General features: G+C 44.9%; 52 protein-coding genes and 1 tRNA gene (1 of these 53 running past the window's edge). 14 read left to right on the top strand and 39 right to left on the bottom strand.

Features of this window, described 5'->3' with window-relative positions; all coding sequences use genetic code 11:
- Both Q0394_RS04445 and Q0394_RS04440 read right to left on the bottom strand, forming a co-directional pair.
- On the bottom strand, positions 1 to 423 hold part of the coding region annotated (locus Q0394_RS04445; RefSeq protein WP_298945687.1) for a phosphoenolpyruvate carboxykinase (ATP) (this coding region is incomplete at its 3' end). 298 nt of the annotated region lie to the left of the window's left edge; 423 of 721 annotated nt are visible.
- Positions 424 to 441: 18 nt separating this feature from the next.
- Positions 442 to 2,262: a biotin/lipoyl-containing protein gene (locus Q0394_RS04440; RefSeq protein WP_298945686.1), complete on the bottom strand. Its 1,821-nt coding sequence runs from the start codon at positions 2,260 to 2,262 to the stop codon at positions 442 to 444.
- Positions 2,263 to 2,371: 109 nt separating this feature from the next.
- Here Q0394_RS04440 and Q0394_RS04435 point away from each other — a divergent pair, with 109 nt between their 5' ends.
- Positions 2,372 to 3,379 (top strand): hypothetical protein, encoded by a 1,008-nt coding sequence (locus Q0394_RS04435; protein WP_298945685.1) that lies wholly within the window; start codon positions 2,372 to 2,374, stop codon positions 3,377 to 3,379.
- A gap of 712 nt (positions 3,380 to 4,091) precedes the next feature.
- Here Q0394_RS04435 and Q0394_RS04430 read toward each other — a convergent pair.
- From Q0394_RS04430 to Q0394_RS04410, 5 genes are read right to left on the bottom strand one after another with little or no spacing between them, the layout of a single operon-like run.
- Positions 4,092 to 5,522 carry a DUF4139 domain-containing protein gene (locus Q0394_RS04430; RefSeq protein WP_298945684.1) on the bottom strand — a complete coding sequence of 477 codons (1,431 nt, stop codon included), beginning with the start codon at positions 5,520 to 5,522 and terminating at the stop codon, positions 4,092 to 4,094.
- Positions 5,523 to 5,573: 51 nt separating this feature from the next.
- Positions 5,574 to 6,899, bottom strand: a complete 1,326-nt coding sequence (locus tag Q0394_RS04425; RefSeq protein ID WP_298945683.1) for a TRAP transporter large permease subunit — start codon at positions 6,897 to 6,899, stop codon at positions 5,574 to 5,576.
- Positions 6,896 to 7,477, bottom strand: coding sequence for a TRAP transporter small permease subunit (locus Q0394_RS04420; RefSeq protein WP_298945682.1), 582 nt, complete (start codon positions 7,475 to 7,477; stop codon positions 6,896 to 6,898). The genes Q0394_RS04425 and Q0394_RS04420 overlap by 4 nt, the downstream gene beginning before the upstream one ends.
- On the bottom strand, positions 7,478 to 8,818 hold the full coding sequence (locus tag Q0394_RS04415; RefSeq protein WP_298945681.1) for a sodium-dependent transporter: 1,341 nt from the start codon (positions 8,816 to 8,818) through the stop codon (positions 7,478 to 7,480).
- Positions 8,819 to 8,820: 2 nt separating this feature from the next.
- Positions 8,821 to 10,158, bottom strand: coding sequence for a sodium-dependent transporter (locus Q0394_RS04410; RefSeq protein WP_298945680.1), 1,338 nt, complete (start codon positions 10,156 to 10,158; stop codon positions 8,821 to 8,823).
- Between the two features lie 272 nt (positions 10,159 to 10,430).
- Here Q0394_RS04410 and Q0394_RS04405 point away from each other — a divergent pair, with 272 nt between their 5' ends.
- A complete protein-coding gene (locus Q0394_RS04405; protein ID WP_122874270.1) occupies positions 10,431 to 10,730 on the top strand; it encodes a F0F1 ATP synthase subunit C in 300 nt (99 codons plus the stop codon).
- Positions 10,731 to 10,774: 44 nt separating this feature from the next.
- Positions 10,775 to 10,858, top strand: a tRNA-Leu gene (locus Q0394_RS04400).
- 578 nt (positions 10,859 to 11,436) lie between these two features.
- Here the strand turns inward: Q0394_RS04400 and Q0394_RS04395 are convergent.
- The 13 genes from Q0394_RS04395 to nhaD form a co-directional block, all read right to left on the bottom strand.
- Positions 11,437 to 12,291, bottom strand: a complete 855-nt coding sequence (locus tag Q0394_RS04395) for a universal stress protein (RefSeq protein ID WP_298945679.1) — start codon at positions 12,289 to 12,291, stop codon at positions 11,437 to 11,439.
- Between the two features lie 16 nt (positions 12,292 to 12,307).
- Positions 12,308 to 14,503, bottom strand: coding sequence for a polyribonucleotide nucleotidyltransferase (locus Q0394_RS04390; RefSeq protein WP_298945678.1), 2,196 nt, complete (start codon positions 14,501 to 14,503; stop codon positions 12,308 to 12,310).
- Complete coding sequence (locus Q0394_RS04385) at positions 14,488 to 15,198, bottom strand: phosphoribosyltransferase family protein (RefSeq protein ID WP_298945677.1); 711 nt, start codon at positions 15,196 to 15,198, stop codon at positions 14,488 to 14,490. The genes Q0394_RS04390 and Q0394_RS04385 overlap by 16 nt, the downstream gene beginning before the upstream one ends.
- Complete coding sequence (gene lptD / locus Q0394_RS04380) at positions 15,198 to 17,372, bottom strand: LPS assembly protein LptD (protein WP_298945676.1); 2,175 nt, start codon at positions 17,370 to 17,372, stop codon at positions 15,198 to 15,200. Before lptD ends, Q0394_RS04385 begins: the two co-directional genes overlap by 1 nt.
- Positions 17,362 to 17,811, bottom strand: coding sequence for an RDD family protein (locus tag Q0394_RS04375; RefSeq protein ID WP_298058471.1), 450 nt, complete (start codon positions 17,809 to 17,811; stop codon positions 17,362 to 17,364). The genes lptD and Q0394_RS04375 overlap by 11 nt, the downstream gene beginning before the upstream one ends.
- On the bottom strand, positions 17,808 to 19,061 hold the full coding sequence (gene purD / locus Q0394_RS04370; RefSeq protein ID WP_298945675.1) for a phosphoribosylamine--glycine ligase: 1,254 nt from the start codon (positions 19,059 to 19,061) through the stop codon (positions 17,808 to 17,810). Before purD ends, Q0394_RS04375 begins: the two co-directional genes overlap by 4 nt.
- A gap of 233 nt (positions 19,062 to 19,294) precedes the next feature.
- Positions 19,295 to 19,927 (bottom strand): uroporphyrinogen-III synthase, encoded by a 633-nt coding sequence (locus Q0394_RS04365; RefSeq protein ID WP_298945674.1) that lies wholly within the window; start codon positions 19,925 to 19,927, stop codon positions 19,295 to 19,297.
- Positions 19,928 to 20,016: 89 nt separating this feature from the next.
- Positions 20,017 to 21,234: a PIN domain-containing protein gene (locus Q0394_RS04360; protein WP_298945673.1), complete on the bottom strand. Its 1,218-nt coding sequence runs from the start codon at positions 21,232 to 21,234 to the stop codon at positions 20,017 to 20,019.
- A 38-nt stretch (positions 21,235 to 21,272) separates the two neighbouring features.
- Positions 21,273 to 21,917 carry a cupin domain-containing protein gene (locus tag Q0394_RS04355; RefSeq protein WP_298945672.1) on the bottom strand — a complete coding sequence of 215 codons (645 nt, stop codon included), beginning with the start codon at positions 21,915 to 21,917 and terminating at the stop codon, positions 21,273 to 21,275.
- 214 nt (positions 21,918 to 22,131) lie between these two features.
- Positions 22,132 to 22,875 carry a hypothetical protein gene (locus Q0394_RS04350; RefSeq protein ID WP_298945671.1) on the bottom strand — a complete coding sequence of 248 codons (744 nt, stop codon included), beginning with the start codon at positions 22,873 to 22,875 and terminating at the stop codon, positions 22,132 to 22,134.
- Between the two features lie 3 nt (positions 22,876 to 22,878).
- A complete protein-coding gene (locus Q0394_RS04345; protein WP_298945670.1) occupies positions 22,879 to 24,132 on the bottom strand; it encodes a DUF262 domain-containing protein in 1,254 nt (417 codons plus the stop codon).
- 75 nt (positions 24,133 to 24,207) lie between these two features.
- Positions 24,208 to 25,740, bottom strand: coding sequence for a glutamine-hydrolyzing GMP synthase (gene guaA / locus Q0394_RS04340; RefSeq protein ID WP_298945669.1), 1,533 nt, complete (start codon positions 25,738 to 25,740; stop codon positions 24,208 to 24,210).
- Positions 25,741 to 25,749: 9 nt separating this feature from the next.
- Complete coding sequence (nhaD, locus tag Q0394_RS04335) at positions 25,750 to 27,141, bottom strand: sodium:proton antiporter NhaD (protein ID WP_298945668.1); 1,392 nt, start codon at positions 27,139 to 27,141, stop codon at positions 25,750 to 25,752.
- A 137-nt stretch (positions 27,142 to 27,278) separates the two neighbouring features.
- Between nhaD and Q0394_RS04330 the strand changes: the two genes are divergently transcribed.
- Both Q0394_RS04330 and uvrC read left to right on the top strand, forming a co-directional pair.
- Positions 27,279 to 27,761 carry a hypothetical protein gene (locus Q0394_RS04330; protein WP_298945667.1) on the top strand — a complete coding sequence of 161 codons (483 nt, stop codon included), beginning with the start codon at positions 27,279 to 27,281 and terminating at the stop codon, positions 27,759 to 27,761.
- Between the two features lie 55 nt (positions 27,762 to 27,816).
- Positions 27,817 to 29,631: an excinuclease ABC subunit UvrC gene (gene uvrC / locus Q0394_RS04325; protein ID WP_298945666.1), complete on the top strand. Its 1,815-nt coding sequence runs from the start codon at positions 27,817 to 27,819 to the stop codon at positions 29,629 to 29,631.
- Between the two features lie 245 nt (positions 29,632 to 29,876).
- Here the strand turns inward: uvrC and Q0394_RS04320 are convergent, their stop codons facing one another.
- Together Q0394_RS04320 and dnaJ are read right to left on the bottom strand one after the other, a co-directional pair.
- Positions 29,877 to 30,470, bottom strand: coding sequence for a tetratricopeptide repeat protein (locus Q0394_RS04320; RefSeq protein WP_298945665.1), 594 nt, complete (start codon positions 30,468 to 30,470; stop codon positions 29,877 to 29,879).
- Positions 30,471 to 30,589: 119 nt separating this feature from the next.
- Positions 30,590 to 31,762 carry a molecular chaperone DnaJ gene (gene dnaJ / locus Q0394_RS04315; RefSeq protein ID WP_298945664.1) on the bottom strand — a complete coding sequence of 391 codons (1,173 nt, stop codon included), beginning with the start codon at positions 31,760 to 31,762 and terminating at the stop codon, positions 30,590 to 30,592.
- A 161-nt stretch (positions 31,763 to 31,923) separates the two neighbouring features.
- On the opposite strand from dnaJ, the gene Q0394_RS04310 reads away from it, so the two are divergent.
- Genes Q0394_RS04310 through recR form a run of 3 tightly spaced genes read left to right on the top strand, consistent with a single transcriptional unit; the run spans position 31,924 to position 34,401 of the window.
- Positions 31,924 to 32,595, top strand: a complete 672-nt coding sequence (locus Q0394_RS04310) for a response regulator transcription factor (RefSeq protein ID WP_002948262.1) — start codon at positions 31,924 to 31,926, stop codon at positions 32,593 to 32,595.
- Positions 32,592 to 33,845: an ArsS family sensor histidine kinase gene (locus Q0394_RS04305; RefSeq protein WP_298945663.1), complete on the top strand. Its 1,254-nt coding sequence runs from the start codon at positions 32,592 to 32,594 to the stop codon at positions 33,843 to 33,845. The genes Q0394_RS04310 and Q0394_RS04305 overlap by 4 nt, the downstream gene beginning before the upstream one ends.
- Positions 33,829 to 34,401, top strand: coding sequence for a recombination mediator RecR (recR, locus tag Q0394_RS04300; protein ID WP_002948255.1), 573 nt, complete (start codon positions 33,829 to 33,831; stop codon positions 34,399 to 34,401). Before Q0394_RS04305 ends, recR begins: the two co-directional genes overlap by 17 nt.
- A 289-nt stretch (positions 34,402 to 34,690) precedes the next feature.
- Here the strand turns inward: recR and dctP are convergent, their stop codons facing one another.
- Positions 34,691 to 35,746 (bottom strand): TRAP transporter substrate-binding protein DctP, encoded by a 1,056-nt coding sequence (gene dctP, locus Q0394_RS04295; RefSeq protein ID WP_002948252.1) that lies wholly within the window; start codon positions 35,744 to 35,746, stop codon positions 34,691 to 34,693.
- A gap of 80 nt (positions 35,747 to 35,826) precedes the next feature.
- Here dctP and pyk point away from each other — a divergent pair, with 80 nt between their 5' ends.
- The gene (gene pyk / locus Q0394_RS04290; protein WP_298945662.1) at positions 35,827 to 37,281 is read left to right on the top strand and encodes a pyruvate kinase; all 1,455 of its coding nucleotides are present in this window, start codon (positions 35,827 to 35,829) and stop codon (positions 37,279 to 37,281) included.
- Here pyk and Q0394_RS04285 read toward each other — a convergent pair.
- From Q0394_RS04285 to gatC, 9 genes are read right to left on the bottom strand one after another with little or no spacing between them, the layout of a single operon-like run.
- Positions 37,257 to 38,072, bottom strand: coding sequence for a shikimate dehydrogenase (locus tag Q0394_RS04285; protein WP_298945661.1), 816 nt, complete (start codon positions 38,070 to 38,072; stop codon positions 37,257 to 37,259). The two genes, pyk and Q0394_RS04285, sit on opposite strands and share 25 nt — an antisense overlap.
- Positions 38,069 to 38,995, bottom strand: coding sequence for an SPOR domain-containing protein (locus Q0394_RS04280; protein ID WP_298945660.1), 927 nt, complete (start codon positions 38,993 to 38,995; stop codon positions 38,069 to 38,071). Before Q0394_RS04280 ends, Q0394_RS04285 begins: the two co-directional genes overlap by 4 nt.
- A gap of 9 nt (positions 38,996 to 39,004) precedes the next feature.
- Positions 39,005 to 39,547: a DUF1882 domain-containing protein gene (locus tag Q0394_RS04275; protein ID WP_002948243.1), complete on the bottom strand. Its 543-nt coding sequence runs from the start codon at positions 39,545 to 39,547 to the stop codon at positions 39,005 to 39,007.
- Positions 39,547 to 40,791 carry a serine hydroxymethyltransferase gene (locus tag Q0394_RS04270; RefSeq protein ID WP_298945659.1) on the bottom strand — a complete coding sequence of 415 codons (1,245 nt, stop codon included), beginning with the start codon at positions 40,789 to 40,791 and terminating at the stop codon, positions 39,547 to 39,549. Before Q0394_RS04270 ends, Q0394_RS04275 begins: the two co-directional genes overlap by 1 nt.
- Complete coding sequence (gene lysS, locus Q0394_RS04265; RefSeq protein ID WP_298945690.1) at positions 40,791 to 42,293, bottom strand: lysine--tRNA ligase; 1,503 nt, start codon at positions 42,291 to 42,293, stop codon at positions 40,791 to 40,793. Before lysS ends, Q0394_RS04270 begins: the two co-directional genes overlap by 1 nt.
- Positions 42,293 to 42,766, bottom strand: a complete 474-nt coding sequence (locus Q0394_RS04260) for a Fur family transcriptional regulator (protein ID WP_298945689.1) — start codon at positions 42,764 to 42,766, stop codon at positions 42,293 to 42,295. The genes lysS and Q0394_RS04260 overlap by 1 nt, the downstream gene beginning before the upstream one ends.
- A complete protein-coding gene (locus tag Q0394_RS04255) occupies positions 42,763 to 43,356 on the bottom strand; it encodes a CvpA family protein (RefSeq protein ID WP_298945658.1) in 594 nt (197 codons plus the stop codon). The genes Q0394_RS04260 and Q0394_RS04255 overlap by 4 nt, the downstream gene beginning before the upstream one ends.
- Complete coding sequence (locus Q0394_RS04250) at positions 43,356 to 44,471, bottom strand: type IV pilus twitching motility protein PilT (RefSeq protein WP_206159250.1); 1,116 nt, start codon at positions 44,469 to 44,471, stop codon at positions 43,356 to 43,358. Before Q0394_RS04250 ends, Q0394_RS04255 begins: the two co-directional genes overlap by 1 nt.
- 11 nt (positions 44,472 to 44,482) lie before the next feature.
- Positions 44,483 to 44,770 (bottom strand): Asp-tRNA(Asn)/Glu-tRNA(Gln) amidotransferase subunit GatC, encoded by a 288-nt coding sequence (gatC, locus tag Q0394_RS04245; RefSeq protein ID WP_009493450.1) that lies wholly within the window; start codon positions 44,768 to 44,770, stop codon positions 44,483 to 44,485.
- A 123-nt stretch (positions 44,771 to 44,893) separates the two neighbouring features.
- On the opposite strand from gatC, the gene Q0394_RS04240 reads away from it, so the two are divergent.
- Genes Q0394_RS04240 through hisG form a run of 5 tightly spaced genes read left to right on the top strand, consistent with a single transcriptional unit; the run spans position 44,894 to position 48,014 of the window.
- Positions 44,894 to 45,460 (top strand): hypothetical protein, encoded by a 567-nt coding sequence (locus tag Q0394_RS04240; RefSeq protein ID WP_002948229.1) that lies wholly within the window; start codon positions 44,894 to 44,896, stop codon positions 45,458 to 45,460.
- On the top strand, positions 45,457 to 46,467 hold the full coding sequence (locus Q0394_RS04235) for an L-seryl-tRNA selenium transferase (RefSeq protein WP_298945657.1): 1,011 nt from the start codon (positions 45,457 to 45,459) through the stop codon (positions 46,465 to 46,467). Before Q0394_RS04240 ends, Q0394_RS04235 begins: the two co-directional genes overlap by 4 nt.
- A complete protein-coding gene (locus Q0394_RS04230; RefSeq protein WP_298945656.1) occupies positions 46,464 to 46,796 on the top strand; it encodes a hypothetical protein in 333 nt (110 codons plus the stop codon). The genes Q0394_RS04235 and Q0394_RS04230 overlap by 4 nt, the downstream gene beginning before the upstream one ends.
- Positions 46,783 to 47,412, top strand: coding sequence for a type III pantothenate kinase (locus tag Q0394_RS04225; RefSeq protein ID WP_298945655.1), 630 nt, complete (start codon positions 46,783 to 46,785; stop codon positions 47,410 to 47,412). The genes Q0394_RS04230 and Q0394_RS04225 overlap by 14 nt, the downstream gene beginning before the upstream one ends.
- Entirely contained in the window at positions 47,406 to 48,014 is a 609-nt protein-coding gene (gene hisG, locus Q0394_RS04220; RefSeq protein WP_298945654.1) for an ATP phosphoribosyltransferase, read from the top strand. The genes Q0394_RS04225 and hisG overlap by 7 nt, the downstream gene beginning before the upstream one ends.
- Before the next feature lie 616 nt (positions 48,015 to 48,630).
- Here the strand turns inward: hisG and Q0394_RS04215 are convergent.
- The 7 genes from Q0394_RS04215 to Q0394_RS04185 all read right to left on the bottom strand — a co-directional run bounded on the left by Q0394_RS04215 (position 48,631) and on the right by Q0394_RS04185 (position 57,437).
- Entirely contained in the window at positions 48,631 to 50,556 is a 1,926-nt protein-coding gene (locus Q0394_RS04215; protein ID WP_298945653.1) for a bifunctional diguanylate cyclase/phosphodiesterase, read from the bottom strand.
- 67 nt (positions 50,557 to 50,623) lie between these two features.
- Positions 50,624 to 51,217, bottom strand: coding sequence for a LysE family transporter (locus Q0394_RS04210; RefSeq protein ID WP_298945652.1), 594 nt, complete (start codon positions 51,215 to 51,217; stop codon positions 50,624 to 50,626).
- Between the two features lie 574 nt (positions 51,218 to 51,791).
- Positions 51,792 to 54,146 (bottom strand): endonuclease MutS2, encoded by a 2,355-nt coding sequence (locus Q0394_RS04205; protein WP_298945651.1) that lies wholly within the window; start codon positions 54,144 to 54,146, stop codon positions 51,792 to 51,794.
- Positions 54,147 to 54,494, bottom strand: a complete 348-nt coding sequence (locus Q0394_RS04200) for a hypothetical protein (protein ID WP_298945650.1) — start codon at positions 54,492 to 54,494, stop codon at positions 54,147 to 54,149.
- A complete protein-coding gene (gene murC, locus Q0394_RS04195; protein ID WP_298945649.1) occupies positions 54,491 to 55,960 on the bottom strand; it encodes a UDP-N-acetylmuramate--L-alanine ligase in 1,470 nt (489 codons plus the stop codon). Before murC ends, Q0394_RS04200 begins: the two co-directional genes overlap by 4 nt.
- 518 nt (positions 55,961 to 56,478) lie before the next feature.
- Positions 56,479 to 56,835, bottom strand: coding sequence for an MmcQ/YjbR family DNA-binding protein (locus Q0394_RS04190; RefSeq protein WP_298945688.1), 357 nt, complete (start codon positions 56,833 to 56,835; stop codon positions 56,479 to 56,481).
- The gene (locus Q0394_RS04185) at positions 56,835 to 57,437 is read right to left on the bottom strand and encodes a DNA-3-methyladenine glycosylase I (RefSeq protein WP_298945648.1); all 603 of its coding nucleotides are present in this window, start codon (positions 57,435 to 57,437) and stop codon (positions 56,835 to 56,837) included. The genes Q0394_RS04190 and Q0394_RS04185 overlap by 1 nt, the downstream gene beginning before the upstream one ends.
- Positions 57,438 to 57,671: the final 234 nt, after the last annotated feature.

Genomic DNA, 57,671 nt, shown 5'->3' with positions numbered 1-57,671 from the left:
CTCCGCCTCGCTTGGACGGATGAACATATTTTTAACAAAATGCGCCTGCCACGCGACTTCGGTTACGAAGCGGACCGATTTTTTACTCTTTTCGCTAGCGCCGCAAAATGCGTCTTGGATAAAGATTTCCTTGCCGCTTAGCTGGGCTTTAGCTTTGGCTAAAAGCTTATCGAAAAGCTCTTTTGAGATAGGCTGATTTACCTTGCCCCAGGCGATGTATTTTTGGCTCGGATCTTGCTTTACGAAGTACTTATCCTTTGGGCTGCGACCCGTAAAGATGCCGGTATCCACCATAAAAGTGCCGTTGCTGCTAACGCGTCCCTCGCCCATGGCCTTTTCAAGCTCGAAAAGCTCGTCGTAGCTTAGGTTGTGGTTGATTTTTTTGATATCCTTAAGACCTAATTTTTCTATTTCGTTTACCATTTTTCTTCCTTTTTTGGATTAAATTTTTGCTAAAATTTGACCGTTTGCCACGGTTTGTCCTTGCTGTACCTCGATAGACGTTACCAGCCCGTCTTTTGGAGCGTTTACGTCTATTTCCATCTTCATGGCCTCTAGCACGAACATCCTTTGTCCCTTTTTCACGCTATCGCCCACTGCGACTAGGATTTTAAACACGTTTCCTGGAAGCGTGCTTTTTACCGGTTCGCCGCTGCCGCCGGTCGTTTTAGCCGGAGAGAGCTCCGGAGGCGGCATGTGCGCTACGCTTGCGGGTTTTACGCTTTTTATCTCGGCTTTGCCGTCAGCGTCCGCGACCTCGACGTCAAATTTTTTGCCGTTTACGGTGACGCTGTATTTTTCGTTTATCGGAATTTTCGCGCGAGGGGTCGGCACGCTCGTTTCGCCCGCGTTTGTCGATTTTTTTCGGATATTTACTTTGCCTTCGCCTTTTAAAAACGCGATGCCTTTTTCCTTGCACGCCGCAGCGATAAAGATATTTTCCTCGCTAGGCTCGATGCCCTCTTTTTTGAGTAGCTCGCGCGTAAATTTAAGCGACTTGCTCTCGTCTTTGTCCGCGATATCCATGGCGTGCTCTTTGGTCGGCTTTAAATTTAGCTGCTCGCTAGCTAGCTTAACCACGCTCTTATCTGGCTCCACAGGCGTTTTACCGAAGTAGCCTAGTACCATTTTGCCGTAGCCTTCGGCGATCTTTTTCCACGGACCGAACATTACGTTGTTAAATGCCTGCTGAAAATAAAACTGGCTCACAGGCGTCACGCTCGTGCCGTAGCCGCCCTTTTGCACGACTTCGCGCATCGCTAGGATGACTTCTGGAAATTTATCCAAGATATTATTATCGCGCATCATTTGAGTATTTGCCGTTAGCGCGCCGCCTGGCATCGGGCTAAACGGGATGAGCGGGCTAACCTGCACGGCCTCGGGCGGCAGGAAATAATCTTTCAAGCATTCACCCAGCACGCTTTCGTATTTTAAGATTTTCTCCACGTCAAGCCCACCCAAATCGTAGTTTTTACCCTTAACGGCATGCAGCATAGTTAGGATATCTGGCTGGCTGGTGCCGCCGCTAACCGGGCTTGCGGCTAGATCGATGCCGTCTGCTCCGGCTTCTAGAGCGGCCATATAGCAAGCGACGCTAACGCCTGCGGTTTCGTGGGTGTGGAGTCTGATGTGAGTATCTTGCGGGAGGAGTTTGCGAGCCATTTTGATAGTTTCATACACTTTTTGCGGGCTAGAGGTGCCGCTGGCGTCTTTGAAACAAACGCTGTGATACGGGATGCCCGCGTCTAAAATTTCACGCAAAATCCGCTCGTAAAACGCCACGTCGTGCGCGCCCGAACAGCCCGCAGGCAGGTCCATCATCGTGACGACCACTTCGTGCTTTAGTCCGTGATGAGCGATACGTTCGCCCGAATATTTTAAATTTTCCACGTCGTTTAACGCGTCGAAGTTTCGTATCGTGGTCGTGCCGTGTTTTTTAAAGAGCTTTGCGTGCAGATCAACCAGCTCGCGGCTGCCCGTATCTAGCGTCACGGTATTTACGCCGCGGCTTAGAGTTTGCAGATTTGCCTCAGGTCCGACCGTTTCGCGAAATTTATCCATCATCGCAAACGCGTCTTCGTTCAAATAAAAATAAAGGCTCTGAAACCGCGCCCCGCCGCCGAACTCAAAGTGCGTTATACCGGCCTCTTTAGCCGCGCTAACCGCGGGCAAAAAATCAGCCATCGCCACGCGCGCGCCGAAAACCGACTGAAAGCCGTCTCTAAAGGTAGTATCCATAACGTCTATAAATTTTTTCGCCATTTTGCCGCCTTGTCAAATTTCAAAATCGTGCTAATTTTACCTAGTTTTAGATTAAGTGGATATAATAAAATCAAAGCATTATCACAAAAATGTTTAACGAGGGAAGCAAATGCAAGAGCGCACGCTAGAAGAACTTTATAAAAAGCTAAAAGAATTTGATAGATTAGCGGATAAAGAAGAGTTTTTGTTTGACGAGATAAGAGACGCCGTAGAGGCGCAGGATTTGGCGTTTGCCGCGCAAATTTGCGACTTTGTTTTAAACGGCGATTTTGAAAAATTCGGCGCATTTTTAAGAACGAGGGCGCTAATGTGGCTCACGAACTATATCGTGCAAAATTTAAAAGAAAACGAGAGCGAATATCCAAATTTCGACGACTTTGTAGACTGCCTGTGGAAATTTAAATGGATCGTCTCGGGCGTCGCTCAAAGCTCCGTGATCGAAAAGAAACTCATAGACGAGGCAAACGAAGCGATGCTGTTTTACTACGAGCGCATGGAGCTCTCGCTGGCTGCCTACTACAAGGCCTTGATGAATCAAAACATCGACATGGGCGATGCTAGAGAGGCGAAGGCAAACTACGAACTGTGGAAAAAGCTCGCCAAAGACGATATGGCCGACTGCGAAGCATGCGAGGCATCGGGTGAGATCGCCTATTTAAATTTTGCCGGCGAGCACGCAGCGGCGCTGGAGCTTGCCGCGCCGATACTCTCAGGCGAGCTAACTTGTGCCGAAGTACCTCACACGACCTACGCGCCGATACTTTTTAGCATGATTAAAACAGGCAAGATAGAAGAGGCAAAAACCCTGCTACCAAAGGCCGCGGCGACGATCGAGTCAAATCCGCGCGTTATAAACATGGTCGCCCCGCTCATCGAGATCGCCGTTAGGCTAGATGAGCGCGAGACGGCGCTAAACTTAGCGCGCAAGCACTCTGCGGCGATCCTTGAGGGCAACGACGATCTAAACGACCTGCGATTTTTCATCGCAGTTAGCGCGTTTGGCGACGAAAACGACTACAAAACGGCTTTGGAGCTGGCGGGCAAATTTGACGCCAGAAACGGCAATACCTACTACTCTGACTACCTGAACGAATTTTACGCTGAGTTTGGTTTTTAGCTTTTGCAGGTTAAATTTTATGGATAAATTTGGCAAATTTGACCGAGATAAATTTAGCAAATTTTACTCGCCGAGACCAGCATCTCGACGATAGTAAATTTGGCTTGGTTAATTTTAGGTTTTTTGCTTCATGTAAAAGAGATGGAGGGGGGGGGTGGATGGCGCTCTGTTGGCAACCCCCAAAGGAAGTGCAAGCGCAAAGTGAGGTAAAACCGAAGCAAAAGAGCTCCTTAGCAATTTATCTGTTTTCTTTTCTTTGGGAGAGGAAGGGGCTCTACTTACGGTCTGCTTGCAGCTACGAGCGAAGCAAAGTAGAGCGTCGCCTTCCTTTGCTTCGGCTTTGCCTCGCAACTGCAAAGCAGACTCTCTCCCATGCCCTCTCTAACCCCACTGCACGTTAGAAGTTGCTGCACTGCGTGCAGGTTAAATTTGGCGCTGACGTGCCGCGTATTTTAAATTTACATTTTCAAGATGCGGGTCTCGGTGGATAAAATTTGAAGCCGAAATTCGCAAATTTGAACGTAAAACGATAAGGCGAAGTATTTTGTAGAAACATTTTGCTTCGCAAAAACGCTACGCTTATTTTGAGATGGATTTGAATGTTGCGACGAAATTTTCGGCCGAAGATAGAACATGTAGTTCATCGAGGGAGAAAATTTCTAGCTCATTCAAAGACACTCAAAAGACAAGCCGCAACAAGAAATTTACAATCTTATTCGCTCGGCTTGGTTAACTCATATGAGAAATTTACTTCCTTACTCTCATTTGGCTTAAGCGCAAATTTCCACGTTACCTTGCCGTCTTTACCTATCTCGTTTTCTTTCGGGTCGTTTTTCACGCTCACGCTTACGCTCTCGTGCGCGCTGACGGGCACTTGCTCCTCTAAAACCACGTCCCAAGCGAGCTTCGAGCCGTTTTTGATGCTGTATTTATACCCGCGCGAGATCTTGTTTTTCGAGCCGAAAAACGACTCCTTCGTATATTCGCCGTTAGCTTCTTTTTTCACGCTAACAAGCTCGTTTTTGCCGAAAAACTCCTTCGCCTCCTCACCAGCGGCGTATCCTACGTATCTTTTGCCGATATTTATACCGTCAATCTTAAACTCGCTTTGCGCGCCCTCTATGCTTCTCTCGGGCTTAAACGCGGCCCTAACGAACGCGCCCGCGCTGCCGTAGCCGTCGATCACGAGGTCAAATTTAGCATCCAGACTCTGCTTGTCGTAGGCAAAGTCCGCCGTTTCGTCCGCTTTTAGACTCACGCCCTCGATTCGCCACGCGTTTGCGAGCGCGTTTTGATCGTTGTTGGCTTGCACGTCTTTGACGCTATTTTTCTTTGCGTATGCCTTTCGCGGCGCCATATCGGCACTAGCCTCCATCATCGGCGCGGCTGCTAGCGGCATCATATTTCGCGGCGCCGGTTTGCCTTCGTAGCGCGGATAAAACGGCGCGGGCGTCAAATTTGACGAGTAGTAAAACGGATAAAGCGCGATGGTTAGGGAGTTTAGATCGATGCCCAGAGGATTTGTCACGGTTAAATTTTGCGAGATTTCGACCTTGCCTTTTGCGACGTCGGCATGGATTTTATTTTTCAAATTTACGCTAACGCTCACGGGATAGGAGATCTTGACCTGTTTTGGGTCGCATTCAAATTTCAAATCAAGCTTTTGAAAATTTTTAACCTCAGCCTTGTTCATTTTCTTTTTCAGCTCGTCGATTTGCTTTTTGGTTTGCGAAATTTGAGCTAGATTTTTTAGCACCGCTTCGTAAAATTTATCGCCGTCGGCGTCCAAATTTGCGACGCTTTGCTCTTTAAAGGCCGGAAAATTATTTAAAAAAGCGTTTTTGGAATTTAGTGCGTTTAGCTTGTCGTTTAGCTCCTCAAGCTCTTTTTCGTTTTGCTTAAATTTAGCGTAGGCCTCGTTTTCTGCGGGCTTTGCTTCGTTTAAATTTAGACTTAGAAGCTCGCACGACGCAGCCACGTCGATATCCTCAAGCCCGACGAAATCGGGCAAATTTAGGCTAAATTCGCTTTTTTGGTCGGTGAAGTTTTGATGGATAAATGAGGCGTTTTTGTAGATTTCTATCAGGTTACTTTCGGCGCTCGCTATCAGCGCAAACGCCGAAACTAAGGCTATCTCTCTCATTTTCTCTCCTTTGGGTAAATTTAAGAGATTATAGCCTTACAAAGATAAATTTTAGCCTAGCAAGATGATCGTAAAGATGATCAGAACTAAAATTTGTATCGCGATAAAGGGCACCACGCCGCGGTAGATGTCGGACGTCTTGACCTCTGCCGGCGCCACGCCTTTTAGATAAAAGAGGCTAAAGCCAAACGGAGGAGTGAGAAACGAAGTCTGTAAATTCATCGCGATAACGATGGCGAAATATAGCGGATTTATGCCTAAATTTACGGCAATCGGCGCCAAGATCGGTAGCACGATATACGAAATCTCGACGAAGTCTATAAAAAATCCTAGCGCAAAAATCGTAATCATGGCTAAGATAATAAAGCCCCATTTTTCTCCCGGCAAACTAGACATCACTTCTTCAACTATCTCGTCGCCGCCGGTGTAGCTAAACACCATCGAAAATGCTGTCGCGCCGATAAGGATAGTAAAGACGACGGCCGTAGTTTTGACGCTCTCTTCGAGTGCTTCTTTTAGCATCTTAAACGAAAAAGTTCTGTAAAAAACCGAAAGCAAGATCGCACCCACGCAGCCAAACGCCGAGCTCTCCGTCGGCGTAGCGATGCCTTCAAATATCGAGCCGAGCACCAACACGACAAGTACTAGCGGCGGCAAAATCGCAAGGATAGCGTTTAAAATTTGCTTTGATTTAGGCACATCGCTCTCTACTACGACGGGCGGCGCGTAGTCCTTTTTCACGTAAGCTACGATGAGAATATAAGCTACATAAGCACCAACTAGCGCAAGTCCCGGATATATCGCCTCTCGGAAAAGATCGCCCACAGGCACCGTAAAGACGTCGCCTAGGATAATTAGAACGATAGAAGGCGGGATGATCTGTCCAAGCGTTCCCGAAGCGCAGATAGTGCCGCAGCCTAGAGCCTTGTTGTAGTTGTACTTTAGCATCACGGGTAGGCTCATAACGCCCATGGCTACGACGCTAGCGCCCACAACGCCCGTAGATGCGGCTAGCAGCGCGCCCACCAAAACTGTGCTAATTGCCACGCCGCCGCGAATCTCGCCGAATAAAAACGCCATAGACTCGAGCAATCTCTCGGCTAGCTTGGTCTTTTGCAAAATAATGCCCATAAAAACAAAAAGCGGCACGGCGATGAGGATTTTATTTTCCATTATCGAGTAGATGCGGTAAGGCATGAAGTTAAACGTCTCTTTAAATATCTCAAGCCCGCCTATAAAGCCGTTGCCGTCGCCAAAGCTCTCGACCATGCCGCCGATGAGTCCGAAAATGACGGCTATCGCGCCAAATGTAAATGCGACGCTAAAGCCGATAGCAAGCATAAAAAGCGCGGCTAAAAACATTACGATACCGGTCATTTTCCCTCTCCTTGTTGCGCAGTTTGGTTTAAATTTGCGTCAAATTTGCCCGCCTCGCTTAAATTTGAACGAGCGTCCAGATAGACGTTTAGCCACTTTATAAAGTAGCCGACGCTAAAAAATATAAGCAGCCAAAAGCTAAACGGGATAAAGGCCTTGATAACCCAGCGATACGGCAAGCCGCCGGGATCCGCGCTACCTTCGCCGCTCTCATACGCCTCCACGACGTAGTCCCAGCTCAGCCACGCGACTAAAAGCGCAAGCGGCAGGATAAAAAGGATAACGCCAGCCATATTTATGAGCGCTCTTTTCTTTACGCTCATCTTTTCATAAAATATATCCACTCGCACGTGCGCGTCGTCTTTTAGCGCGTAGCTCATGCCAAGCAGGATTATGATGCTAAAAAAATGCCACTCAAGCTCTTGCAGGCCTACGTTGCCGTATTTGAAAAAATATCTCGCCGTGACATTAAAAAAAACGTCCGCGATCATCAAAAACATCACGAGTATACAGACGTAGCCCGTGACGTCGCCTAATTTACCGAAAAATCGCTCTACTTTTTTTAAATTTCGTTCCATTTAACTCCCCAAAATTTGTCTTATCATTATAGCTAAAATGCAAATCGGCGCGACGAATCGCAGTAAAAAATACCAAATTTCAAAAACCGCCCTACCCATATATGGCAAAAATAGCTCCTCTAGGCTGCCTCTTTTCATCGCGTAACCGACAAATACCGCGATCACGATACCGCCCAGCGGCAGCATGATATTTGAGCTAAGATAGTCTAAAACGTCAAAAAATCCCTTGCCGAAAAACGTGAGCGCGTCTTTAAATTCGGCGATGTTTGAAAGCGCGCAAAGCGTGCCTAGGCAATAAACGCAGACGCCAACGATCGCGATCGCGCCTAGGCGAGGGATCTTAAACTCGTTTATGAGGTAAAAAACAAGCGGCTCGACCATCGAGATAGCAGACGTAAGTCCCGCAAAAATAAGCGCGGAAAAAAACGTAAAGCTTAGGACGTTTCCCATCCCTCCTAGCTTAGCAAACAGCGTCGGTAGCGAGATAAATGCAAGTCCTACGCCCTGGCTAGGCTGCTCGCCGTACTCGAAAACAAAGGTAAAAACGATAAGCCCGATGACGACGCTAACGATGATGTTCAGCGCGACGACGTAGAGCGAAGAGGTGAAAAGATTAGTCTTGTCATCTAGGCTAACCGAATACGTAGCTATCGCGCCGATACCCACGCACATCGTAAAAAACGCTAACCCAAGAGCTACAAATACCGCCTCGCTCGTGATCTTAGAAAAATCAGGCACTAGCAAAAACTCTGCCGCCTGCGAAAATCCGCCCATCTGCATCGAGTAAATCAGCATAAAAATAAGTAGCAAAAAAAGCGTCGGCAAAAGCCATAAATTTATACGCTCGATGCCGCCTTTTATGCCCTTTGAGAGGATGAAAAAATAGGCCGCGAACGCAATACTAAAGTATAAAATTTGACCCGAGATGTCAGAGCTTATAAATTTGCCGAAATTTTCGCCCGAAACCGCGATACTTTGCGGAAGCTCGCCAAGAGATAAGACCGAATACCTAATAACCCAGCCGATGATGACCGTATAAAATGACGCGACTAAAACGCCCGTTATCATTATGACGCCGGCGTAGCCCCAAAATTTGCCATTTTTAGGAGCGAGCGAGCGAAAGGCGTTAACGGGATCGGCGTTTGAAATTTTACCCATCGCCATCTCCGCAAAAAATATACTAAGCCCGACCGCAACGGCAAAAACAAGATACAAAAGCACGAACGCAGAACCGCCGTTTGCGCCGACCATGTATGGAAATTTCCACGCATTGCCAAGTCCGATCGCAGCACCCACGATGGATAATATAAATCCGATTTTAGAAAATTTATCGTTTGACACGCTTAGTCCCTTAGCGCATTTATCGTGATGATAACGATGCTGATGGGAGCCACGAATCTAATCATAAAATACCAAATTTCAAATACGACCCTGCTCATATACGGTCCAAAAAGTATGTAAAGCGCGTCTTTTTTGATGACAAACCCGACGAAAATCGACACCGTGATGCCGCCGATAGGCATGATGACGTTTGAGCTGAGAAAATCAAGGCAGTCAAAAAAGCTCTTGCCAAAAAACGTCAAATTTTCTTTAACGCCCTCGATACTTGAAAGTATGCACAAAATGCCCATGCAGTAGATGAAAGCGCCGATTAGCGCGAGGGCTTTTTTACGAGAGAAGCCAAATTCTCGGATGAGATAGTGCGTGAAAGGCTCCAGCATCGAGATGGCCGAGGTAATGCCCGCAAAAAGCAGAGCCGAGAAAAACGCGAACGCCAGCACGTGTCCGAGCGTGTCCAGCTTCGCAAATAGCGTAGGCAGCGAGATAAACACGAGCCCCACGCCCTGACTAGGCGTCGCGCCAAACTCAAACACGAAGGTAAAGATAACAAGCCCCATCAAAATGCCCATCACGACGTTTATCACGACGATGATGATCGAGGAGCTAACTAGATTCGTATTATCAGGCAGCGACGCAGAGTAAACGATGATAACGCCGACACCTAGAGATAGCGTAAAAAACGCGAGTCCAAGCGCGGTTAAAATGCTACTCACGCCTAGTTTTGAAAAATCCGGAACCAGCAAAAATTTAGCCGACTGCACGAAGCCGTCCATCGTAAAAGAGTAGCTAAGCATGATGATAAGCAAGATAAGAAGCGAAGGCATCATCCAGACGTTTACGCGCTCGATGCCGCTTTTTATGCCCTTTGATACGATAAAAATACAAAGGAAAAACACGATCGTGAAGTAAAAAATTTGAGATGCGGCGTCGTTGGCGTAGAAATTACCGAAAATTTTCTCCGAAGCCTCGACGTCTTTTGGAAGTTCTGTTATTACCATTACTGCGTATTTTAGTATCCATCCGATGATAACCGTGTAAAAAGAGGCGATGATGATCGCGCCTATCATCGTAAAACCCGCAAATTTCCACGTTTCTTTGTGTTTTGGAGCAAGCTTTTTAAAGGCATTTACAGGGTCAGACTCGGAAAGCTTACCGATAGCTATCTCGCCGAAAAATATCGCAAGTCCGATAAAAAAAGTCATAAAAAGATACAAAAGCACGAAGGCCGAACCGCCGTTTTGACCGACTAAATACGGGAATTTCCACGCGTTTCCAAGCCCCACCGCAGAGCCTGCGACGGCTAAGATAAAGCCGATTTTTGAAAATTTATCCTGCGCCAAATTTAACCTTAGTATTTAAAATTTCAGAAGCGAGGCTAGCATAAAAAAGCTTTTAAAATTCTAATTTTTAAATAAATTCGTAGAAAAACGAAACACGGCTGAAATTTTTTGTAAATTTGTAGCACTACGCGGCGGCAAATTTGACGAGTAGAAAATTTATGAAATTTTTTCTCGGTTTTAAGTAACTCAAAGCTAAATTTTTATAAAATGCGCTCTCAAAGCTTCAAAGTAGGGGTCTGATCCGAAATGGCTTAAATTTACAAGGAGACTTTATGAAAAAAGTTGTTTTCTTAATGATGGCTCTTGCTAGCTTTGCGTTTGCGGGCGACGGCGAGATGCTAAGATCTTACTCTGTTCTTGCAGCAGCAGTCGGTCTAGGTCTAGCGGCTCTTGGCGGCGCTATTGGTATGGGAAATACCGCTTCTGCGACAATCTCAGGAACAGCTAGAAACCCTGGCGTGGGTAGCAAGCTAACTACGACGATGTTCGTTGCTCTTGCGATGATTGAAGCGCAAGTTATCTACGCACTAGTTATCGCGCTAATCGTTCTTTACGCAAACCCAATGTTTTAATATCGGGCGGGTTCGTCCCGCTCTTTATGTTTTTTAATCCACGTGCGACCTTGGTGGAACGGTAGACACGCTACTTTGAGGTGGTAGTGCCGAAGGGTGTGCGAGTTCAAATCTCGCAGGTCGCACCATAATTCTTATTTAATTCCAACAAAAATCTTCCAAGCCATCAATGATTTTCCAACTTCAAAAACACTGATTACATCAAAACAAGTCGATATTATTCGCTAGAATCATGTTCTTGCACTAGTGTCTCCCATTACCCCTAAAGAGTCAAATTTGCTGCGAATACTCAAAATACTTGAGATTGCTTTGGTACTGCATTTCTCATAAGAAGCGAATCGCATCTTTACATAGCAGACCAGCACAACCAAATCTAAAAGGAAGTTTTTGCAAAATTTGAAATAGTTTTTACTAAGTTTTACCGCTTATAAGCTTCTCGAATAACCACAAAAATAAATTTAGATTTTAAAAAATAGTCAAAAAGTAGTAGTCTAACAAGATAAATTTAATCCTCTATTGCTAGTATCTAAATTTAAAAATAAGTGCAAAACGATAAGGAATGAAATAAAAATCTAAAATTTAATCAGCAAGCGCCCGAAGTCAGTCACAAAATTAAAAAAGCAACCGACCTCTTATAAAAGGCCAGTCACTTAAATTTACCTCGGAGCCAAACGTCAAATTTAAAAATTTGGCTACGAACTGTGTCCTACATAAAGACTGGTATCGTCGTATTTTTAAGGAAATACCTCGAAGTACCGCTCAAAAATATCTCCAAAAAGCCGTTTTCGCCGTATCTACCGGCCACGATCAGGTCAAATCCACCATCTTTAGCGTTTCGCAGCAGAGCTTCGCCCGGTACCGAAGTCGTGCTAACAACCTCGTAAGTCGCCTGTATGCCGTGCAGTTTTAGATACTCTTCTAGTTTTTTTAGATTTTCCTCTGCGCTACCGTCGCCCGAATGCGGCATGCAAGTGATACAATGCACCTTTTTAGCCTTTTTTAGTAGCTCGATGGAGCTGCTCACGGCGCGAGAGTTTTGCGTCGAGCCGTTCCAGCTAACTAGGATGTTATCAGCCTTAAAGCTCGTTATGCGCCTTGGTATCGTGATGGCCGTTTTGCCGCTTTTTAGCACCGCCGCCTCAAACGTGCCAGTGATCTTACCGTCAAGCGGTACTGCGGCAACTACCATATCGCAAAATTTAGACTCCTGCTCGACCACCACGCTTCGTTTACCGCTTTTAGTGACAAATTTAGCCGTCGTCTTGCCCTCGATCGGCTCGTCGCTAACCTGCACGTCGAGCTCTTCGCAAAGTTTATAAAAAATAGTCTCGTTACGCTCGTGTTCGACGCCAAGCTCAGCCTTCGCCGCCTTTAAAAACTCATCGTAAAGAACTCCGCCCCTAAGCGTCATTTTCATATTATAAACGACGCCTGGATCTAGCTGGCAAGCCAAAATCTCGATGTGGCTGTTAAAATGCTTAGCGACCAGCAAAGCCCCCCTGATACGCTCTTTTACGTCGTCGCCCGCGCCGATTGGGAAAAATATTTTTTTATACTGCATCGGTTCTCCTTTAAATTTATTGCGCTAGAGAAAGGGAGATTTTGTGCCCTTTTTGCTCGCTGATTTTTACTTTAACCTTATCGCCGGCTTTTAGAGGCGTTTTGATTTTTGAGATATGCAAAAGTCCGTCCACGCCGCCAGGAAGTCCGATAAAGGCGCCAAATTCTACCACGCTTTTTACCTCGCCTTCAAATTCGTCTCCGATATTAAACTCAGGCGTCTTTTGTGGCTTGCCGTCTTTGCCACCTCTTTTGCCGCCAAAGCCCTTGCCGTTGTCTTTTGAAACGATTTGGATGATGTAGTCTTTAGCCGCGTCAACGCTTGATTTTTGCGCGCCGGCGATCTTTACTTCGCCTTTTTCGCGATCTAGATCGATGGCGACGTCAAATTTTTCGATGATCTCTTTTATCGTTTTGCCCGCTTGCCCGATGATGTCAACGATCTTGCCCGGATCAACGCTAAAGAGCTCTAGTTTAGGGAGTATATCTTCATTTACTGAGATATTTTCGTTTGCTTTTTCCATCAAATTTAATATATGCAGCCTACCCTCACGCGCCTGCAAAAGCGCCTCTTTTAGCACGTCAAGGCTGATACCGCCCAGCTTTATATCCATCTGAAGCGCTGTTATGCCGTCTTTGCTACCTGCGACCTTAAAGTCCATGTCGCCGTCATGATCCTCTAGCCCCATGATATCGGTTAGCACGGCGTGTTTTTCACCCTCGAAAATCAGCCCCATCGCAACGCCCGCAACTAATTTTGGCGTATCGACGCCTGCGGCTCTCAGTGCCAAAGAGCCGCCGCAAACGCTAGCCATCGAGCTTGAGCCGTTACTTTCTAAAATTTCAGAAACAAGTCTAATGGTATAAGGCGAATTGACGTCGATACTAGGCGCAAGGGCACGCTTAGCGAGGTTGCCGTGTCCTAGCTCGCGTCTGCCCGGAGCCTTTAGCGGACTAGCCTCGCCGACGCTAAAGCCGGGGAAGTTGTAGTTAAACATAAATTTATCCGTCACGGCGCCTTTTTCCGTTAGCATATCATACATCTGCGCGTCGCCGTCGGTACCTAAAGTCGCCACCACGAGAGCTTGCGTCTGGCCGCGGGTAAAGAGGCAGCTACCGTGAGCGTTTGGCAGAATATTTGTCTCGATGCTGATCGGGCGGACCTCTTTAAGCTCCCTACCGTCGGCGCGCACGCCCTCGTTTATGATCTGCTCGCGGACGATTTTTTTCTTAAATTTAGCCAGGACGTTAGAGACGACCTCCTCCTCCCAGCCCTCTTTTTGCGCTACTTCGTCGGTTAAAATTTGCTTTGCGATCTTGGTTAGCTCGCTGGCGCGCTCACTTTTAGCCATCTGATTTATAGCGGCTTTTACGTCATTTTTGTAAAATTCGTTTAGATAGACGGCGACGCTCTCGTTTTCGATCTCCGGTTTTAGCTCGAGTTGCGCGTCTTCTTTTTTATGCTGGCTAAATGCTTCTTCATAAGCGTTTGAGGCGCGAAGTATCGCCTTGCCAGCTTCTGCGATCGCCTCCACGATGAGATCCTCGCTAAATTCGTTCATATCCTGCATCGCTATAGCGCCGCTTAAATTCGGATCCATCATAGGATCTAGCGCGATAGGCACTATCTCGTTTTTTTCGGTCGGGATACTTCTCATCTCGATCATCAAAAGTTCGTCTTTAACGCCGGCTACGTAAAGATCGAGAGCCGAAGTTTTTAGCTCAGAGTTGCTAGGGTTGATTACGAATTTATTATCTATATAGCCTACGCGCACGCCGCAAACAGGCGCATTTACGGGGATGTCGCTAAGATAGAGTGCTACTGAAGCGGCGTTTAGACCGACGACTTGCAAATCAACCTCAGGATCGCAAGATAACACCATCACGACTATTTGCGTCGGATACGCGTAGCCCTTTGGAAAGAGCGGGCGCAGCGAGCGGTCGATGATGCGCGAAGTTAGCGTCTCAAAATCCCCAGGCTTTGTTTCTCTTTTTACGTAGCCGCCCGGGATCTTGCCCGCAGCGTAACTTTTTTCGATGTATTGCACCGTTAGCGGTAAAAAATCCTCGCTAACTTGCGTGTCTTCGCGAGCGACGGTAGCTAAAACGACGGTGTTTTTTACGCGCAAAAGCACCGCGCCGCTAGCTTGTTTGGCGACCTTGTTTATATCGTAAATTTCAACTTGATTATTGACTTCTATTGAATACTGCATGCCCTAATATCTCCTTGTTTTTGTAATGGTATATAAAATGGACTCTCCTCTAATATTGAAAGCACGGTTTCTGGTTTTGGTTCGATTTTGTTTTCGTAGTAAAAATCCACTTCGATAAAATTCGCGATCTTGTGCACGGCATAAATTTCATCCACCAGCGGCGCGATAGCTGCGGCGACGTCGGTAGCGATGAGCGGCGTAGCGTAGGTGACTGACTTTACCCGCTCGCGCATGAGCGTTTTTAGGCAGGTTAGCGCTGTAAGACCCGTCTCACAGCCCTCGTCGACGAGCAGGATATTTCTATCCTTTAGATCGCCGATTAAATTTCCTTTTCTAAATTTATATACGTTTTTTAGGATTTTTTCGTCGTACTTACGGTCGGCCTCGCCGTAAACGAAGTCGTAACTAATGCCAAAGCTCTTAATAAGCTCGTCGTTTAGCACCACGTCATCCTTTTCGCTAACCATCGCGATCTCACACTCCGGGTTATTCGGCGCAAGAATACGTTCACAAAACAACATCTCATAGCTCAAATTTAGCCCGCGAGCCACGCTATCGACCATGATAACAGAGTCTATAGAGCCACATATTATCAGATATTCACCTGCAACCAGTTCTTTTTTGGGCAAAATTTCGAGCAACTTTTCGGCTGCTTCGAGCTGGTTTTCAAACATAAGATCCCGGTAATTGCTCATCAGCTACCTTGCGTCGTCTGTCCTACCGAAAAGTCGTAATGTACGCCGCCCATCGGATAGAAATTTATAAAGAAGTAAACACCTCTTGATTTTTTGGCGGCCGTTCCGCTGGTAGTCGTAGTCGGTTCAAGCTCCTCTTCGTAGACAAACGTGTAGTTCCAGCATTTTCTGCGGTGAGAGACGCCTAGCTGCCACTGCTTATTATAGTCGCGCTCAAGGTCATACTGAGTACCGCTAAATAGCCTATAGTTATGCGGAAGCTCGACGTAGCCGTTTAGGTGCAGATAGTTTTGCTTTTCCTGTGCATTTTTTCTTTGCATTGTGTGCCAGAGGCTAGCGCCGAATTTATCATGCGTATAGCTCGCACCGCTTTGAACTTTTTCAAAGTATTTATTGTTATAAGAGTACTCAAGCCTGTTGTAAAAAGACAAATTCGGTAGCGGATACCAGCCGATGATGTTTTTCAAATTTGAGCGTTTGTTCTCTTTGGTGTAATAACCCTGCGAAATCGTATGGCGCAAAAATTTTCTTCCGTCTTCGTTAAAGAAATACTGCGTCGCTCTGGCCGAAACCTCGTCTCTAGTGTGCTGAGGATTGATAAAGCTCTGATATTTTCGTCCAAGCATATCGTAGACGTATACGTTGCCGTCATCTTCGGCTGTCTCATATCTATCTGGCAGGTCACCTTCATTATAAGCTTTAACTACGTAATCCACGCCCAAATTTAAACTATGATAGAAGCTCTCGTAAGCCTTAGCTAAGTCGGTCTGGAGCGAAAATTTATGATAATTTTCTATGTAGTTTGCGCTCCTATCCTCGTCTCCGGTCGGACGGTACATTTTCTTTGCATAGTCCACGTGGGTAGCGTATAAATAGTGATAATACGAGAATTTCAGATAATCGTCCGCTAAAGGCAAATGAAATGAAACCGGCAGGTTAAATTCGTACTGCGTCGCCTTTACGCCAATTTTTCTCGTGTAGTTGTGCGAGTGGAGATCGACAGAGTAAAGCACGTTCGGCAAAATAAAGCTATCGGTAAATTTATGATATTGAAAGCTCGGATACTCTTGAAGCGTGTCTTTATTTTCGTTCGGACTACCGATCTTTGACGTATCCGTGTAATACCTCGCATATGCGCCGAAGTAATGCTTGTCACTGCTTAAGAAATAGTTTAGTTTTGAGGTCACGAGAGGGTTATCGTCGCTACCTGAGCCTCGCTTTTTCAAATTTATATAGTCGATATCGTTTAGAGCCGTCGCATCGAGCCACAAGCCCTCTTGCAAATCCTCGTTTATCAGGTGCTTAACGAGTCTATCGCGCTCATATTTTACGTCAGCACCCTTGTGCGTTTTATTTTTTAACGGGAGTCTTAGCGAGTTTTTCTCGATCTGTCTTTGTCGGTAGCCCTCGGTATCTCTAAATGCGCCAAATGTCACAGAGCCTCTAGAATAAGGTGAATCGGCAAATCTAAACGTACCGTATATGCCTGTACCGCGTCTAGTGCGAATTTGCGGATCAAACTGTAAGTCCCAGCTGTCGTATTCGGCGATATAGATCGGTTGTTTGTAGTAAAATCCGTCGTTTTTGCCGTAACCAAACTCAGGCGGTAAAAGGCCTGTGCGTCTGCGAGTGTCTGTAGAAAAGCCAAAATACGGCAGATAAAATACGGGGACGTTTCCTACGTAAAACACGGGATTAAAAAGGTGTAAAAATTTACTCTCGCGGTTTAGCTTGCCGCTGCTAAATTTGATCTTCCAATCAGGGTCTTGGACGTTACAGCTCGATACGACCGCGCCGTTTACCTCGTAAAATTTAGAAGTACTATTGCTCTCGTCGCTTTGCATCCACACTTCCATGTCGCGGTTCATCATAAATAGCGTTTCGTAGTTACTATCTTTACTATTTAGGTCGATCTTTGCGTATGAGCAGTGCGAGATTTCGTCTTTGTTTCTTATTAAATTTACATTACCGAAAAGCTCCAAAATTTCTTTTTGCTGATCGTAAACAGCTCTGTCTGCGCTCATCAAATAATCTTGCGAATACACAAGTACGTTTTTATCTGCAGTAACTATACCCTTATCGCGTTTTACGTCATCAGCCAAAAGCTCGAAATTTTGAGCCGCAAAGCAACTAAAAGCCCCAAACATTAGTAACAAAAAAATTCTAGTAAACATTTATAACTACCGTTTTCGCGGCTTTATCTTGCCACGTTTGAAATAATGGATTTGAAAACGCCCATGCAAAACCTAGGAAAAATGCGTTTTCACCGATGATGCGAACCAAAGATCGAGTGAGAGAATTTAGCAAGCCTGGCTTATCGAGCAGATCGATATCCACGCACACGATCTTCATCGCGACCTTGCCGATACTAGCGCCGCAGTACCACGTAAAAAACGTCTGATAAATAACCTCGAGCAAAACGATCTGCGGTATCATTTCCATAGCTAGCGCACTGATCTGCTCATAGTCCAGCCCATCAAATTTTTCGTAGTAGACGGCATAAAACAAAACCGAGATTAAAAACTTATCTATCCCCCACGCGACGGCTCTTTTACCGACGCTAGCGAGCGTGATATTTTCATTTTCGAGCTTGTCTATGACGCTCCTGCTCATTCGCGTCCTTTTAGCATTTGCCAGGCAATATCTTTTCGGTACTGCGCGCCGTCAAATTCTACGTTTTCGCAAAGCTCATAGGCCTTTTGCTGCGCCTGTTTTATGCTTTTGCCAAGCCCCACGCACACGAGTACTCGTCCACCGTCAGCATAGATCTCGCCGCCCTGCTCGCTCACTCCTGCGTATGCTATGTGCGAGTTTTCCGGAACGTTTTTTACGCTGATTTTAGCCTTAGGCGAGCTTGAAAAAGGATAGTTTTTACTAGCCATCACGACTCCGACAGCAAATTCGTCCTTTAGTTTTACCGGTTTTAGATCGCCTTTTGCCGCGTTTAGTAAAATTTCACCCAGATCGCCATCAATCAGCGGCATTAGCACTTCACACTCAGGATCGCCGAAACGCACGTTAAACTCAAGTACGTACGGCACGCCCTTAACCACCATAAGCCCTACAAAAAGCACGCCGCAGAAAGGATTTCCCTCGGCTTTCATGCCTTTTAGAGTCGGTTTTACGACCTCTTCTTCAACCTGTTTTATTAGCTCTTGGCTTGCTAGCGGACTAGGAGCGTACGCACCCATGCCGCCCGTATTTGGTCCCTCGTCGTTATCTCTTAGGCGTTTATGATCCTGCGCTACGGGCATGCTGACGAAATTTTCGCCGTCGCAAATAGCAAAAAAGCTAAGCTCGAATCCGTCTAAAAACTCCTCCACGACCACACGTTTACCTGCCTCGCCGAAGCTCTCACCGCTTAGCATATCGCGAGCCGCGGCTTTTGCTTCATCGCGGCTTTGGGCGATTATCACCCCTTTGCCAGCGCACAGTCCGTCGGCCTTAACGACGACGGGAGCGGTAAGAGAGTCTATAAATTTAGCCGCAGCATCGTAATCATCGGTATTTAGATAAGCAGCGGTTCGGATAGCGTTTCTAGCTAAAAAATCCTTCATAAACGCCTTGCTGCCCTCGAGTCTAGCCGCAGCCTTGCTCGGTCCGAAAATATTTAAATTTCGCACCTTAAAGATATCCACGACGCCGCCATTTAGCGGTGCTTCGGGGCCGACGATCGTTAGTTCTATTTGCTCGGTCTTAGCAAATTCTGCGAGCTGATTATAGTCTTTGGAGTTTAGATTCGTGCCGAGCTTTGAGGTGGCACCGTTGCCTGGAGCAAAGAAAAGCTCGTGCTTGCAGGATTCTTGAAGTTTTAGAGCTATTGAGTACTCGCGCCCGCCGCTTCCGATTATCAAAATTTTCATAATTTCTCCAAAAATAAAAAACCCAAGTGAGCGGTGCGCATATAAGTGGCCCGAAAATTCAAAGCCAACCTTGCAAATAGGCGGTTCCTTTAGGTCGCAACTTCTCGCGCTCGCACGCTCAAACGAAGCCGCGTCGCACGGTCGCCGCACATCTTCGCCAAAACTAATGTGTTGGACCCTATAAAAATACGCTGCCAAATCACTCAGGCAAGGTTATTATATAAAATTTTAGCTTAAAGTAGCGTTTTTGCGAGGCTTACGCAGGAATTTATATTTTGCTGAGCGCTCACTGCGGGCGAGGTAAAAATTTTCAGCTCTTTTGCCGTCGTAAGCCCGATAGCGACGGCTTTATAGCTCTCATCCCAGCCGAAATTTCGAGTAAAATTTCGCACCGCCGAGGGAGCCGTAAAAATAATCGCAGAGTTTTTGGGCGGTTTTTGCTCCTCGTTAAGCGGTTTAAAAACGTTTTCGTAAGCGATTATTTGCGTCAAATTTACGCCGCTATCCCGCAAAATTTCACCCACGCTCGAAGCCGTCTCGCGCGCTCTTAAAAATAGCGTTTTTTTGCCCTTTAAAAACGGTGCGATCTCGGCGGCAAAGTCGTTTCCGTGAGCGTTTTTTGCAGTGTGAATTTGAGCGAAGCCAAACTCGCTAGCCGCGTGGCTAGTGCCGTCGCCGATGGAGTAAATTTGTAAACTAGCGGGCGAAATTTGATTAAATTTTAGCGCATTTACGGAGTTTTTGGAGGTCAAAACCAGAGCGTCAAATTCGGCTAAATTCACGCTAAATTTATTAAATTTTATCTCGTTTAAAACCAGCGTCTTTACGCCCTCAAATTCCAAATTTGACCCGACTAGATAGATCATTTTCGCCCTTAAATTTATGATTTTGCGGCCGAATTTTACCGCAAATCCTCAAATTTTAAAAGTCGCTGTCCGCGGCCAAAAAGCAAATTTTATTTCGCCGCGTCGCGCCTGCTTAGATACTCTTTTGCCTTTTGTTTTAGCGCTTTATACAGCTTGCCGGCATCGTCTGCGCCGTATTTTTTAACCAGTCCGTTGTGAAAATCGCCCAAATTTTTACTCTCAAACGCGATTTTTCTAATCTCTTGTTTTTTAACCTCGTCTATCTTGATCGAGAGCTGCGCTTTTGCCGTATTTTCAGCTTTATTTTTTACTTCGTTTTGCAGCGCGGGAGCTTGTTTTGATTTTTGCGGCGGACGCTTGTTTGATAAATTTTGCCCTTTCCCATCAGCTTTAAGACCCTCGCTAGAAGCTTTGACGCTAAAATTTTGCTCCGCATCTTTTGGCTGCTCGGTAGGACCCGGATCATCGCTCAAATTTGCTTCTACGGCTTTGGTTTCTTGTAAATTTTCATTATTTGTCGCTACGCCGTTTTCGCTCTCTAAGGGTTGCGATTTTTCGGACTCCGAACTTTGCACTATTTGCGAGCGATTTTCTAAATTTTGCTCTTTTGTCTGAACGCTTTGGGTATGTAGAGCCTCGCCGCTTAAATTTAACTCTGTTTGCGGTTTTTCTCGCTCGTCAAATTTTTGCTCGTCGCCTTGCGTCGCCGGCCTAGATTTTGCGGAATTTGGCGCTGCGATACGCTTTACTTCGCCTTTTTGCGAGTTTTCAATTTGAGGTTTTTTGTAAATTTTCCTCGCGTCCTCTTTTAGCGCGTTATACACGCCCGCGCCGTTTTTGCTGCCGAATTTTGAGATAAATTTCATATGAAGCTCGCTGAGGCTGCCCGAGTTTCGTATCAAGATCGCGATTTCGTCTTGATTTTCTTCGATGAGCTGTGCCGTGTGCGAACGATTAAAGTCAAATTTGAGTTTATGAAATTTGCCGCCGTTTTTATCTTGTTTATTAAAAAAATCTATCACGTCGTCGTAAAATTTATCATTGCTGACGATGTAAATTTTGTCTTTTTTATGTGAGAGTTTGCCCATTAAAAACGTAATTATTTTATCGGCATAGTCCTTGTGAGCGCTTTGTAAAAGTATGATTTTTATTTTGATTTTTCGCGCTAGAAACCACGCCAAAACGGAGATGCTTAGCTTTTGTCTATCGTTAGTTACGATATAAATTTTATCTTTTCGGTCTAGCTTTTTTAGCGTCGCTAGATTATCTACGCTTATGTTTTCGTCATCTATTATAAATCTTGCCATATATTTCCTAAACGAGTCGGGGCAAGCGCCCCGAAACTCTACATCTTATCTTTTGTCACGATAAGCAGCATTTTAAATTTTTCCGGGATCTTTAGCCCGTGCGGGATTTTACCCGGAAGCACGATAGTATCGCCTTTTTTGATATCAAAATGCTCATCGCCGATAGTTAGCTTCATCTCGCCATCAAGCGCAACCAAAAGAGCGTCGCCCGGAGCTGCGTGAGTAGATAGCTGTTGGTCCTTTGAAAACGATAGTAACGACATCGAGCCGTTTTCGTTTTTGACGAGCGTTTTGCTTACGATTTTGCCTTCTTCGTATTCGACCGCATCCACTAGGCTAAAAATAGCCGCCTTAGGTAAATGATCTATCATTAAGTCCTCCTTAAAATCGATTGAGACGTATTTCGTCGGTTCGTTAAAAACTAGTTTTCGCCATACTTTTTTCTCTATCAGGCAGGCCTGTTCGCCGCCTAAGCGCATCTGCTTTTCGCCGTAGTGCAGGCTCGCGCCGCCCTCTACGACCCACGCGAGGCTGTCGCAAAATAGCATCTCGTGATCTAGCTCCTCGCCCGTATCAAAGGCAAACACGTCGACGTGAGCGTTTTCGCAGTCAAAAATTCTCTTGCTAACGACACTTTTTGCGATCACTTTCGTATCGGCGTTTAGATTGTAAATTTTACTCATTTTTCTTCCTTTCGTAAATTTACGTGTCATTGTAGCTAAAATTTTCGGACGATTTATTGATAAAGATTATCTCTTTTTAGTAAATTTTGAATCGGTTTTAAACAAAATTTAGGTGCGAAAACGCCTAAATCTTACACCAGCTTGCTATATTTATTAATGTTGTTTTATGCACGCTACATAAAACAAATACCTTATATTGCGAAATATGGCCTATTTATTCATTCCACACATTATCTAAAATATTAACTTTAACTTTTTCTTCTAGATCAAATCCGGTATTAGTTTTATACTTTTTATTGATTGCTACAATAATATAATAAAAAGCATCTACAATATCTTCAAACGATGAGTATTCACCAACTTTAAATTTTTCATTTACATGAGCTATATTGTTTCTTATTTTGTCTGTATATTCATGTAAAAAAGTAGCCGCATCACTTTCAATTTTTCTACTTAATGAACCATCAAAATTATCAATATTTTGCGTAAGCTCTAGATTGCTTAAAAACTCACTGTCACCCAAGATTTCTTGAAATAAATCCTTATAATATCCATTTAGTTTATCTTTATGTAAAAATTCAAAATGTATATGTCTTTCTAACGTTTTCTTGTTAATATTTTCTTTTAGTAATTTAAAAAAAGCATCAAAAGACTTATTCTTATCTTTATTTTTATCTTCAAATATAAACTTAATTTGCGACTCGTTATCGGAAAATATTAAATGAGCAATTCTCTCCGATAGATCTGTAAATTTTACACCTACCTTTTCTTTATTGTAAATATAATTATCTATAAGATCTTTTAAGAAGTTTTCAAATGTAGTAAAAACAGACAAGTATAATGAGTTTTTCAATAAATTTTTTGCCAACTCTGAATTTATTTCCCCATCCAAGCTAGGCAGAATCTTATTGTATATATCCTTATATGATTGATATTTTTCATTAATTTCATAAAGCACGAATTACGCCTCGTTTAAAATACTAGAAAGATTTTTTCCCCATTCATACCTTTTTTCAACATTTGTTGTATTATTTGTAGCTCTCAAGAAAATATTTTCATCACTATCTTTTAAAAAATCCTCGAATGATTTTTTTATCTTACTCTTATTTTTTACTACTTCGTCCATACTAAATTTCGATAAAACTACCAATTGTAGCTCAGCAATTGTTTTATTAATACTTGTAGAGCCGATCTTATTGATTCTAATAAAAGCATCATTTCCAAATACAGTATTAACTTTATTTATAGAATCTTTAATAAAGTTTGTTAAATTTAAGGCTTCTTTCATATCATTTCTATACTCTTTAAGATATTCCAATATTGCCGTATTAAGTCTACCATTGTAAGTACGGTATTCTTTATTTAAATAATTTTTATTTTCTACTTTTATTTCCTTTAATGTCCAATCAAAACCATCAACAAAACCCTCCATAACTTTGGCTCTTAGTAGAATCTCGTGGTATCCGAATCGTTTTTTGAGAACCGGTCTGCTTCCGAATAGTTTATCAACACTTTTTTCTTGCGATGCAGTATTTAATGAGTCTATTAATTTTCCACGATACATAACGTTGAGCAACTCTTGGTTGTTTAATTTTATCGAACCGCTATTTATTCTTGAAAATATATCGTATTTAATATCTTCTGTCGAATCCTTTTTTATGATTACAACTGGGAGTGAAACATTATTAAATTTTCTTTGCATTTCAACCATATCATAGTAATTTTTTTTATTGAATTGCTTTAAAGTTTCTAAGCCATTTAGCACCAAAGTATCCAAATCGCGTAAATTAGTTGGCAACTTTTCAATTTCATTGACAACCAATTTGGATTTCATAAAAGAAAATATAGTGGTAAGTCGCTGTTGCCCATCAATAACCTCGAATGTATCATCGCCATTTTCCGCTAAAAAAATAGTTGGAATCGGTATTGACAGCAATAGAGATTCAATAAACTTAGACATTGTTCTTTTATCCCAAACAAATCTTCTTTGGTAGTCGGGCTGCAAATTTAGTTCGCCCTCAACTATCATTCTAAATAAATCTGAAGTAGACTTATCAACTTTATCAACATAAAGTTTTCGTTTATCATCTTCGTTTAGGTCAACTTCAGACTCTGTTTCCATCTCTAAATCAATGTCAGTTGAATCTATTTTCTCTAATAAATTTACTTCCGAATATCTATTTTTCGTATTATTCATTTCTACTCCATAATCCATATCAGAAACCTTAACAATATTTTCAAATTATCAACTCAACATATTTTTCATAATATCACCGAAAATCTCTTCCTTTTACTCCCACTCTATCGTTGCAGGCGGTTTGCTCGAGATGTCATAAACTACGCGGTTGATGCCGTCTACTTCGTTTATGATGCGGCGAGATACGTTTTCTAGCAGGTCGTACGGTAGGCGTGAGAAGCTAGCCGTCATGCCGTCGCTAGCGTCCACTACGCGTATGCACACGGCGTTTTCGTAGGTGCGGTTATCGCCCATGACGCCGACGGAATGCACGTTTAGCAGCACGCAAAACGCCTGCCACGTTTTGTTGTACCAACCGCTTGATTTTAGCTCGTCGCGCAGGATCACGTCGGCTTTGCGTAGTAGCTCAAGGCTTGGCGTATTTACCTCGCCCATTATGCGGATCGCAAGGCCCGGTCCAGGGAATGGATGACGAAACACGAGCTCACGCGAAAGACCGAGCTCAAGGCCTAGCTGGCGCACCTCGTCTTTAAAAATCTCTCTTAAAGGCTCAATTAGCTCAAAGCTCATCCAATCAGGCAGTCCGCCCACGTTATGGTGGCTTTTGATCGTCTTGCTAGAGCCCGCGACCGAGCTTTCGATGATATCGGTGTAGAGCGTACCCTGAGCTAAAAATTTGACGTTATCGTGCTTTTTGGCCTCTTTTTCAAAAATTTCGATGAAAGTTTCGCCGATGATCTTGCGTTTTTTCTCTGGATCGGTTACGCCCGCGAGCCTTTCTAGGAAAGTTTTACTCGCGTCTATGCTAACTAGCTCGACTCCGAGCTTTGTCCTAAAAGTCGCCTCAACCTGCTCGCGCTCACCAGTTCTGAGTAGTCCGTTATCGACAAAAACCAGGATCAAATTTTGCGGTATAGCAGCAGCCAAAAGCGCGGCGGTAACGGAGCTATCTACACCACCGCTAACGGCGCAAAGGACTTTTTTATTGCCCACGGTTTCTTTGATTTTAGCGATCTGGGTTTTAGCAAAGCTGCCCATATTCCACGTGCTTCCACATCCGCAGATATATTTGGCGAAATTTTTTAAAATTTGAGTACCAAACTCGCTGTGCTGCACCTCCGGGTGAAACTGCAAAGCATAAAATTTGCGCTTTTCATCGCCAAATACGCAATAAGGCGAATTTTCGCTCGTCGCGATCGCTTCAAAGCCGTTTGGTAAATTTTTTACGAGGTCGGAGTGACTCATCCAGACGGTTTGCTTTTCAGGCGTATCGGTAAAAAGCGGATGAGATTTTAAGACGCTAAGGCTTGCCTTGCCGTACTCTTTGTGAGAAGCCGGAGCGACTTCGGCGCCAAATTTATGCGCCAAAAGCTGCATGCCGTAGCAAATGCCCAAAATCGGCAGCTTTAGCTTAAATACGCCCTCATCGCAAAAATATGCATCAGGAGCATAAACGCTAGCAGGACCGCCGCTTAGGATTATGCCTTTTGGTTTTTTTGCTTTGATCTCCTCGACCTTAGCGTTAAAAGGCAAAATTTCGGTATAAACACCTTGCTCGCGCAGGCGTCTAGCGATGAGCTGAGTATACTGCGAGCCAAAATCCAAAACTATTATCGTGTTATTCATGATTGCCCTTTAAAAATATAAATGAAAAATTTCAAACTGTATGTACCAGATCACGACAGATACGATATAGCCGGCAACCACGGTCCAAGCGTATTTCATATGTGCGCCGAAGGTGTAGATACCCTTTAGTTTACCCATGACGCCAACGCCTGCTGCAGAACCGAAGCTAATCATCGAGCCGCCGATACCGGCAGTCAAGGTAACTAGCAGCCACTGGCTTAAATTTTCGCCCGCATCAGCACCCATCATAGGATTTGCTTTTAGCACGGCAGACATAACAGGGACGTTATCCACGATAGCAGATAGGAAGCCGACGCCGATATTTACAGCAGTGGCGCCGAATTTATCATAAAGCGAAACGGCGTAGTTTAAAAATCCGACGAAGTGTAGCGCGCCCACGGCCGCAAGGATACCGAAAAAGAATAAAAGCGTGTTGTTTTCGATCTTTGACATATAGTGAAAGACATGCATAGGCTCTTCGTTTTTGTTTGTTTTTTTGTAGATGTAGGTGTAAATACTAAGAAGCGAGAAGCCAAACATCATGCCCCACATCGCAGGCAAGTGGAAAAGCTGGTGCATCATAACGGCCGAAAATATCGTAAATGCGCCAAGCCCGATAACGACTTTACCGCCTTTTTTGATGCTTACTTTCGGCTCTGCGGCCGGATCAAAGTGCGGGCTCCCAGCGGGCACTATGCGCACTAGCAAAAACGCTGTAACTAGCCAGCCGATAACAGAAGCAGGAAAAAGTGCAAAAAAGTCGATAAATGGCGCCTTGCCCGCAGCCCACGCCATTAGCGTCGTGATATCGCCAAACGGACTCCATGCGCCGCCTGCATTTGCGGCTACGACGATGTTTATCGCGCCTGCGACTAGGAAATTCGTGTTGTTCTTATCTATCGTTAAAAGTACAGTGGAGAGGATAAGAGCAGTGGTTAGGTTGTCAGCGACAGGACTAATGAAAAACGCCAAAACGCCCGTTAGCCAAAAGAGTCTTTTGTATGTATAGCCCTTTGAGACGAGGTTGTATTTTAGCGCGTTAAACACGTCACGCTCGATGAGCGCCTCGATATAGGTCATAGCTACCATGAGGAAAAATACGATCTGCGAAATCTCTAAAATCAGGTGATTTACCTCATTTTGCAACAAATGCACGTCTAGGCCGTTTGCCAGCATATAAAAGCCGATAAGTAGGAACATAAAAGTGCCGATAAATATGGCCGGCTTAGCCTTATCGATGTGAAAATTTTCCTCCGTAGCGATGAAAAAATATCCCACGACGAAAATGATGAGGCTCGCGATACCCACCCACGTAGTCGTTAAATTTAAAGCCTCGCCCGCAGCGTCGCCGCTACCGAAGGCCAAAGCGAAAAACAGACTCAAAAGTCCGACGATCTTCATTTGTTCTCCTTGATTTATAGTTTATTTATTTTTTCGGTTTTGCTGTTTGACGGCTCGGACGGCGCTTCGTAGAACGGATCACCCTTGTGGCCGCAGCCTGCTATAAAAATTAACAAAAAAAATGCTAAAATCGCCTTATGAAAGAGGCTAAGACTATTATTCGACATATTGTTGATAATCCTTTTTATAAAGAGTTAAAAAACCGTAGCGAATGCGGAGAATTTTTACAGCTTTTAAGCCTAAATCATCGCAGGCTCATCGCCTTTTGCTACGAGAAAAACGGCATTTTGTTTTTTGCCCTGTTTCATCCGCTAGGACTTCAGGAATTAAAAAGCGATAGTAGTATAAAAATGTTAAAAGGCTTATTAAAAATCTATTCTAGCGTAAATTTTGACGGCAGGCTCGCTCGCGTGACGGATATTAAATTTTTTGTGACAAAGCATTTAAAATTTAAAAAAGCGACCGACCCATACGAAAAAAAACGAATTTTTACCTACGCCGAGCCGGCCAAGGGCGAGTTTGTAAATTTAGCCAAAAGCGAGCGGATTTTTGAGGGATTTGAAAAAATTCGCCTTGCCATAAAGCAAAATTTAGCCAAAGAATCAAGCGGGGCGCGATGAATCAAATTTGGCCGAATTTAATCCAAAGCTCAAATTTACTAGCGGGAGCTAAAATTTGCTAATCGACGAGATCCGCTCGTTGCCCGCCAAGCCCGGCGTTTATCAGTATTTCGACAAGGCCGGCAAGCTACTTTACGTCGGCAAGGCTAAAATTTTAAAAAACCGCGTCAAAAGCTACTTTTCATTTACGCCCGAGCTCGCCCCCTCGCCCAAGGTCAGCCCGCGCATACACAAGATGATCAGCGAGGCCGTACACCTCGAGTATATCGTTACTCCCAGCGAAGCCGACGCGCTGATACTAGAAAACTCCTTCATCAAGCAGCTAAGGCCCAAATACAACATCTTGCTGCGCGACGATAAGACCTATCCGTATATCTACGTAAATTTGGACGAGGATTTCCCGCGCTTTGAGATCACGCGCAAGATCGTCCGGGGCAAAAACGTCAAGTATTTCGGCCCGTATTTTCGCGGAGCACGCGAGCTTTTGGATGCGCTTAGGCTAAGCTTTAAACTCGTGCAAAGCAAAAGCGCGCTCAAAGCCACTGGCGCCTATCTGCCCTACCAGATCGGCTATTCAGAAGCTCCTCTCATCAGCAAAATTTCGCCCGCCGACTACGCCAAGGTCGTAGAGGGCGCGATCGCAGCGCTAAATAATCCCCTTTCTATGCTGCCAAAGCTCGTAAATTTGATGAGCAAATACGCCCAAAACGAAAACTACGAGCAAGCCGCCCTCGTGCGCGATAAGATCAACGCGATCAAGGATCTAGACGTCAAAATCGAGGTCGATCTAGCCAAGCTTGAAGATTTTGAGGTTTTTGCCGTGGGAGCGGAGCAAAATTTGCTTTGCGCGGTGCGTTTTAGCGTGCACAGCGGTAAAATCAGCGGCGTGTATCAAAATATAACAAACGCCAAAATGAGCTCGCAAGGCGACCTAAACGACGCGTACAAACAGATCGTTTTAGAGAGTTTTCCAGCAGGTGCGCCCGTCGTGAGCGCGAAAATTTACGCGCTTGAGGCCTTTGAGGACGCTAGCCTCGTAGAGGAGATCTTGACCGCTCGTCACGGCCGTAAATTTAGCATCTCAGTCCCTAAAATTGGCGAGAAAAAGCGCATCTGCGAGATGGCGCTAACAAACGCGCAAGTCTTTATCCAAAAATACCTAAAAACCCACGACGACACATTTTTGGACGAGCTAAAGGAGTATTTCGGCCTCGCATGCGCGCCGCATGTCATCGAGACCTTCGACAACTCGCACATGTTCGGTGCGGCCGCAGTCGGCGCGATGGTGCGCTTTGAGCACGGCAACTTCGCCAAGGAGCACTACCGTCACATGCACCTCTCTCACGCAAACGATTACGACCAGATGCGCCAGATGCTAGAGGGGCGCGCTTTGCGGTTTGACAAGCTTAGTCCGCCCGATCTATGGCTCATCGACGGCGGTCAGGCGCTGCTAGACCTCGCCTCGGACATCATCGCTAGCAGCGGCGCAAACGTCGATATACTCGCCATCTCAAAAGAAAAAATAGACGCCAAAGCCCACCGCGCAAAAGGCGGCGCGAAGGATAAAATTTACGCTCCAGGCGGCGTTTTTACGCTACCAACGGGCGACAGGCGGCTACAATTTTTCCAGCGACTTCGCGACGAGGCGCACCGATTTGCGATTACCTTTCATCAAAAAACCAAGCGCAAGGAGGATCTGGGCGCTAGCAAGCTAGCAGACGCGGGCATATCGGCGGGCAGTATCGCAAAGCTCGTTAAATTTTACGGTAGCTTTGAAGCGATAATGACCGCAACGAGCGAGGAAATAGAAAAGGTGACGAATAGGAGCGTGGCGGCTAAAATCGAGCAACTAAAAGAGGGTGAAATTTGAAGCTTATTCTGTAAAATTTGCCCTGAAATTTGAGCTAAATTTGACGTATTTGTTTTCGTTAAATTTGAAAGCGCAAATTTAACTCCCCGCTCTTGGGTAAATTTCGCCGCGGTTATTTGCAAGTCAATCCGTCAAATTTGGCGTAAAATAAAATCAAATTTGAGCGTTAAACTCAAAACTTACGCGAGCGATTACGTAGCGCAAATTTAAATTCCGCACCGCCGCCAAGGTCTGCTTCGGTAAATTTAGCGTTTCGCGGCTTTTTCTATCGCTTCCGCCGCTTCGCAGCCCTCGCTCCAGCCGTAAGCGCACGCCTTTTGCAGATATTTTTTTGCGCTAGTTACGTCTTTTTCGCCGAGCATTGCGTTGTAGTAGAGTACGCCCAGATTAAAGCAAGACATCCCATCCTTCGCCTCGCAGGATTTGCGCCAGATTTCGCCCGCTTTTTGCGCGTCTTTTTTGACACCGAGCCCTTGTTCGTAAAGCGAGCCTAAATTTGCGCAGCCTAGCAGATAGCCGCTATCGCAGGCTTTTTTATAGAGCAAGACGGCCTTTGGTTCGTCCTTTTTAACCCCTTCGCCTTTGCGATATGCTACGCCCAAATTTACGCAGGCGCGCACATAGCCAGCGTCGCAAGCTTTTTTAAACAACGCAAACGCCTTTTCGTAGTTTTTGTCCAGGTCGCACTCTTCAAGCTTGACGCCGATGTAGGCAAGACCCAAGTTATCGCAACTCTCAAAATCGCCCGCGTCGCAACCCCTTTGCAGTCCGCTCGTATCGCATTTTGCAGCATTTAAAGAAACCGCCGTAAAAACGGCTAAAAATATAAATTTATTCATCTTGTATTTTCGATATCAAATTTAACATGCCATTTTGTAACGAGCGCAAATTTAAGTCCGAGCGACTAGGCAAATTTGACGAAATATTGCGCCCGTCAAAAAGCAAATTTGGCCTAAATTTACGCCTTTTTGCCTTTTTTCTTGCCTTTGTCGCCAGGTTCTTCGCCCTTAAACCACCCTTTTATCTTATCCCAGATCCCCTCGTCCTCTTCCTCGTCGTAGCTCGCCTTGCCGGCTTTGATGCCAAAGCTTTCTTGTAGCTGATTTAGTAGGGAGATCTGCTCGTCCGTTAGCTCTTTTGGCGTTTTTACGGAGATTTGCGCCACGAGTCTGCCGTACCTTTTGCTATTTACGTTTTTTATACCGAGCCCGTCAAATACGAACTGTTGCTTGTCCTTTGCGCCGACCGGTAGTTTTAGCTCGGTCGTGCCTTTTAGCGTCGGGATCGTGATCGTCTCGCCCAAAATCGCCTGCGTGAAAAATACCGGGATCTCGATGTAAACGTCGCTTTCGTGACGTACGAAATGCTCGTCGGCTTCAACCTCGATATGCACATATAGATCGCCTCTGGCGCCGGTTGATGAGACGTTGCCCTTTTCGCTCACGCGCATACGCATGCCGTCGTCGATGCCCTCGGGGATATTTACTTTTACGCTTTGGCGCTCTTCTTTAAAGCCGCTACCGCCGCAATCAGAGCATCTATCTTTGACCGTTTCGCCCGTGCCGTTACAGTACGGACACTCCTGCACGAAGCTCATAAAGCCCCTCTGCTGCGATATCCGCCCCCTGCCCTCGCAGTGCGGACAAACGTGCGTTTTGCCGTCTTTCGAGCCACTGCCTTTGCATGTCTGGCACGGCTTTTTGATCGTAAATTCTATCTCTTTTTCGGCGCCGAATACCGCTTCGTTAAATTTGATCCTAAGAGCTATCTCTAGATCGAGCGGATATTTGTCGCTGCTTCTTTTGCGACTGCTTGCGCCTGAGCTAAATCCACCGCCAAAAAACGAGTTAAATATGTCGCCCAAATCAAAATCCGCGCTAAACCCGCTAGAGCTAAAGCCGCCTCTGCCCTCAAGCCCTGCCTTGCCGTATCTATCGTATATCGCGCGCTTTTCCTCGTCGCCTAGCACTTGGTAGGCTTCGTTTACCTTTTTAAAATTTTCTTCCGCTTCTTTGTCGCCTTGATTGCGGTCCGGGTGGTACTTTAGCGCTAGTTTTCTAAATGCTTTTTTTATGGTTTCAGAGTCGCTATTTTTGCTGATTTCTAAAATTTCGTAGTAGTCTATTTCCACAAAATCTCCTAAATTTTTTAAATTTAAAGGGTGATTTTATCTTATTATTTATAAAAATTCAAAGCGGGGGAGAATTTTAAACGAGGATAGTAAATTCGGAAAAAAAATTTAACATTTTTTGGTTATAATCATTTTCGTTAAATCTATTTGAAAGGCTTAAAATGATTAATGTTTTAATGATTGAAGACGATCCGGAATTCGCACAAATCCTATCCGAGTACTTGAGCGATTTTAATATAAAAGTAACAAATTTCGAAGATCCTTATTTGGGACTAAGCGCCGGAGTAAAAAATTTCGACCTGCTTATCCTAGACCTTACCTTGCCTGGCATGGACGGCCTAGAAGTGTGCAAAGAGATCCGCAGCAAATACAACATCCCTATCATCATCTCCTCCGCTCGCAGCGATATCAGCGACAAGGTCGTGGGTCTGCAGCTAGGCGCAGATGACTATCTACCAAAACCGTACGATCCAAAGGAAATGTACGCGCGCATAATGAGCCTAATCCGCCGCTACAAAAAGACCAACGAAGTGCAAGAAGAGGTCGTGGATACGCTATTTAGGATAGACGAGCGCAGACACGAAATCTACTACAACAACGAAAGCCTAACGCTAACGCCGGCCGAGTACGAGATCTTGAGCTATCTTATCAAACAACACAGCTTTTCAGTCTCTCGCGAGCAGCTAGTTTATAACTGCAAGAGCCTAAAAGACAAGGACTCAAAGAGCCTAGATGTCATCATCGGCAGACTAAGAACCAAGATCGGCGACAGCTCAAAAGCGCCTAAACATATATTTTCGGTACGCGGAATAGGCTATAAACTCATAGGATGAGATACTCCTTAACCACGAAGATTTCGGTAGTTTTCGCGCTGGCCTTTTCGCTTGTTTGTATCTTATTCTACACGTTTGCGAGCATACAGCTAGATAACGCGCTAGAAAAGATAAAAAACAAGCAGCTAAACGCGATAAACTACCTCATCGCCTCATACGAAAAGTCAAATCCGCCTAGCGATTTGACTAATTATTTTAGAAATTTCGGACTAACCTATGTTAAAAGCGACAAAACCGTCGCAAACGTCATCAGCACCGGCAAGACAGTCTTTGCCAAGCAAACGCAGCTGGGACTCTTTCAGTCGCTGCTTTTTCAGGATACTTTGTATCTGCAGATCAAAAATCCTTCGTTTCAAATTTTACTCGAAAGCGACGATACGAAAAACATAAATGACCCGATTTGGGTGGGCTTTATACTCACGACGGCGCTTCTAGTGTCGCTTTACGTTTCGGTAATGAAGTCTCTGATACCGCTTAAAAAACTAAGCTCTGATATCAGGAAATTTGGTGCCGGAAATATGGACGTAAATATCGCCAAACCCGACTCCGACGACGAGATCGCCAAGGTCGCGATAGAATTTGACGCCGCAGCTAGCAAAATCAGGGAGCTTTTGCGCTCTAGACAGCTGTTTTTGCGCACGATCATGCACGAGCTAAAAACGCCGATCGGCAAAGGTCGCATAGTCTCTGAAATGGTGCAAAATCCTACGCACAAAACCCGCTTGATAGCGATATTTGAGCGCCTTGACATGCTCATAAACGAGTTTGGCAAGATCGAGCAGCTGCTATCCAAAAACTACGCGCTAAACTATCAGGAGTCGTACTTTTCAAACATCCTTGACCAGGCGCGCGACATGCTGATGCTCGATAAATTTGAAGAAAAAGTGAGCGTAGATATCCGCCGAGATATATTGCTACGCGTGGATTTCGGACTCTTTTCGCTCGCGATCAAAAACCTCATAGATAACGCCCTAAAATACGCCGACGACAAAAAGGCACAGGTCATCTGCGACATAGACGGCATAGTCGTGAGAAATCTAGGCCAACCGCTACAAAATCCTATCGAGTACTACATGCAAGCCTTTATCCGCGAAAAGGGCAGCAAAAGCAGCGGCATGGGGCTAGGCCTCTACATCATCGACCACATCTGCCGCATGCACAAATTTAGCCTAAAATACTCCTACGAGGATGGCTTCCACTCATTTAAAATTTGCACCAATCCAAAGGAAAGCGTTGAAAAAAGGGCTTGAGAAATTTAACGAGCTCGTAGCGGCCTTTGAGCGACTGCCTGGCGTGGGCAAAAAGTCCGCCCAGCGCTACGCCTATCACGTCTGCCTAAAGGATAGCTTCGGCGGACTAAAGCTCGCTCAAAGCATCGAGGACGCCGTGAGATTTACGGGCAAATGTCAAATTTGCGGCGGGCTTAGCGAGGACGAGATTTGCGACATTTGCAGCGACGAGACGCGAGATAAGGAGCTACTAGCAGTCGTAGAAAGCCCAAAGGATATCCTAGTTTTCGAGCAAAGCGCGATCTACCGCGGTCGCTACTTCGTGCTTGAGGAGATAACGCCAGAGCAAACCGAGAAACTGCGCGAGGTCATCCGCCAAAACGGCGTAACTGAGATCATTTTTGCACTAACGCCCGGGCTTAGCAGCGATGCGGTGATGGTTTTTATCGAGGATAAGCTAAGTGATTTGGGCGTTAAATTTAGCAAGATAGCCCAAGGCGTACCAACAGGCGTAAATCTCGAAAATATCGACCTTCTATCGCTTATGAAGGCGCTTGATAGCAGAACTGAGCTGTAAATTTAACTCTGGCGCATAAAGCTTTTTGGAAATTTACGTTGCGTTTTTAAATTCTCTCAAATTCAAATTTAAGACTATTCAAGCAAATTTGACACCGCATTTCACACAGGCACCTCCTCAAATTTAACCCGCCGCCAAAGCTAATCAAATTTGCAACGACTCAAATTTGACGCGTAGCCTCAAAATCAAATTTTACAAGCACGATAAAGAATAAAAAGAAAAATTTAAAAAGAGAAATTTACGACCAGAAGGCCGTAAATTTAAGCCGCACGAAACGAGCGACGAGAAGTTACTTCGTAGTTTTTTGGATATATGAGAACTCGGAAATTTTCGTCCACTCACGAGCTTTAGCTAAAAACGCTCTTTGAGAGTCCAATATCTCCTTAAATAGCGGATCTTTGGCCGCTTCTTCGTCTAGGATCTCGTCGCTTGCTTTTCTAAGCGCATCCATGACGTCTTGCGGAAACGAGCGAACCTCGATATCGGGATACTCGGCTTTCATCTTCGCCCAGTACTCGGCGTTATCAAAGAACGATCGGCTATTTAGCATGCTAGCTACCTCGTTAGCCGCAGCCTCGATCACGGCCTGAAGGTCGGCAGGTAGCTTCTCATAGGTCTTTTTATTTACGAAAAACTGAGTCTGACCGCTCGGCTCTTGCCAGCCCGTGTAGTAGTATTTAGCGATCTTGTGAAAGCCTAAGCCCATATCAAACGCAGGGCTAACCCACTCGACCGAGTCGATCGTGCCCATCTCTAGCGCCATATATAGCTCGCCGGTCGGGATAGTGTTTATCGTCGCTCCCACGCGCGCCATAACCTCGCCGCCAAAGCCGGGGATCCTGATTTTTAGGCCTTTTAGATCATCTACGCTTTTGATCTCTTTTTTAAACCAGCCGCCCATTTGCGTGCCGGTATCCCCCGCAAGGAAAACTTTGATGTTGTATTTGTCGTAAACTTTTTCCTCTAGCTGCTTGCCGCCGCCGAATTCATACCAAGCGCGAAGCTCAGTCGCGGTCATACCAAAAGGCACGGCGGTAAAAAACATAGTATTCGCGTCCTTGCCCTTGTAGTAGTAAGACGCCGTGTAGCCGATATCGTACTGGCCGCCTTTTACGAAGTCTAGGATACCAAACGGGGATTTGTGCTTAGAGGGATAGTCTATCCTCACCTCTAGTCTGCCATCGCTTAGCGTCTCGACGACGCGCTTAAATTCTTTCGCTGCGTCGCCCAAAACCGGAGTCGTGCTCTCCCAGGTGCTGGCTAGCTTTAGCTTATAGGTTTTGTCCGCTGCGTTCGCGCTTAGCGCTAAACCGAAAGCAGCCAAAACCGCTAAAAACTTTTTCATTTTTGCTCCTTAAAATAAATTGGCCGATTATACTTATTTTTTTTAAAAATTTGGTAAAATTGCGCAAAAAAGGGGCATCCATGAATAAAAAAACCAAAATCCTAGCCACGGTCGGACCAGCCAGCGAATCCATAGAGGTTATGGAGCAATTAGTTTTAGCAGGAGTCAATGCTTTTAGGCTAAATTTTAGCCACGGCACTCACGAATATCACAAATCAAATATCGATAAAATCAGGCAAGTAGAGGCGAAGCTCGGGCGGAAAATAGGCATATTTCAGGATATCTGCGGCCCAAAAATAAGAGTCGGCAAACTAGACAGAAGCGAATTTAAACTAAAAATCGGCGATACACTTATCTTTGTAAAAGATGAAATAATCGGCGAGCAAATAGACGAAAATCACTATAAGCTTTGCATAAACCAGCCTCAAATTTTAGCCGCTCTAAAAACGGGCGAGTACATATACCTATGCGACGGACAAATCCGAGCCAAAATCACGGAAGCAAGCGCCCAAAAAGTAGAAGCCGTGGTGGAAAACGACGGGATACTCCGATCAAACAAAGGCGTAAATTTCCCAAACACCAAGCTTAATATCGAAGTCATAACGCCAAAAGATTTAAAAGATCTAGAATTTGGCGCAAAAAACGGCGTGCATTTCGTCGCGATCTCTTTCGTACAAAACGCAAACGACATAAGAAAAGCTAGAGAAATCCTAAAGGGCTTTGGCTCCAAAGCTCAAATTTACGCCAAAATAGAAAAATTTGACGCCGTAGAGAATATCGACGAGATCATAGAGGCGAGCGACGGCGTGATGGTCGCTCGCGGAGATCTAGGTATCGAGGTGCCCTACTACAAGGTACCGACGATCCAAAAACTCATCATCAAAAAAGCAAACGAAGCAGTTAAGCCAGTCATCACCGCTACACAGATGATGCTAAGCATGGCCGAGCACGAAACAGCTACTAGAGCCGAGATCAGCGACGTGGCAAACGCCGTACTAGACGGCACCGACGTAGTCATGCTAAGCGAAGAAAGCGCAGTCGGCATCAACCCCGTAGCCGTCGTAGAAGCGATGAGCAACACCATAATCCAAACGCAGCAAATTTATCCTTTTAACAAATTTGATTTTGACCGCTACGACGATACCGATATGATCGCATCTAGTACCGCCAGGCTCGCCTCCGCGCTAAAAGTTGACGGCATCATCGCGCTAACATCATCGGGCGGTTCGGCAGCAAAACTAGCCAGATACCGCACCGATATAGATATCATCGCTATAACGCACAACGAGCAGGCCGCGTATAGGCTGACTCTTTGCTGGGGCATAACGGCGGCATTCGTGATAGAAAAAGAAGAAAGACTGCACACGCTCATGGCTAAATCGATCAAAGCCGCAGTCGAAAAAGGCTACATAAAAGACGACAAAAGCTACATCATGACCGCTGGCTATCCGACGGGAGTGGCGGGTAGCTCAGACTTGATCAGAATTTTAAGAAAAGCTCAGATAGATTATTATCTAGAAGAAGCCGATAAATAGAGGGCTTTTCGCATCGAGGCCTCGATTTTAGCCTCGTCAAGCGAGCCCTCAAAAAATAAATTTAACGCTAAAACCGCCTGAAAAAGTAGCATCTCTGAGCCGTCTTTATGCGCGAGCCCGCTAGCGGCGGCTAAATTTAAAAAAGGCGTTTTCTTGCCGTAAATAACGTCAAAGGCAAATTTGCTTTCATCAAAAATCGGACGCAAAATCTCGATCGGTGCGGGCAAATTTTTATCTTTTAACCCCGCCGAGGTCGTATTTACGACGAGGTCAAATTTGCCGCCTTTAAATTCGCCGAAATCCGCCCAGCTAAATTTTTCAAATTCGGCAAAATTTGCTAGCCTCTCCTCGCTTCTATTTAGCACGCAAACTCGCACGTCGCGGCTTTTTAGCGCATATGCGACCGCTCTAGCCGTTCCGCCGGCACCCAAAATGAGAGCTGAATTTATCTGCCCAAAACTCTCTATCGCTCGTAAAAATCCTGGTGCATCTGTGTTGTAGCCGTAAATTTTATCGCCGCGAGCTACGAGAGTATTTACGGAGCCGATTTTAACAGCCGTTTCGTCTGGGGTGTCGCACTGCGCGAGCGCTGCTTCTTTGTGAGGTACGGTTACGTTTGCGCCGCTTAGTTTTAGTTCTTTAAATTTAGAGATGAGTTGCGAGCCGTCCGCTAGCTCGTAACGAGTATAGAGGGCTTCGTGAGATAGACCCAGCTCGCCGAGGGCTAGGTTGTGTAGCCTCGGCGAAACGGAGTGAGAGATAGGATTGCCGAAAACGGCAAAAATCATCATTTTATATTTACGATAAAGGCGTTCGGAGCGGCACTTTGCTTGATTTTAGCAAGCTCGCTTTTTAGCTGCTCGCCGCTGTAAGGGCCGACTAGCACCTTGATGATTTCATTGCCGTTTACATTCGTCCTGTATAGCTTATAGGTGTATCCTGCGGCTTTTAGTTTGCCAAGCTCAGGCGCTTTTTCATTAAAGTGCTTAACGGCGAAAACTTGCACGTAACTACCGCTGTGAGCATCGCCGCCACTAGCTGCAGGAGCTTGTTTGGCCGGCTTTTGTTTTGCTGGTTTTTCTTTGGCCGCATCGTTTTTAGGCTGTTTTGCAGCTTTTTCTTGTTTAGGCTCTTTTTGTTTTACTACGTTTACGTGTTGCTTAGGCTCGGCTTTTGGTTCGCCTGGCTGAGCGCTTGGAGCGTCATTTTGCTTTAAAGCACCTTGTATAGTAGAAGACTCGGTCGGCGTAGGAGCTGTCGCGCCTGCATCTTGCTGCCTTTTATCCTCTTTTTCCTTAAGCGCTTTTACCATATCCTCAAAGCTATCTTGGCCTTTGTTTTCAGGCACGATAGGCACCTGCTCAAAGGTAGGATTTGGCTGCTGCGCCTGAGGTTCGGATGGAGGAGGCGGAGCGACTGGCGGGACGTTAGCTTGTGCTACTTGCGGCGCAGGCTCGTTAGGCGGCGTAGCAGGCACGCTCACTTGCTGAGGGATACTTCGTGTATTGTCCGGCTCAGGCGGCAAAACCAGCCTAGAATCAGTTTGTGCAATCTGATCGTTAGTTTCGGAGGAATTTAAAAATTTCATCACGATGAGAACAGCTAAAAAGATGATGACAAAAACTGCGATGAGGATTAGTATCCTCTTAACGCTTTTGCTCTTTTTATCCTCGTTATTATCAAGCATGATATCTCTTAGCTCGTTATATTCCATTTTCACTCCTTACATATGTTTTGACCAGCTTGCGCCGCGCTCTTTTTGATAAACTTTGTACGGCAACGTCAAGATATTAAATTCTTTCGGTAACTCCATCGTCGGAAACACTCTCCACTCTTTAACCAAACGCGAACTAAGCAACATAGATAGTTTATTCGCTATCTGATAGCCCTCATTTAGCGTCGTGTGCCCTTTGTGTATATAAAGGTGCAAGTGTCCCGGTGTCTTGCTCTCGTAGGCGGTAAAATTTATAAATCCCTCCTCGCGGAGCAAAAGCTGAGCACGGTGCCAAAAGCGCTCAGGCATCCTGCCGTTGTAGTCAAAGACGATATTTTCTACCTTGTCGCCAGGCAGTATCAGCGAGTGCGCGACAGTGATCTTGCCCTCGTCGTGATCTTTTATCACCTGATAGCTTAGAGGCTCATTTATGAGCTCAAATTTGTTGAAAAACGTCCGTCCCTTGTACTCAATCTTACTTACGATATTATCGCGTTTGATCCAGTAGTGGCTCGTGTTCATTTTGATTAGCGCGGTGTCTATGCTCTGCATCAATAAGTCGCCTTATCATAGATGATAAATTTGCCCGCAAGCTCTTTTAGTTCGGCTTTTACTTTTTCTTGAAGCGCTGCGTTATTGATATCGCTTAGCACGTCGGCGATTTTGTTTGCGATGATCTCAAATTCCGCTTCTTTCATGCCGCGAGCCGTAAGCGCCGGACTTCCGATGCGGATACCGCTTGTAACAAACGGGCTTCTAGTTTCGCCTGGAACCGTATTTTTATTTACCGTTATGCCTGCGTTTCCAAGAGCGATGTCGGCATCTTTACCGCTAAATTCACGATTTAAAAAGCTCATTAAAACCAGGTGATTATCCGTACCGCCGCTAACTAGGTCAAAGCCACGTTTTACCAAAACATCAGCTAGTTTTTTGATGTTTGCCTTAACTTGCTTGGCGTAAATTTTCCATTCAGGCGAAAGGTTATGTTTAAAACCTACCGCCTTTGCCGCGATAACGTGAACGAGCGGTCCGCCCTGAATGCCAGGGAAAATAGACGAATTTATCCTTTTAGCGTACTCTTCGTTGTTTGTCATAATGATACCGCCGCGAGGTCCGCGAAGGGTCTTGTGCGTAGTTGAGCTCACCACGTCGCAGTGCGGAAAAGGACTCTGATGCTCGCCAGCTACGACTAGGCCCGCGATGTGCGCCACATCGGCAAAGAGTATAGCGCCGACGGCGTCAGCTATCTCGCGGAATTTCTTAAATTCGATCTCGCGAGTATATGCGCTCGCGCCGCACACGATCATCTTAGGTTTTACGATTTGCGCGATTTCCATCACTTTGTCGTAGTTTATTCGTCCGTCAAGCTCCACGCCGTAGAAAAAGCTCTGATAAATTTTACCAGAGCTGCTTACTTTTGCGCCGTGAGTTAGGTGTCCGCCATGGCTTAGATCCATGCCTAAAATTTTATCGCCCGGATTTAAAAGCGCGCCGTAAACACCCTGGTTTGCCTGCGAGCCTGAGTTTGGCTGTACGTTTGCAAATTCGCAACCAAAAAGCTCTTTGCAGCGATCTATCGCTAGCTGCTCAATCTGATCGACGTATTCGCAGCCGCCGTAGTAGCGTTTGCCTGGATAGCCTTCCGCGTATTTATTGGTTAGAATCGAGCCCATTACTTCCATTACTTCAGGATAGGTAAAATTTTCACTCGCGATCATCTCGAGGTGGTCGCATTGGCGTTTTAATTCCAAATTTACTAAATCAAAAATTTCTTTATCATAACTTTGCAAACTCATTAATTCTCCTTGGTTTCGTTTTTTTGCGGTCTCATCGCCGGGAAAAGTACCACGTCGCGGATGGATTTTTTATTGGTTAGTAGCATCACGAGCCTATCTATACCGATGCCCTGCCCCGCAGTCGGAGGCATCGCGTAGCCAAGAGCCCTCACATAGTCCTCGTCCATCTCGTGAGCTTCATCGTCTCCTGCATTTTTAGCTTCGATTTGTGAAGCGAAGCGGCCGTATTGATCAATCGGATCGTTTAACTCGTTAAAGCCATTTGCTAGCTCGCGCCCTGCGATAAACAGCTCAAATCTCTCCGCGATATTAGGATCTGCATCACTTCTGCGAGAAAGCGGGCTGATCGAAATCGGATAGTCTATGATAAACGTCGGATCGGTTAGCTTGCTTTCTACATAGTTATCAAAAAGCTCGGCTTGCAAATGCCCTAAATCAAGCTTTGCGTTTGCCTCAAAGCCGTCCGCCTTGAGCTTAGCTAAAATTTTATCTTTATCGTCAATGATAGTTTCGTCTAGTCCGCCAATTTCTACGAGCGCTTTTTTGTAGCTTATACGTCTAAACGGTTTACTAAAATCGATCTGCATACCGTCAAATTCGATGATTTTAGGCATATCGAGTTTATCAAGAAGCACGTTAAATAGCTCCTCGGTTAGCCCCATCAAATCGTGATAGGTATGCCATGCCCAGTAAAACTCGATGCTTGTAAATTCGGGATTATGCGTTAAGTCCATACCTTCGTTGCGGAAATTCCTATTCATCTCATAAACAGCATCAAAACCGCCCACGATGAGACGCTTTAGATAAAGCTCGGGCGCGATGCGCAAAAATCTCTCGACGCCAAGTGCGTTGTGAAACGTAACGAAAGGCTTAGCGTTAGCTCCGCCAGGTATCGGGTGCATCATAGGAGTCTCGACTTCCAAAAAGCCCTTGTCCTCGAAAAATCTGCGAATCGTACTAACTATAACAGAGCGGCGCTTAAAATCAGCCCTAACCTCGGGGTTCATTATCATATCTAGGTATCTTTGGCGATATCTAGTCTCTATATCCGTTAGTCCGTGGAATTTCTCCGGAAGCGGCGAAATAGCCTTTGATGCCAAAGTTAGCTCGCTAACGTGCATCGAAAATTCGCCCGTTCGCGTGACGAAGGCATATCCGCGTACATATATGATGTCGCCTACTTCGATATTTTTCTTTACGACCTTAAACCAGTCTGGATCAAGAGTTTTATTGCTAAAGTAAATTTGAAGATTGCCATCCTCGTCCTCGATATTGGCAAATATCGCTTTGCCAGCATCCCTAATGAGCTTAACGCGTCCGGCAAGGCTTACTAGCTGACCTTCAGCGCTCTTTTCTTCGGTGTCTATAATGTGTTTAAATTTAAGTCTAAATTTAGTTATATCCATATCGCGGCGTAAAAAATGCGGATAGGGATTTACGCCCGCGCTTCTTAGTTCGTTTGCCGTCTCTAATCTTTGTATTTCTAATTGATTTTCAAATATCACTTGCCACCCTTTGCCTCTTTAGCAACACACTCTTTACATACTCCGTAAAGCTGCATCATGTGTCCAGTTAGCTTAAAGCCGTGCTCTTTCGCGATGTTTGCTTGTCTTTTTTCTATGGTTGCGTCTTCAAATTCTATGATGGTTCCGCACCTGCGGCATATCATGTGATCATGGTGAGGCTTGGTTGCAAGCTCGAATTTTTTACCTTGCGAACCGAAGCTGATAGAGGTTACCATCTCGGCCTCTTCGAGCAAATTTAGCGTCCTATAAACGGTCGCAATGCCGACATTTAAGTCAGGATAGGTCTCTTTAATGAAAAAATAAAGTCTCTCCGGAGTGAAGTGCTCGTCGTTGTTGTAGAGCGTCTTTAGTAGAACTTCTCGCTGTTGCGTGTATTTTAGCCCATTATCTCTCAAAATTTTTTTAAATTTCTCAAGAAGCGCGTCGTATTCTAAATTCTCAATCATTATTTATACTCCTTAATCGTCGAATTTATCTCCAAATTTGGTCTTTGCTCCTGCATAGATGCGTCAAACGGCGTCTCGATATTTCCTACTCCGCTTGCTATGCCTTTTACGTCCACGTTCATTATCCATTTGCCCGTATCCAGCAAAATCGGGTACAGTTTACTTCCCCTAAAATACGGCTCTATTTTGTTGTTTAAAACTTGAATATTTGAAATAGTCACTATCAAAACCGCAAAAACTAGGAAAATTTTAGTGCTTCCGATGACAAATCCGCCCATTTTATCCAAAAATCCAAGTCCGCTTAACCCTACTAATCTCGATAAAAATGCGCCGATACCCAAGCAAAGTATCCAGAATACGATAAGCGTCGTTAAAAATCCAGCAAAAAATAAAATAGAATCGCCCTCTATTTTATAAACATTATCGCTTATTAGATGACCGACTCTAATACCGAATCTACTAGCCACCACGATACCGCCGATTAGACCGATGAGGCCAAATATTTCCTTTACCAGTCCGCTTATCACGCCTTTTATACCCAGTATCAAAACCAATGAAACGACGACTACGTCAAATAGAGTAACAAAATCCATTACATACCTAACAATGGCGCGAGTTCTTGCTGATTGGTTGAATATCTCATCGCCATTTCTTTCGTGATTTGATTTGCTCTAATAGCTTTCATTAAAGACTGCGTTTGCGTCATCATGCCGGTTACTTGTTGGTTTAGCTGCATTTGGGAGTAAATTTGATGCACCTTGTTTTCTCGAATAAGGTTTGCGATAGCATTATTGTTAATTAGTATTTCGTGTATAGCAAGTCGTCCGCTGCCTATTTTTGGAAGTAAGCTTTGCGATATAACCGCCGTTAACGAAACCGAGAGCATATTTCGCACCTGAAGCTGCTCGCCGCCCTCAAAACTATCTATAATACGGTTGATAGTCTGAATAGCCGAGTTTGTGTGCAGCGTGCCAAATACCAAGTGGCCAGTCTCTGCTGCCGTAATAGCCGTAGATATCGTTTCTCTATCTCGAAGCTCGCCCACCAAAATAATATCAGGATCTTCACGAAGTGCGCTTTTGAGCGCCTTGGCATAAGACTTGGTATCCACGCCAACGTTTCTATGAGAAAAAAGACCTTTTTTATTCGTGTGTACGAACTCGACAGGATCTTCTACGGTAATAATATGCTTTCTCTCATTTAAATTTATCTCGTTTAGCATCGCGGCAAGCGTCGTCGATTTACCGCTACCCGTAGGTCCGGTGACCAAAATTAGTCCTTTTTCGCGCTTTACCACTTCTTTAAAAATAGCAGGCGCTCTAAGGTCGTCAAGAGACGGAATATCTGTCGGAATAATACGAAATGCGGCAGCCAAATCGCCGTTCATAGTATAGTAATAGTTTCCTCTAAAACGTCCGACGCCGGGAAGCTCTATTGCGAAGTCAAGCTCCCTATTTTCCTCAAGATCGCTTTTTTGCACGTCGGTTATGAGCGCATAGCAGATATCTTGTATATCGTGCCCTTTTAGCACGCCGAGCTCAAGCGGCCTCAAAGTTCCGTCTATTCTGATCTGCGGCTCGCTTCTTGCGACAAGGTGCAAGTCGCTGGCCTTATTGTGGACGACCGTTTTTAATAACGTCTCCAAGCTTACGTCTATCTTCTTGGGCTCTAAGCTATCATTTTGAGTTTCTTGCCTTATTTGCTCCATATAAAATTTCCTTATTCTATAATTTTCGGCACGACAAAGAAGTGTTCGCTACTCATTGGAGCGTTTTTAAGTATAGTTTCTATCACGTCAGAGCTCACGCTTACGTCTTCTCTTAACGGAGTCCCGCCCTCTCTAGAGCTTACTACTGCTTGAGAAGCGCTTAAATCAAGCTCGTCTAGTATACCCGCAAAACTCAAAATTTCACTGAGTTGACCTTCGATTTCCCTTCGCTTGTCGCTCTCGACTTTGAGCGAGCTAAGCTTTTCGAGTTTGGTTAATAAAGTATCGTCTATCTGCATAAAACCTCGTCAAATTTTTAAAATTTTCCGCATTATAACACAATTTGCCTTGATTTTTATGCTGTTTTATATTTATTATGCTACAATTACGAACTTTCAATAACTAAAATTTAAGGAACAAACTTGGCCATCAAAGATGATATTGATTCTATAAAGGAAGAGTTAAATACTCAAGAACAATTTTTAGAAAACATAATCAAAAGCGAAAGATTTTTTAAAAAATATAAAAAAATTATCATCGGTGCGCTCGCTTTAGGCGTCATCGGTGCGGCGGGATACTATATAAACGGCGCTTTAAAAGAAAAAGAGTTTAAAGCCGCAAACGCCGCATATGCAAAACTGATACTTAATCCAAAAGACGAGCAAGCAAAGGCTGAACTAAAGCAAAAAGACGCCTCGCTCTACGCGCTTTACGAGTTTAAAAGAGCACTTGATAACAACGACACAAACGCGCTAAAATCGCTAGCAAACGAGCAAATAGATCCGCTTTTAAAAGATATCGTAAAATCCCAGATAAACGAGCCTAGCGGTCAAATTTTGACTTCATATAAGGCCGTTGTTAGAGGGTATGAGCTAATGAAAGAAAATAAAATCGACGAAGCAAAAAACGAATTTAAAAAGGTTCCTTTAAATTCTCAGCTTCAATCCATCGTCAAAAATTTAGAACACTATCAAGGAAATGCAAAATGAGAAAATTTCAAGCTATTTTAGCGGCTGCGCTCTGCGTCGCGGTACTCGGCGGATGCAGTACGAAAAGGCAGTATTTCGAACCGACCGATGTGCAAAATGAAAAAATTTCAGAAAACAGGCTGCCGGCGAGCATCGCGACGGCGAGCATAAACGGAGCGGTGCTAAAAAACGGTATGGCGATAACTAAAAACGGCCTACTCTCGCCCGAGATAAAGCTGCCAAAGGGTGCAACCTTGTTAAATTCCGCCGACGGTAAATTTATCAGCTCCGATTTGGATGGAAATTTGATCGTTGCAAACAGCTCAAACGAAATTTTATTTCAAAGAAGCTTCAATGAAGCAATCGTTTCAGCCGCTCTAGAAGATAATAAACTAGCCCTTTTAAGCGCGGGCAATGTCATATATCTCATCGACATTGCAACAAACGATACTTTGCTCGAGTTTGAAAGCTCAAACGTCTATGCGCAGGACTCTCGCGTCGCTGCGCCGTTATTTATGAGCTCGCTCGTTATATTTCCTACGCTTGACGGTAAGATCATGATCGCGGATAAAAACCAAGGCCGAATTTTACGTGACGTGGTTGTGAGTAGCGAGCAGTTTTTTAACAACATCATCTCGCTCAACGTCGTAAACGACACGATGATAGCCGCCACAGGCAAGCGTATCGTCTCGATAAATCCGGAAAAAACGGTTTACTATAACGGCGAGATAAAAGACATCGTCATAAACGGCGAATATGTATATATCTTGCTAAAAGACGGCAAAATCGTGCTTAGCGACCTAAATTTGAAACAAATCAAAGACGTATATTTTAAATTCGCCATCTTTTCAAGCGCCACCGTCTATAACGGCTCGCTTTATATAATGGAAAAAACAGGATATCTCATCAAGACAGATCTAGCGCTCGACAATGCCAAAATTTACGAGCTTTCAGACGAGGTTGAGAGCCAAATTTTCGCCGGAGCGAAAGAATTTTTCTACGACGATTACAGCTTAGAGCTTAAATGACGAAGCAAGAAATTTATCAAGTTCTGGAAGCCAAAAAGATTATTTTAAAAAATCTAACCTGGGTTGAGCTTGATAAATTTACTAAAAAAAAGACCCTTGCCGCGCTTACGGGAGTTGATATGAAAGGCTTTTATACGCTTTTATTTTTTCGCAGCGCAAAGGCTAGATTTTTAAGCAAAGAGTTTGAAACAATCAACGAAATAGCCAGCAAAATCGCCGAGCAAACAGGAGTAAATTTTAAAAAAAAAGCTATTTTTTATAGCTCTGATATCTGCTCAAAAACTGCAAATTTAATGAAAGAAAACGGCTACAAACATGACTCTATGTGACGTAGGCAATACTAACGCCACCTTTTTTGAAAACGGTAAAATCACCAAAATCAGGATTGAAAATTTTAAATATTTTAGAAGCGATGAGAAGATTTATTTTATCAGCGTAAACGACGAAGTAACCAAAAGGTTGCAAAATTCGCCTAGATTCGTAAATTTGGAGCCCTATTTTGAACTAGATACTATCTATAAAGGCCTTGGTATCGACCGCGTGGCTAGCTGTTATGCTGTAAAAAATGGTCTTATTGTCGATGCAGGTAGTGCCGTAACTATAGACGTTATGATGGACTCTATGCACCTTGGCGGCGCGATAGTGCCCGGTATTTCGCACATCCTAAAAGCTTGCGAAGCAATTTCGCCGAGGCTAAAAATCTCGCTAAATTCGCAGATCGACCTCGACGCACTCCCGCAAAAAACGACCGACGCGGTGAGTTACGGCATCATCAAACCGATCCTGCTTCTCATAGAAAACATGGCAAACGGCTCGAAAATCTACTTCACGGGCGGCGACGGCGAGTTTTTATCGCGCTTTTTTACCACGAGTATCTACGACCGCATGCTCGTATTTCGCGGGATGCAAAAACTAATCGAACAAAAAAAGGACATCTTATGCTAACGGTTGCTTTGCCAAAAGGCCGCATCGCTGACGAAACTCTCGCGATTTTTAGGAAAATTTTTCAAAGCTCGTTTGAGTTTGAGGACAGAAAACTGTTGATGAGCGAGGGTGATTTTAAATTTCTAATGGTTCGCAACCAAGACATCCCGACCTACGTCGTAAACGGTGCTGCAGATATCGGCGTGGTGGGTCTTGACGTACTTGAAGAGCACCGTCCTGACGTCGTGCGCCTACTTGATCTAAAAATCGGCAAATGCCGCGTCTGCGTAGGTATAAAAGAGGGCGAGGAGCTAAATTTAAACGCTCCCGAGCTAAAGATCGCCACCAAAATGCCGCACATCTCGCGCAACTATTTCGCCGCAAAGGCGACCGCGCTAAAGATCATCAAACTATACGGCTCGATCGAGTTAGCACCGCTGGTCGGGCTAGCCGACGCAATCGTGGACGTCGTTGAAACTGGCACTACGATGAAGCAAAACGGGCTAAGAGTCGCCGAGACCATCATGCACAGCTCCGCTCACCTCATCGCAAATAAAAGTAGCTTTATCATCAAAAAAGACGAAATTTTATCGCTTTACGAAAAAATCAAAGCGCAAATTTAAGCTAAATTTGTAAGTCGAATTAACCTGCGTCTTTACGATGCAGGCCGCTAAATTTAGCTTTTTTATTTCTGTAAAAAATATCTTGAAATTTGATAGTTTATAATCACAATACTCGGCGATCAATCTTGATAAAATTTAAACCATACAAAGCTCGCGAGCCAAACTACAAAAACCAATTATACTTATTTTTGGGCGCATGGACAAATCTTATCCTTGCGCGATATGATGCTTTTTTCGCAATCAAACAGGAAGCGCCAAAACCCAATAAAAATTAAAGTCAAATTTGACGCCGTTGTCGCAAAAACAAAAGTCTAAACCAAACTTAGTACAAACACAAGAAGGCAATTGATCCATAAATAATTACAAAACTTAATGAACCAGGCCCTAAAGCGCGTAAATTCGGCAACTATCTCAACGAGATTTAATTTTATAAAGCTTTACTTGGTAGTTTGTTTACAAAAACCGGTCCGCTTTAAAATTTCCGCAAGAGGCATTATTGTTTTTATTAAAAGTTAAAATGATGTAAAAATCGGCGATAATTCATCAAAAAATCAAGGCTAATTTACAAGACGGCAAAAGATCAAAACCTCCGACAAAATAGCGTCGCAGTTAAATTTTAATCCTCGTAAAGGCTATCTCTAGGCTCTCCTAGATAAAAGCCCTGAAACTCGTCCACGCCAAGCTCTACGCATGTATCAAACACCTCTTTTGAGCGGACAAATTCGGCTATTACCGTGATATCAAGCTTTTTAGCAAAGGCGATGATGGCGCCTGCTATAGCGCGAGAGTCCTCGCTCGTATCGATATTTTTTATGATGGAGCCGTCGATTTTTATGTAGTCGGGCTTTAGTTTTAGGATGTAGGAGAAGTTGCTATAGCCAGAGCCAAAGTCGTCTATCGCTATCTTTACGCCCATCCTGCGCACGCGCTCGATAAATGTTCCTATACGCTCGATATTTTCGACGTTTTCATCCTCTAGTATTTCAAATATTACGCGTCCGGCAACTTTGTATTTATTTAATTTTTCGATGATAAACACGCTCACGTCACCGTCGGTCATATCGCGCCCGGATAAATTTACAGAGATTACGGCGTCGGGCCTATCGGCGATTAGTTTAAAGCTTTTTTCGATCAGCATTTTTTCGATATCTGTATAGCGTTTGATGCGCTTTGAAACCTCCAAAAAGACGCTTGGAGAGATGGTTTCGTTACTGTTTTGGATGCGGATTAGAGTTTCGTGCTTTACGATTTGCTTTTCTTTATTAAATATCGGTTGATAAAACGGCACGATCCTATCGTTTATGATAGCGTTTCGTATCATATTTGAGCGAGTGATTTGCTCAGCGTATTGCGGCGTATCGTCGATGTTTTTAAAGTAGCAAAAATAGTCCTTTCCGCTTTGTTTAGCAAACTCAAGCGCCACCATCGCCTTTTTAAACGTATCGGTCTCATCTAGCGCAAAGCCCACCGTGCAGTGTATCTCTATCTCGCTTTGTTCGCCGTCAAGTGCGGTGATATCGACGACTAGGCCTTTGATATTATCCAAAAGCTCGGTAGCTAAATCCTCATACCTATCGATAAAAAACGCCGCATCCTCGATAAACGCAAACTGATCCGGCCCCACTCGGTAAACCGCCATATTATTATCATCTGCGAATTTTTGCGAAATTTGCGTCATTCGTACTAAAATTCTGTCGCAAACTGCAGTACCGAAGTAGTTATTCATTTTTCTAAATTCGTCGATATCCACAATGATGATTTTAGGGCTTTTCATTGCCTCCAGATCACGCTCCAGAGCTGTTTTATTAGGCAAACCCGTAAGAGAATCTCTATAAAGCCGCTTTTGCATCTCGGCATTATTGGCCACGAGCTTGGCATTAGTTTTCATAAGGGAGACTTGATTATTTCTTATACTTCTATAAAAAAGCAAATATTGAAAAATACAAATAAGCACCATTACGCTCGTTACGATAAATGTATTTTTCATATTCACGATAAACCACTGCGCAAAAAGCGGATCGTCAAAACCGGAAATTTTAACGCCTTGAACCATATTGTAGCCTATTATTGCGCCGTCTATATTTTTAAAATAGCAGATCTCGGCTTTATTGTCTGGGATTAGTTTTATACTTTTATAGGCTCCGTTGCGAGCCAACTCTGCATGCGCATTGGCGTCCATACCGCAAAATTTATAGGGTAAATTTTCCCCGATTAAGCTTGGTTGTTGCGAGCTAGCTAGGATGATGAGCTCGTTTTTTTCGCCTGTTTGCTTCACCATCCACGACGGGATAGAATTTGCCAATTCGCTATATCTTTGAAACTCCTCTACGTCGCGCTTTGCCACGTCTTTATAAATCATTTGCAATATATTCATATAGGACTCCGCCTTACTCTGTATATCGATGTTTGAGATATAGTTGGAGGAATCTTGTAGTTTTTTATAAAATATAAAACCCATAGCCAGACACGAGCAGATCACGAGTACGGCGATCGGCAGGACGATAAACTGCGTCATCGATTTTTTAATATCAAAATTTTGCATTAAACTTCTCTAAAAATTTGTTGCCATTTTATCATTATTTACTTAAGTTAATTATAAAAGCTAAATTTTATAAAAATAGTTTATAAAGTAAGAAGAAAGCAAACCCCAGCAAAATAACCGAACATACGTAGTTTAGCCATTTCGCGACGTTTTGCGAGATAAATTTGGCGCTTTTATGCACGGCAAACGGCATCGAAACGATCCAGACAAATATCGCCGCGACTAGCCCCGCTATGACCGCGCCCGCGTTTTCAAAACTTTTTGCAAAGCCTGCGACGCTGAGCCAAAATCCGACGGTATATGGATTTGCAAGCGTGACGAAAAAGCCTTTTGCGTAGTTTTTGCTAAATTTGACCTCGGCGTCCAGCGCGTCCGCCGTTATAGGCTTATCTGCGTTTTTAAATATAGCGTAGGAGATGTAGGCTAGATAGCAAAATCCAAAAATCCCGATGATTTTTTCCGCCGTTTCGCCCTGCAAATACTCAAGCACGCCAAACGCCAAAAGCAACAGATACGCCACGTCCGCGCTCATAGCACCCAGCCCGATAGCAAACGCCGCCCAAAACGACCTTACCGCAGCACTCATTATCATCACGTTTACTGGTCCTAGCGGTACCGCCGCGCTAAAACCCAGCAGCAGTCCCTGCAAAAACGCGTTCATCTTTGTCCTTTTTTTATTTTTGTATTTTGGATTTTACCTAAATTTGAAAGGTTTGAGGTCATTAAATTTGACGCGAAAAGCGGATTTAAATTTTAATGGAACACGCAAATTTGAATTGGGAATTTGAAATTTTACGCACCGAGACCTGCGCCTTTAAGGTACTAAATTTGGTTTAGTCAAATTTGGTGTTTCAAGCCGAGCTTCCTTGCGTAAAAAACAACCGTTTAAGGTTGTTTTTTACTTTATTGTAAAGGGGGTGGGGGCTTGAATGGCGAAGTCGCTCCCCACCCCCTTTAATCCCCCTCCCCCTACGACGCTTTTATGGTGGCGACATAGCTTTGCTTGCGCAAAGCGTCGCAGGTTTAAAATTGCGTTTTCAAGGTGCGGGTTTCGGCGACTCAAATTTGAAAATTTGACTTCAAATTTGAACGTAAAAAGATAAGGCGAAGTATCGTGAGATGATTTTTCGAGTTTTGAAGCAAAATTGAGCGTGCGCTAGGCATATAGCCTGCGGAGCGAAAATTTTGCGAAATCTCGGAAAAGCGCTCGCGAGACAAGCCGCAAATCTTCAAACTCACAATCGCACTATCTGCGCTCCAAATCCCCCCTGCCCCGCCGGCGCGTCAAAAAACTCCTTCACGCTCGGATGTTCGCGTAAGAAATTTTTGACCGCGTAGGCGAGCTTGCCCGTGCCGATGCCGTGATACACCTGCACCTCGTCAAAGCCCATCACTAGGCTATCTGAGATAAATTTATCCAGTTTTTGCACCGCTTCGTCCGCGCGCAGTCCGTGCAGATCGAGCGTGACGCTGGCGTTTTGCGGCTTTTGCACGCTTAGATTTATGCCTGATTTTTTCGGCGGCGCGGGCGTTTCGCCGCTGATTTTTAGCTGATTTATCGGCACGCGCATGCTCACGTTATCGGTTTGTATTACGGCGTCGTTTTTACTTAGGCTTGCGACGACGCCCTTTATCTTGCCGTATTTGACGCGGTCGCCGACTTTTAGCTGGGGCGGGGCTGAGATTTCGGGCTTTTGCACGGCGCGTTTGGCCTCGTTTGCGCGGTTTAGGGCGCGCTGTTTTTCTTTTGTGTCGTCTAAATTTATCGCGCGTCTAGCCTCATTTATCGCCTTAAAATACTCCCGCTCCAGCCGCGTTATAACCTCGTGCTGTTCCGCCTCGGCGCGCTCTTTTTGCTCTTTTAAATTTTCGATTAGCGAGTCTAGCTTTTGCTCTTTTTTCTCGGCGCTTTCGAGCTTTTCTTTGAGCTGTACCTCTAAATTCAGCGTCTTTGTGATGATTTCGTTTAGATTTTCTTTATCCTCGCCGTAGATCTTTTTTGCCTGCGCGACCAAATTTGCCGCGATGCCGTATCTAGCCGCAGTCTCAAAGGCGTATGATTTGCCGATCGTACCCTTTAAAAACTCAAATTTAGGCCGCGAGTTTTCCTCGTCGTAAAGCGCCGCGACCAGCTCGACGTCCGGATTTTTGGCTAGTAGCATAGCAAGGCGCTTGTGGTGGGTGGTGATGATCATCTTGATATCCTGACTCATCAGCCGCTCGATCATCACGCCATATAGGCTAGCCGCCTCCTCAAAGTCCGTTCCCAGCTCAATCTCATCGACTCCGATGAGCAGATTTTTTTTCGTAAAAAGCTTGGAAAAATGCACCATACGTCCCGCAAAGGTCGAGATGTCGTTTTTCACGTTTTGCGGATCCTCGATGATAGCGTCAAATTCTTTAAAATTTCCGATCTGCGATTTTTGCGCGTTTATGCGCATCGGAAGTAGGTATTTGGCTAGAAAAGCTGCGGCTATCAGCGATTTTAGCAGCATTGATTTACCGCCTGCGTTTACGCCCGTGATTAGCAGTACCTTTTTACTAAAGTCGATGCTGATGCTTTTTGGATTTTTTAGCGCAGGATGGGCGAAATTTGCAAGTTTTAAATTTGACCCGCCGCTTGGTAGCACGAACTCAAAATCCGCGCTTTTTGCCGTAAAAACCCGCGCGCAGTAGGCATCAAATACGTCAAATGCACCGTTTATAAATTTTAAAAACAGGAGGCCCTTGTGCATCGCGGAGCTAAAAATTTTGCAGTGCTCATAGACGATTTCCTCTTTTTTATCCAGTAGCTCGCTTTGCTCTTTTTTGAGTTTTTGGATGTTTTCTGGCGCGACGTAGAAGTATCCGCCCGAGCTTCTAGCCACGACCGTGCCCTTTAACACGTGGTTAAACCCGCCTCGCACGAGCAGCGCCTCGACGGAGCTAATGTAGTGCACCTGCGTATCGACGAGGTATGGCGTGATGGATTTTGAGTAGATGAGGCGGCGCAGATCGGCGTCTATTTGTGCTCTTTTGGCGCTAAACGCGTCTCTGATACCGCCCAGGCGCTCGTCCACTTCGTCTTTTAGCTCGCCGTTTTTATCAAACGAGTTTGCGAGCTTTGACATCGGCTGCGGTATCTCGATTTTAGCGAGCCACTCGCCTAGTTTGCCTTCAAATTTGAGCGTTTTTAGGTAGATAAAGTAGCTAATAATCTTAGCAAACTCAAAAATCTCGCTCACGTGCAACGTGGCTTGCTTGCTAAGGCGAATGAGCGCGTCGTCTAGGTTTTGAGCCGGTACGGGCGGATCAAACTGCTTTTGCGAGAGTTCTAAAATTTTCTCATAATGCAACCTGCTGTCGCCCGCCATAAAAAGCGGCTTTGGGCGCGCTAGAAAGGAGTTAAACCGCTCCATGTAGCCTTGTAGGTCTAAAATTTTTATAAGCCGCTCAAAGCCTTCCGCGTTTGTAAATTCTTTTTGCTCGCGGTGCGCCGCGACGTCTGAAACATCGCCATTTCTTTGCTCGCGCAAGACATTATTTTCCAGCCCGCCAGCCTCCCAAACGCCGCCTTGGGTCAAATTTTGATTATCTTTAAAATTTCGCAATTATTCGCCTTTAAATTCGCAACCATCAAGCGCGATCTTGACGCTGTTTAGCTCCTTTGCCGCGCGTTTTGCGACAAAAGAGGATGTGCCAAACTCATAGTTAAATTTAGTGTTATTTACGTCGAAATTTCCGCATTTTAGGGTTTTGCCTTGATTAAAAAGCGCGACTAGCTCCAGCCTTTTGCCCTGCTCGCTTTCTAGCCTGGTCTCGTAAAAGTATAGCGCCGCCGCGATAAAAATCACCGAAAAAGTGATGATAAATTTCGCCTTTTTACTTAGCTTTTCGTCACTCACGCTAAATATCGCGATCGCGGCAAGCACGCCTAAAAGTACGATTATGACCCTCATGCGTCGCCTCGCAGCTGATATGTGATGTCGCCCGCGCCAAAGCCGATCACTAGGCCGTCATCTAGCAAGTTTTTCACGCCAAACTCATCCGTAAAGACGATCCCCTCGCCCTCGCGCGCGACTTTTTGCGTCATAACTGGGTTATAGCGTTTAAACTCCTCTTTTAAATTTATCTCTATCGGCGTCTCGCCAGCGGCGTAAACAGGCAGGATAACTAACTCGTCTATGCCCTCAAAGCACTCTTTAAAGCCCTGTAAATTTGCGCTCAGACGCGTAAATCTGTGCGGCTGAAAGATCGCCGTGATCTTGGTGATACCTAGCAACTTAGCGTATTCAAAGACCGATTGTAAAGTGGCCTTGATCTCGGTCGGATGGTGCGCGTAGTCGTCGATGAGCACAAATTTTCTACTCGCAGTGAGGATATCGAAACGCTTTTTGATGCCTTTAAAATTTAGCAAATTTTGCCTGATTTGCGCCAGTGAGGTTTCATTTAGCGCGGCTAAGATCGCAAGCGACGCGTCCACGGCGATGTGCTCGCCCATGCCAAGCACTTCAAATTTGCCTAAATTTTTTAGATTAAACGCAGTATAAGGCACGAAATCGCGCACGATCATACTAAGCTCGGTGATATCGACGCTTGGATAAAGGCGCACGGCATCAAGCTTTAGCGTACCCAAAAACTCGTCCTCGGCATTTATCACGCGCACCTTGGCTCGCTCCAAAAAGCCTCGATACGCCGCGTGAAATTTCTCCAAATCATAGCCGTAATGCTCCATATGCTCGGGCTCAGCGTTAGTCACGACGGCTAGATACGGGTTTGAGTTGAGAAAGCTACTATCGCTCTCGTCGGCTTCGAAAATGACGTTGTCGCAGGGCTCGTATTTCATATTTGAGCCAAACTGCTTACTGATCGCGCCGATGATGACCGAGCCCTCCACGAGGCTAGAGAGCATCGCCGAGGTCGTACTTTTGCCGTGCGCGCCCGCTACCGAAAACACGCGCTTGCCCTCTAGTACCATCGGCAGCGCCTCTTTGCGCGATAGGCAGTGCAGCCCTTTGCTTCGCGCTTCGACGAGTTCGACATTATCGGGTTTTATCGCGGCCGAATAAATGACAAAGTCCTGATCCTTGATCGCGGCCTTGCTGTGCGGCGTGATGACGTCGATGCCCTGTGCGGCCAGCTCGCGCGTGGTCGGGCTTTCTTTGATATCGCTACCGCTGATGATGAAGCCCTTTTCGTGCAAAAATCGCGCGATCGCAGAGATGCCTATGCCGCCGATACCGATGAAATGGACCTTTTTGCGCTCGAAGTTTTGCTCCTTTGCGCGCTCTCTTTCGTCGGCGTGGGTCGCTTGTGCGTTTAAATTTGACTGCGCTAAATTTTCGCGACCCGAATTTGAGCCCGCTTCTACCGTACGGTGAAGCCCGCTTGCTTGGTTAAAATTTCCTTGTTTTAAATTTTCCACTCGTTTTCCTTGTAAATTCTTAAAGTATTTATATTTACGTCGCCCATGAAGCAATCAACGTCGTAGCCATTTGCTCTATTGTGGCGTTCGTTATTTTTCGTATTTACTCGCCCGCTTGTTATTTATCCGGCCGTCTTGCGCAAATAAACCCCTTTCGCATATTAGCCGCTAAATTCATTTTGCACTATTTTGCGAAATTTCAAGACTCTTTGCGTCGTTCGCCGCGATACCGCTCTGCGCTATTAGGCGCCGCCGACCATGCTCAAAGTTCGCACGATTTTTACTTAAATTTATTAGCCCGATTTTAGCGAAAATGAAATTTTGAGATGCTGAAAAGATGAAATTTATGCGGATTTTAGCAGGCTTTACATAGGGCCGCAAGCATAAAGAGGCGCACGTAAAGTAAGCTAGAGAATCGTCGGTAAAATTAGGAGATTTTACGCATCTATAAACTAGCGCTTAGTATGCTTCCTAGTCGTCAAATTTAGCATTGAAAAGAGCTGTTTACTACGAGTATTTTACCGCGTTAGCTCAAAGCTAAGATCGATCAGATCCTCTACCTGCTCGGGCGAGATTTTAGAGCTTAAATTTACGCTGATCCAGTGCTTTTTATTCATATGATAGGCTGGAAAAATTTGATCGTCGTCGCGCAAAATCGCCGCGAGATCAGGCTTGCATTTTAGATTTAGTATCTCTAGCGTCTCCCCGCTTTTAAGCCCCAGCCTGCCGCCGTCCACGCGCATAAAAACGGCGAACCATTTTTGATTTTTTGCGTGGCGAAATACGGCAAATTCCGGGTGTTTGTCAAATATCCGCTCGCCTTGTGCGCCGAATTTCTCCTCAATGCAATCAAAAACTCGCTTCTGTGCGAGCATCACTTGCCTCCTTTGCAAAAGCAAGCGTCCAGATGATAGTCCACGACGCCCGCGCTTTGCAAAAACGCATAGACGCTCGTAGGTCCTAGAAATTTAAATCCGCGCTTTTTCATATCTTTTGCGACGAAGCCCGCAAGCGGCGTGGTAGCGGGGACTTGTTTTAGGTTTTCATAGTGATTTATGATGGGCTTGCCGTCAAATTTGGGATCAAATTTAGGCAAAAGATAGCCCCAAAGATAGTCGTAAAAGCTGCCAAACTCGCTTGCGACGGCGAGAAATGCGCGGGCATTTGCGGCGAGAGAGTTTAGCTTAAGGCGGTTTCTGATGAGTGCTGGATTTTGCATAAATTTTGCCGTATGTTCCTCGCCGTAGAGCGAAATTTTACGCGCGTCAAATCCGTCAAACGCCGCTCGCATCGCCTCGCGCTTAAGTAGCACCGCATGCCACGAGATGCCCGCCTGAAAGCCCTCTAAAATTATAAGCTCGAAAAATTTCGCATCATCTTTAATGACCCTGCCCCACTCCAGGTCGTGATATACGCGCTCCAGATCGCTTTTCTCCGCCCAGTCGCAGCGGAATTTGGGTTTTTGAGTATTTTGCAAATTTAGCTCCTAGCTTTGATAAAATTTGAGAGATTGTAGCGAAATTTGGGTTAAGAAAGATGATGTGAAATCAAATTTTATCCGGCAAAATTTGATTTTGAAATTTGGTAAATTTTATGCTTTAAATTTAAAAGTATCGCAAGCCGAATTCTCGAATTTAATCCTAAATTTAGCCTGCGATACGAAATAAGATTTGCAAGTATTTTGAGATGGATTTGAATGTTGTGCAGAAAT

This window comes from uncultured Campylobacter sp., assembly GCF_938039205.1.
GTDB lineage: Bacteria > Campylobacterota > Campylobacteria > Campylobacterales > Campylobacteraceae > Campylobacter_A.
This window is presented reverse-complemented; position numbering and strand designations above follow the sequence as displayed.

Excerpts from the sequence above, each read along its gene's own strand:
- Q0394_RS04440 (WP_298945686.1), bottom strand. The coding sequence starts at position 2,262 with ATGGCGAAAAAATTTATAGACGTTATGGATACTACCTTTAGAGACGGC.
- Q0394_RS04435 (WP_298945685.1), top strand. The coding sequence starts at position 2,372 with ATGCAAGAGCGCACGCTAGAAGAACTTTATAAAAAGCTAAAAGAATTT.
- Q0394_RS04430 (WP_298945684.1), bottom strand. The coding sequence starts at position 5,522 with ATGAGAGAGATAGCCTTAGTTTCGGCGTTTGCGCTGATAGCGAGCGCC.
- Q0394_RS04425 (WP_298945683.1), bottom strand. The coding sequence starts at position 6,899 with ATGACCGGTATCGTAATGTTTTTAGCCGCGCTTTTTATGCTTGCTATC.
- Q0394_RS04420 (WP_298945682.1), bottom strand. The coding sequence starts at position 7,477 with ATGGAACGAAATTTAAAAAAAGTAGAGCGATTTTTCGGTAAATTAGGC.
- Q0394_RS04405 (WP_122874270.1), top strand. The coding sequence starts at position 10,431 with ATGAAAAAAGTTGTTTTCTTAATGATGGCTCTTGCTAGCTTTGCGTTT.
- Q0394_RS04395 (WP_298945679.1), bottom strand. The coding sequence starts at position 12,291 with ATGCAGTATAAAAAAATATTTTTCCCAATCGGCGCGGGCGACGACGTA.
- Q0394_RS04390 (WP_298945678.1), bottom strand. The coding sequence starts at position 14,503 with ATGCAGTATTCAATAGAAGTCAATAATCAAGTTGAAATTTACGATATA.
- Q0394_RS04385 (WP_298945677.1), bottom strand. The coding sequence starts at position 15,198 with ATGAGCAATTACCGGGATCTTATGTTTGAAAACCAGCTCGAAGCAGCC.
- lptD (WP_298945676.1), bottom strand. The coding sequence starts at position 17,372 with ATGTTTACTAGAATTTTTTTGTTACTAATGTTTGGGGCTTTTAGTTGC.
- Q0394_RS04375 (WP_298058471.1), bottom strand. The coding sequence starts at position 17,811 with ATGAGCAGGAGCGTCATAGACAAGCTCGAAAATGAAAATATCACGCTC.
- purD (WP_298945675.1), bottom strand. The coding sequence starts at position 19,061 with ATGAAAATTTTGATAATCGGAAGCGGCGGGCGCGAGTACTCAATAGCT.
- Q0394_RS04365 (WP_298945674.1), bottom strand. The coding sequence starts at position 19,927 with ATGATCTATCTAGTCGGGTCAAATTTGGAATTTGAGGGCGTAAAGACG.
- Q0394_RS04360 (WP_298945673.1), bottom strand. The coding sequence starts at position 21,234 with ATGGCAAGATTTATAATAGATGACGAAAACATAAGCGTAGATAATCTA.
- Q0394_RS04355 (WP_298945672.1), bottom strand. The coding sequence starts at position 21,917 with ATGAGTAAAATTTACAATCTAAACGCCGATACGAAAGTGATCGCAAAA.
- Q0394_RS04345 (WP_298945670.1), bottom strand. The coding sequence starts at position 24,132 with ATGGATTATGGAGTAGAAATGAATAATACGAAAAATAGATATTCGGAA.
- guaA (WP_298945669.1), bottom strand. The coding sequence starts at position 25,740 with ATGAATAACACGATAATAGTTTTGGATTTTGGCTCGCAGTATACTCAG.
- nhaD (WP_298945668.1), bottom strand. The coding sequence starts at position 27,141 with ATGAAGATCGTCGGACTTTTGAGTCTGTTTTTCGCTTTGGCCTTCGGT.
- Q0394_RS04330 (WP_298945667.1), top strand. The coding sequence starts at position 27,279 with ATGAAAGAGGCTAAGACTATTATTCGACATATTGTTGATAATCCTTTT.
- Q0394_RS04320 (WP_298945665.1), bottom strand. The coding sequence starts at position 30,470 with ATGAATAAATTTATATTTTTAGCCGTTTTTACGGCGGTTTCTTTAAAT.
- Q0394_RS04310 (WP_002948262.1), top strand. The coding sequence starts at position 31,924 with ATGATTAATGTTTTAATGATTGAAGACGATCCGGAATTCGCACAAATC.
- Q0394_RS04305 (WP_298945663.1), top strand. The coding sequence starts at position 32,592 with ATGAGATACTCCTTAACCACGAAGATTTCGGTAGTTTTCGCGCTGGCC.
- dctP (WP_002948252.1), bottom strand. The coding sequence starts at position 35,746 with ATGAAAAAGTTTTTAGCGGTTTTGGCTGCTTTCGGTTTAGCGCTAAGC.
- pyk (WP_298945662.1), top strand. The coding sequence starts at position 35,827 with ATGAATAAAAAAACCAAAATCCTAGCCACGGTCGGACCAGCCAGCGAA.
- Q0394_RS04285 (WP_298945661.1), bottom strand. The coding sequence starts at position 38,072 with ATGATGATTTTTGCCGTTTTCGGCAATCCTATCTCTCACTCCGTTTCG.
- Q0394_RS04280 (WP_298945660.1), bottom strand. The coding sequence starts at position 38,995 with ATGGAATATAACGAGCTAAGAGATATCATGCTTGATAATAACGAGGAT.
- Q0394_RS04275 (WP_002948243.1), bottom strand. The coding sequence starts at position 39,547 with ATGCAGAGCATAGACACCGCGCTAATCAAAATGAACACGAGCCACTAC.
- Q0394_RS04270 (WP_298945659.1), bottom strand. The coding sequence starts at position 40,791 with ATGAGTTTGCAAAGTTATGATAAAGAAATTTTTGATTTAGTAAATTTG.
- Q0394_RS04255 (WP_298945658.1), bottom strand. The coding sequence starts at position 43,356 with ATGGATTTTGTTACTCTATTTGACGTAGTCGTCGTTTCATTGGTTTTG.
- Q0394_RS04250 (WP_206159250.1), bottom strand. The coding sequence starts at position 44,471 with ATGGAGCAAATAAGGCAAGAAACTCAAAATGATAGCTTAGAGCCCAAG.
- gatC (WP_009493450.1), bottom strand. The coding sequence starts at position 44,770 with ATGCAGATAGACGATACTTTATTAACCAAACTCGAAAAGCTTAGCTCG.
- Q0394_RS04235 (WP_298945657.1), top strand. The coding sequence starts at position 45,457 with ATGAGAAAATTTCAAGCTATTTTAGCGGCTGCGCTCTGCGTCGCGGTA.
- Q0394_RS04230 (WP_298945656.1), top strand. The coding sequence starts at position 46,464 with ATGACGAAGCAAGAAATTTATCAAGTTCTGGAAGCCAAAAAGATTATT.
- Q0394_RS04225 (WP_298945655.1), top strand. The coding sequence starts at position 46,783 with ATGACTCTATGTGACGTAGGCAATACTAACGCCACCTTTTTTGAAAAC.
- hisG (WP_298945654.1), top strand. The coding sequence starts at position 47,406 with ATGCTAACGGTTGCTTTGCCAAAAGGCCGCATCGCTGACGAAACTCTC.
- Q0394_RS04215 (WP_298945653.1), bottom strand. The coding sequence starts at position 50,556 with ATGCAAAATTTTGATATTAAAAAATCGATGACGCAGTTTATCGTCCTG.
- Q0394_RS04210 (WP_298945652.1), bottom strand. The coding sequence starts at position 51,217 with ATGAACGCGTTTTTGCAGGGACTGCTGCTGGGTTTTAGCGCGGCGGTA.
- Q0394_RS04200 (WP_298945650.1), bottom strand. The coding sequence starts at position 54,494 with ATGAGGGTCATAATCGTACTTTTAGGCGTGCTTGCCGCGATCGCGATA.
- Q0394_RS04190 (WP_298945688.1), bottom strand. The coding sequence starts at position 56,835 with ATGCTCGCACAGAAGCGAGTTTTTGATTGCATTGAGGAGAAATTCGGC.